Genomic DNA, 55131 nt, shown 5'->3' on the forward strand with positions numbered 1-55131 from the left:
GGGCCTGCCGCTGGGGGTACCTCCCAGCGGTAGCTGGGGGAGGCCTGCAGGCCGCCCCTGTCAAGCGCCGAGGGGACCCACACACCACGGGACGGCCCCACGAAGCGAGCCCACCCCGACACCGGCCGGCACACCACAGTGCCGCCACGTCGGGTAAGGGAGGCTGCAAAGCTACCGGCCGTCACGGCGTGCGGTGAGCTCGCCCTGCACGTACGCGTCGGCCTCTACCGAGTACGGCCCGCCGTGGTCGAAGAGCAGGTCGGTGATCCGCTGCCATTCCGCGACCTCGGCCGCGATGCCTGCGTCCGCATCCGCATCCGCATCCGCATCCGCGTCCGTATCCGCGTCCGTATCCGCATCCACATCCGCATCCGCGTCCACGAGTTCGCCCGCTGCGTGCCTCGCCTCGTCGAGGGCCTCTGCGGCCTGGTGGTGCGTCATGCCGGTGGCCCGGCGACGGACCCGGTCGCGGGCCTCGTGCTCGGCGGGAGTCGGCTCGTGCGGCTCGCCCACCGCTTCAGGGTCCTGAGTCATGGCTGGTGTCCCTTGCCTGAGTGCTTCGTCGTCCGCGCTCGCGTACCCCGTACAGCCGGAAGCATCCACGCCCGGCCTCAACGCGTCCTGCTCTGCCGTAGCCGGCGGCCCGGGCCTAGGCTGGCCCGATGACCGTACTGCACGGCGACGCGCTCGAGCTGCGCCCCGCCACCGCCGAGGACGTGCCCGCCCTGGCCGCCATCCGGGCCACGCCGGAGGTCCGGGCCCGCTGGCGCGGCGGCGCGGACCTGGCCGGCGAGGTCGCCGAGGACCTCGCCGACCCGGACGTCACCTGCCTGACGATCCGCCACCGGGGCACGATCGTCGGCATGATCCAGTGGCACGCCGAGGACGAGCCCGACTACCGGCACGCAGGCATCGACCTCTTCCTGGACCCGGCCGTGCACGGCCGGGGGCTGGGCACGGACGCCGTGCGGACGCTCGCCCGCCACCTCGTCCACGACCACGGATTCCACCGCCTCGTCATCGACCCGGCCGCCGACAACACCCCCGCCATCCGCTGCTACACCAAGGTCGGCTTCCGGCCCGTCGGCATCATGCGCCAGTACGAGCGCGGCGCTGACGGAACCTGGCACGACGGCCTGCTCATGGACCTGCTGGCGGACGAACTGCCGGACTGACCGCGCCGGGAGCAGGAGTGCGGCACGACGGGCCCACCGCCCCAGGACGCTCGTACACGGTGACACTCCGACCGCCGCCCACAGCCGTGTGGCGAACGATGAACTCCTCCTCCAGGAGCCGAAGTTTGACCCGATCCCGACTGTTGCCCGGCACCCGAGCGCCCGCACCCGAACCCGCACCCACGCCCGCACCCGCACCCGAACCCGCACCCACGCCCGCACTGGCACCGGCACGCGCCCCCGCCCCCGCCCCCAACCCGACCCCCACATCATCGGCGACCAGGACCACCCTTCTCTCGCACCGCATCGCCCGGGCGACGTCCCGCGGACCGGCCTCGATCCCGTGGAGCGTGCCGGACTCCACCGGGCCGCGGCCGAGCGCGAGGTCGCGAAGTCCCCGGAAGGCGTCCGGCGTCGTGAGGGCGGTGTCCCGCCGGGCGGCAGGTACGAACAGCACCCCGCCGCCCGCCCCGCGGACGGCAGCCACGCTCGCGGCGGCCGCCCGGACGTCGTCCACCCGCCCCTCGGCACCGCGCAGCCGCAGCTCGACCGGCAGCAGGGCGAGGAACACGAGGACCGTGGCCACGCCGAGGTACGCCCCCGGTCGGACGCGCGACCGCGCGGCGAGCTCCGCGAGCAGCGCGCCGGCCATCAGGGCGGTCCCGAGCCCGGCGTAGAGCACGTACCGGGTGAGGTACAGCGGCTGTACGGCGAACGAGGCGGCGAGCAGCGCGAGTTGCGGCACGGCACCCAGCGGCACCGCCACCGCGGCGAGGCTCGGCCGCCGTCCCGCGGCGCCGCCCGTACCGCCCACGCGGCCCGGACAGGGCCGCCGGGCGCGCGGCAGCACGGCGCAGCCCGCCACCAGGAGCAGCCCGGCGGCGACCCCGGCCAGCGTGAGCCCGTCGACCGGCCGGATCCACGACACCTGGCCCGACTGGCTCCGGCTCGCCCACACCAGCGGCCCGGCACCGAGCACCGCCGCACCCGCGGCGAGCAGCCAGCGCAGCGTCACCGCTCTCGGCGGCCGGACCGTCACGAGCGTGACGGCGTGCGCCAACAGCACCGGCAGGGAGAACCAGTTGAGCAGCGCGCCCGCCAGTACCGCACCGGCGTAGCCGGCCCAGAGGGCGCGGGCACGCGGTCGGTCCAGCCCGGCCACCAACAGCCGGGTGGCAAGCGCGACCGCAGCCGTGACCAGGGCGTACGGCCGTCCCTCCTGCGCGTACTGCTGCATCGGGGGCAGCAGCGCGACGGTGAGCCCGGCGCCCAGGCCCGCCCAGCGGCCGGCCAGACGTGCGCCCAGGTCGGCGGTGAGGGCGGCCGCGACGGTCATGGCCAGGACGGAGGGCAGCCGAAGTGCGGTGAGCGAGTCGCCGGCGACGGCGAACACCCCGTGGACGAGGGCGTAGTAGAGACCGTGGACGAGGTCCACTTCGCCGAGCATGCGGGCGAGTTCGGTGAGGCTGCGGTGGGCGACCTGCCAGGTCGCGGCCTCGTCGCGCCAGAGCGATCCCCGGCGGGTGATCCCCCACAGACCCAGCGCGAGGGCCAGGGCGGCGGGGAGGGCCGCCGTCAGCGAACGGGACGGCGAACGGGACGGCGAGCGGGGCGCCGGAGCGGGTGACGCGTCGGGGGACGGACCGGGTGACGGATCCGGTGACGCGTCCGGCGGCCGATCGGGTACCGGCGCGGGCGGGCGCCCGGGGAGCGGCCCAGGCACCGGCACGGGAGGCCGGCCGGGCGGGCGTACGGGAGGCGGCATCACGGGGGCTTTCACGGGGTCTTCACGGGGGCTTTCACGGGAGCGCCGGTGGCTCGGGGGCGCAAGCGCGGCTCGGGGCGGCGTGGGTCAACGGGTGCCGCCCGGCAGCGGTGCTCGGCTGACCCGTATCTTCGACTGGCCGTGCGGCCGCTCCTCCCAGTCGTCCATGAACCGCGCGTGCAGCCCGTGCGCGCGGGCGAGCGCGAGCAGCGTCTCGGTGCGGTAGTAGAAGTCCTCGCGGAGCACCTGGTGCTCGGCGCCCTCGGTGCGGTCGAAGGTGAAGTCGAAGAACCCGGTGTCGGTCAGTACGCGTCCCACGTGCGCGAGGCACTGGTCGATCACCGGAAGCGGCGAGTGGGAGAAGACGCTGTGGGCGTGGACGACGTCGAAGTGGCCGTCCGGCAGGAAACCGAGCGTGAGGTCGTCCGTGATGGTCAGGTGCGGGAGCTTGCCCTGGAGCCCGCGCTCCGTGAGGGTCCGCTTCGCGGCTATGAGGATGTCCGGCGAGATGTCGATGCCGTAGTAGTTGCCGGCGTCGAGGTGCCCGATGAAGCGCCAGCCGCCGCGCAGGTTGCCGCAGCCGATGTCGAGCATGCGGTGTTCCGGGCGCAGCCCGTGCTCCACGAGGTACTCGTACTGCATCTGCCCGAGGGCCAGCCAGCGGTCATGGGTGCGGCTGCCGACGGCCGCCTCCGGGTTGCGCTTGGTGTCGGAGGCCATGACGGCCCGGTAGTAGGCGACGTGGTCGTCGCCGAACTGGCGGCGCAGCAGCGCGTCGCGGGTGGCGCGGCGCAGGTACGGGGCGACGCGGCCCGGGTTGCGGAGCGCGTAGCCGACCTTGTGGGTAAGGGCGGAGCGGTTGCTGTTCAGCTTCTTCGGGGACCTGGCGTTTTCGGGCATGCCGAAGCGACCTCCTTGCTCGGTGCTGATGAGAAACGTGGGGTGGGAGATGAGGAGACGAGGTGAGGCGGGACGAGGCGGAGCGGCAGGGCCCGGAGGCACCGCGCAGGCGGCCGGGACAGGCGGCGCCTCCCGGGCAGCCGGAACAGGCGACCGGGACAGCCGGCCCCGCCCGGGCACCCGGCATCGGTGACGCCACTCAGGCAGCCGGCACAGCCGGCCCCGCCCGGGCAGCCGGAATCGGCGACGCCACTCAGGCGGCCGGCACGGGCGGCGCCTCCCGGGCGCCGCCCCGGTCACCCCCGCGAACCGCGGCCGGGCGTACGGCGGTCAGACCCGCCGGCGCAGCAGCAGCGTCGTGACGAGCAGCAGGACCGCGGCGAGTCCGCCCAGCAGGGCGGTGTCGGTCCACTGGAAGGTCCAGTAGTCGGAGACGGGGTTGGCTTCGTAGAAGCGGGAGACGTACCCGTGCCGGCTCATGCACCGCTCCAGCTCGGGACTGGAGGGGAAGGGGCAGTTCTCGATGCCCTCCCGCCCGCCGGACGCGTTGATCATGCCGTAGTGCCCGGCCGACCACTTGTCCCCCATGGGCACCTTGGGCACGGACCCGGGGGTGACGTACACGTGCGGTGCCACGAACAGCCGTGTCTTGTGGGCCCACTCCAGGAATCCGACGACCGCCGCGGTGACCAGCAGCGTCAGGGCCATGCCGGACATCACCCGGCGGACCAGCAGGCCGGCGAGGGTGCCGACGGCCAGGCCGAAGAGGGCGGCGGCCACGGTGCGCGGGCCCGACCCGCTCAGCGCCGCGGCCCCGTACCAGAAGATGCCGTAGCTGCGGTCGGCCGCCGGCCTCCACCACCAGGTGAACAGCAGGGCCAGCAGGCCGGAGACGGCCACGGCGCTCGCGGCGGCCAGGGCCAGCCGTGCGGCGAACCACTGGGTTCGGCCGACGCCCTGGGAGAGCACCATGCGGTGCGTGCCCAGTTCCCGGTCCCGGCCGAGCAGCGGTGCGCCCCAGAACATGCCGATCAGGACCGGCAGGGCCATGTTGAACCAGCCGAGCAGCTCAAGCGGTTGGACGTCGAGCTGCAGGGGCATGCCGTCCGGGCCCGTGCAGTACAGGGGGCCGGGGTCGCAGTGGGCGAACAGGCCGCTGTCCAGGTCGGACAGCATGCCCGAGCGGGAGCGCACCGCCGTCGCAGCGGCCGCGGCCAGGACGGCCGCCGCGGTCAGGACCAGTGCGCGCTGCTGGCGCCAGGCCAGCCAGAAGGAGCCTTTCACTCCGCATCCTTGTCGTTCGTGCCGCGCACGCCGTGCGCGTCGTTCTCGTCATGTACGCCGGGCCCACCGGGCCCGCCGACCCCACCAGACCCGCTATCCCCACCGGGCCCGCCGTCCCCACCGCACCCCGGATCGCCGCCCGCACGGAGGTGGCCGAGGAGCACGTCCTCCAGAGTGGGCCGCCGCTCCAGCCAGTCACCGCCCAGCGAACCGTTTCTGCGGATGAGTGCGGTCAGCTGCCGGCCGGTCGTGCGGCTGTGCACGACGGTGTGGTCGGCCAGGTCCGCGACACCGTCGCGGTGTCCGGTGACCAGGGCATGACCCTCGCGCAGGTCGTCGGCGTCGCCGCTGAGCGCGACCCGGCCCTCGCGGAGCAGCACCACCCAGTCGCAGGTCTGCTCCAGCTCGGCCAGCACGTGCGAGGAGAGCACGATGCTCGTGCCGCGCTCGGCGGCCTCGGCCATCAGCGTGGCCATGATCTCCCCGCGGACGAGCGGGTCGAGGTTGGCCAGCGGCTCGTCCAGCAACAGCAGTTCGGGGCGCTTGCCGAGGGCGAGGGCCAGCGCCACCCGGGCCCGCCGACCCGGCGACAGGTCCCCCACCCGGGCGGTCAGGGGGATGTCGCCCTCCCGTACGGTCCGCTCGGCCGCGCCCTGGTCCCACGAGCGGTTGAGCCGGGCGCCCAGGCGCAGGGTGTCCGCCACGGTGAACCGCGGGTAGAGCGGCTGTTCCTGGGTGAGCAGCGCGACCCGGGCGCGCGCCTCGTCGGTGCCCGGTGCCGCGCCCAGTACCCGCACCTCGCCCGCGGCCGGGCTCAGCAGGCCCCCGGCCAGATGGAGCAGGGTGCTCTTGCCCGCGCCGTTGCGGCCGACCAGGGCGGTGATCCGGCCCGGCGGCAGGTCGAGCTCGCAGTCCCGCAGCGCCCAGGCGCCGCGCGCACGGTACCGGTAGCCGAGTCCTGTGGCGCGCAGTGCGGCCGGCCCGGTGGTCCCGGTCATGCGTCCTCCTGTGTGGTGTTCGTGTCGTCCAGGGCAGCGGTGAAGAGGGCGAGGATGTCCGCCCGGTCCAGTCCCGCCGCCCGGGCCCGCGCCATCCACGCGGCGAGCTCCGCACGCAGCGGGGAGTCCGCCTCCGTGCCGGGGCGCGCCAGCGATCGCCTGACGAACGTGCCGAGGCCGCGCCGGGCCTCGACGAGGCCGGCCCGTTCCAGCTCGCGGTACGCCTTGAGCACGGTGTTGGGGTTGATGGCGGTGGCCTCGACGACCTCCTTGGCGGTCGGCAGCCTGTCGCCGACCTGGAGCGTGCCCATGCGCAGGGCCTGCTCGGTCTGGCGCACGATCTGCACGTACGCCGCGACGCCGCTCGACCGGTCGATCTGGTACTCGACCACGTCCACCTTCCATGCTTTCACTAATTGAGTAGTGAAAGCATGGATCCAGGTCCGCCCCGCTGTCAAACGCCCCCGGGGTCGGGGGCCGGGAGGAGGCGCCCCCGCGGCCGGGGGCCGGGAGGAGCCGGCCCCGCGGCCGGGGGCCGGGAGGAGGCGGCCCCATAGACTTGTGGCGTTCCGCACTGACCGAACGAGGCGAGGAGCCGACGGAGTGAAGGCCGACCAGCCCGGAGACGGCGCCGCCGAGCGGCATGAGAGGTGGCTGCAGAGGGGGGTGGCGCTGCGCGCGTTCTTCTACATCTTCGGCACGCACCTGTTCGCCGGCTTCGTGTGGCTGCTCTTCTACGTGGGCGAGCACGCCAAGAAGTGACCTCCGCCCGCGCCTGCGAACCCTCGGGCGCCCGTGGTGGCGCCCGGGCGCCGGCGAACCCGGTGCCCCGCCCTGCCGGCCCCCGACCGCCCGGGGCCGCAGGCTCACGCACGGGCAGGCCGGACGGTCGAATGGACCAAGGTCACGGCATCGGATTGGCCCTACTGGGGAGGCCAGTAGCTGCCTAGGCTCGGCAGCGTGACCAACACCGTTGACTTCTACTTCGACCCGATCTGCCCGTTCGCCTGGATCACCTCGCGCTGGATCCTGGAGGTCGAGCGCCAGCGTGAGCTCGACCTGACCTTCCGCGTCATGAGCCTGTCGGTACTCAACGAGGGCCGCGAGGACCTCCCCGAGCGCTACCAGCGCCTCATGGAGACCGGCTGGGGGCCGGTGCGGGTCTGCATCGCGGCGGCGCAGGAGCACGGTGAGCACGTGCTGCGCGACCTGTACACCGCCCTCGGGACCCGGCTGCACGACGCCGACCGGCCCGCCGACGACGCCGTGATCCGAGAAGCGCTGGCCGAGGCCGGACTGCCGGTGGAGCTCGCCGCGGCGGCGCACCGCACCGACTACGACGAGGCGCTGCGCAAGAGCCACCACCAGGGCATGGACCCGGTCGGCGAGGAGGTCGGCACGCCCACCCTGCACATCGACGGCACGGCGTTCTTCGGCCCCGTGCTCACCGCGATCCCGCGGGGCGAGGACGCACTGCGCGTCTTCGACGGGGTCCGGCTGCTGGCCGGGTACGACCGGTTCTTCGAGCTCAAGCGGACCCGCACCGGGTCGCTGGACTTCTCGTGAGGAGGAACCGCACCGTGCCGAACACCATGAACGCCACGAACACCATGAGCGCCACGAACACCACGAACACCACGAACACCACCGGGCCCACCGCCGCCACCACGGCCCCCGCCACCACCGCTGCCCCCGCCACCGCCGCCCCCACCCCCAGCACGCGGACCTCGGACACCGCCCGGACCGCCGCCACCGCCGCCTTCTTCCGCTCGCTGCACGTCCCGGGCGAACCCCTCGTCCTCCCCAACGCCTGGGACGTCGTCTCCGCCCGTCTGGTGGCCGGGGCCGGCGCCGCCGCCCTGGCCACCACCAGCGCCGGTGTCGCCTGGTCCCTCGGCCACGGCGACGGCGGCCACCTCGCGCGCGACGAGGCGCTGGCCGCACTCGGCCGGATCGCCGAGGCCGTCGACATCCCGGTGACCGCCGACATCGAGACCGGGTACGCCGAGGACCCCGAGGGGGTGGCCGAGACCGTCCGCCGCGTGCTGGCCGTCGGGATCGTCGGCGTGAACCTGGAGGACGGACTGCGCCCCGTGGCGGAGCAGACCGAGCGGCTCGCCGCCGCCCGCGCCGCGGCGGACGCGGCGGGCGTCCCGCTGTACCTCAACGCCCGCATCGACACCCACCGCCTCCTGCCCGCCGGTACGCGCGACCGCTGGCTGCCGGAGACCCTGGAGCGGGCCCACGCGTACGCGGCCGCCGGCGCCGACGGCGTCTTCGTCCTCGGCACGCTCCGCGCCGACGAGGTGCGGGCCCTGACCTCGGCCTCGCCCGTGCCGGTCAACGTGTCCGCCGGGCCCGGCAGCCTACCGGTCGCCGAGCTCGCCGCCGCCGGTGCCGCCAGGATCAGCGCGGGCGCGGCGCTCGCCGAGGCGGCGTACGGACTGGCCGCGCGCGCCGCGCGGGAGCTGCTCACGGAGGGCACCACCACCAGCCTGGAGGGCGGCCTGGACTACCCGACCCTCAACTCCCTCCTGCTCGCGACCACGGAGGGCACCCGCCCGGCTCCCTGACCCGCTCCCGCAAGCTCCCCGACCGGCTCCCCGGCGTGACCTCAGCGGTCCTCCTCTAGAGTTCCCCCTACGGACCTCAGCAGGCCGCAGAACCGACCGCAGAACCGACGGAGGAACCACCGTGACCGACCTGGCGCCCATGACCCTGCAGCAGGAGATCGCCCGGGATCTCCAGGTGCCCGCGACCTTCGACGCCCAGCAGGAGATCGAGCGCCGGGTGGCCTTCCTCGCCGACCGGCTCCTCGAGTCGGGCCTGCGCTCCCTGGTGCTGGGCATCAGCGGCGGCGTGGACTCCACGACCGCGGGCCGGCTGTGCCAGCTCGCGGTCGAGCGGGTCCGCGCCACAGGCCGGGAGGCGACGTTCTTCGCGATGCGCCTGCCGTACGGCACCCAGGCCGACGAGAAGGACGCGCAGCTGGCGCTGGACTTCATCCGGGCCGACCGGGTCCTGACGGTGGACGTGCGGCCGGCCAGCGACGCCGCGCTGGAGGCCGCCCTGGCCGCCGGCACCGCCTTCCGCGACGCGCACCACCAGGACTTCGTCCACGGCAACATCAAGGCCCGCCAGCGCATGGTCGCCCAGTACGCGGTTGCCGGCGCCCACGACGGCCTGGTGGTGGGCACCGACCACGCCGCCGAGGCGATCTCCGGATTCTTCACCAAGTTCGGTGACGGCGCCGCGGACCTGGTACCGCTGACGGGTCTGACCAAGCGCCGGGTACGGGCCGTGTCCGAGGCCCTCGGCGCGCCCGCCGAGCTGGTCTGGAAGACCCCGACCGCCGACCTGGAGACGCTCGACCCGGGCAAGCCGGACGAGGACGCGCTCGGCGTCACGTACGACGACATCGACGACTTCCTGGAGGGCAAGCCGGTCGGCGAGCCCGCCTTCAGGGCCATCGTGGACCGCTACCACCGCACCGAGCACAAGCGGCAGCTGCCGATCGCCCCCTGACGCGAGAACGTGCGGAGCCCGGGCCGGATCCCGCGTCCGCACGGGTTGTTCACTTGTTCACTCCAGGATCACGAAGATCACACCGGTGCGTGGGCGGGTCGTCCCCCGCGCCGGTGAGGGTGCGTGCGCGCTGAAGACATCAGCGTCCCTCCGCCCGAAGGACCCCATGTGAACCGGAACCGCACCATCTCCCGCGGTGTCGCCTCCGCCGTGGCCCTGCTCGCCGTCGCGACCGCGGGCAGCAGCGCCTCGGCACAGGACCTCGACCGGCCCGTGCACGCCGGCCGCCCCCACTTCTACGGGACGAAGACCCCGTACGCGCCCCAGCAGCACCCCGAGGACCTGCCGCCCGCGCCGCGCGGCTACACCCCGGTCTTCGCCGAGGTCGTCGCCCGGCACGGCTCGCGGGCCATGTCCGACGGCGAGGACGCGGAGGCGGTGCTCCGGCCGCTGGAGTCCGCGCACGCCACCGGCGCCCTGACCTACCTCGGCGAGCGGCTGCTCCCCCAGGTGCGCGCGCTCGGCGCCGCGGCGGCGGCACTCGGGTACGGCACCCTGTCCGGCCGCGGCGCGCGCGAGCACCGGGAGATGGCCGAGCGGCTCCACGGGCGGCTGCCGCGGCTGTTCGAGGCGGCCGTCGCCGGCCACGAGCCGATCGAGGTCAGGACCTCGGGCCAGGCCCGGGCCGTGGCCAGCGGCCGCTCGTTCACCGACGGGCTGACGGCGGGCGACCCGGGCCTGGCGGGTCTGGTGCAGGCCCCGGTCACGGACAAGAACCTGCTGTACTTCCACAAGCAGCCGCAGAACGCCGACTACCAGGCGTACGTCGCCGGCGACCCCGACCTGGCCGCGGTGCTGGCCCGCATCGACGCCGACCCGCGGACCGGCCGGACGGCCGCGCACGTCGCCTCCCGGCTGTTCGACGAGGAGTTCGCCGCCGCGCTGCCGGCCGCGGACCGGGTGGCGTTCGCCCGGTCCCTGCACGCGTTGTACAGCTCGGCGCCCGACCTCGCGGACGAGGCGCCGGACGTGGACCTCGACCCGTTCCTGACGCCCCGGGACGCCGAGTGGCTGGCGTACCTCGACGACGCCGAGGAGTTCTACGAGAAGGGGCCCGCCTTCCGCGGCCGGACGATCACCTACGGCATGGCGGGCGTCCTGCTCGACGACCTCTTCGCACAGGTCGAGGCCAAAGCGGCGGGACGCAGCGACAACGCCGCCGCACTGCGCTTCACCCACGCCGAGGAGCTGATCCCGCTGGCCGTGCAGCTCGGCCTGCCGGGCAGCACGCTGCCCGCGGCCGCCGACGAGCCGTACTCCTACGACAACAACGACTGGCGCGGCGAGCGGGTGGCCCCGATGGCGGTGAACGTCCAGTGGGAGCTGTACGCCCGGACCACCCCCGACGCCACCCGGACCGCCCCCGACGCCGCCGGGACCCCCGCCAAGGCCCCGCGGCACCTCGTGCGGATGCTGTACAACGAGCGCGCGACGGCCTTCAAGCCCTCCTGCCGCCCGGTCGCCCCGGGCAGCCGCTTCTACGACCTGGCGGAACTCGAGCGCTGCTTCGGCCGCGCGCAGTGAGGCCGTGAGGACCCCGTGGCCGGCAGCCGTCGGCCACGGGTGGCGTCGGGCAATCCGTTCGACGGGGGAGCGGGGACCGGCCTAGCCTCGGCGGGTGGACCACTCGGAGCTCATCAGGTTGTCGCTGCGCGCGGCGCTGATACCGTGCGCGGCCCTCGCGCTGCTGTGGGCGGCGCGGTGGTGGCGCAACCGGCTCGTCGCCCGGCGCCTGGCGGCCCACGGCGTCGACCCGTACTACGCCCTGCTCCTGACGGACCGGCAGGACGAGGCGGTGGTGGCCGCGGCGGCCGAGCTGCTGGCCGCCGGACTCGTCGAGGTGGACGCCGAGGGCGAGGTGCGGCCCACCGCGGCCGGCCGCGACCCCGGGCGCACGCCCGACCGCCGGGCCCCGGCCCTGCTCCTCGACCTCGTCCGGGGGCGCCACTACCCCGTGCGGCTCGGCCACCTCGTGGCGAACGGCCGACTGCCCGTGCAGTTCCAGGCGTTCGCCCTGGCGTACACCCGGAACCTGCCCCGCTGGGCGCAGGCACGGGAACGCGGCGCCGCCGGCTGTCTCGTGACGGTCCTCTACCTCTACTACGCGGCGGTCCACTACGGGATGCTGCTCGGCCTCCTCACGGACCTCGCACCGTACGGCCCCGACGACCTGCCGGCCGCCGGGACCGCCCTCGGTGCCCTCGCCCTGCTGGCCGTGCTCCCGACGGTGTGGCGGCGGATCCGACCTCGACCGGACCGCGCCGACCGCGTCCGTGCGTTCTGCGCGGACATCGGCGCACCCGTCGCGGAGTCGGTCGGCGCCCGCCGGCGCACGCTGCTCGAACGCAGCCTCGAACCGGCGGACTGCCCCCACTGCGCGGACGCCCCGACCTGGCTGGCGCCGGACCCCTTCCCCGCCGCCGTCTGAGCACGTCCGGACGGCCGCGCCCCGGCGGGGCCCCTGACCCGCTCTCCGGAGCCGGTCCACAGGTAGAACACAAACCCACCCTTCCCCGGATTAATCGTTTGCGGGGCACCGCGGGCACCCGGGACCATGGCCCGTTGTGAGCAATCCCCGCCGCCTGACCGCGCTCCTGCCCGACCTGGCCCCCTGGCGCTCCAGCCGCGATTTCCGCTTGCTGTTCTGGCAGGGCACGGTGACGTTCCTCGGCTCGTTCATGGCCATGATCGCGCTACCGCTGCAGATCAAGGGCCTGACCGGATCGCCGCTCGCGGTCGGCGCGATGGGCGCCGTGGAGCTCGTACCGCTGGTGGTCTGCGGACTGTACGGCGGCGCGCTCGCGGACGCGGTCGACCGGCGGCGGCTGATCCTCCTCACCGAGGCCGCCCTGGGCGTGCTCGCCCTGGTCCTGCTGGTCAACGCCCTGCTGCCGGACCCGCTGCTGTGGCCGCTGTACGTGGTGGCCGCCGGCGTGTCCGGACTGGCGGGCCTGCAACGCCCGGCCCTCGACTCCCTGATGGCCCGGATCGTGCCGCACGACCAGATGACGGCGGCCGCCGCCCTCAACTCGATCCGCTACAACATCGGCGCGATCGCCGGCCCGGCGCTCGCCGGTCTGGTCGTGGCCTACGCGGGCTACGCCGCCGCGTACGCCGTGACGGCGACCGGCTTCGCGGTCTCGGTCCTGCTGTGCTCCCGCCTCTCCCCCGCGCCGCCCGCACACGGGGCCGAACGACCGTCGCTGCGCGGCATCGCCGAGGGCGCGCGCTACGCCTGGAGCCGGCCGGTGCTGCTGGGCACGTACGCAGTGGACCTGGCGGCGATGTTCTTCGCCTTCCCCAACGCGATCTTCCCGTTCCTCGCCGACGAGCTGGACGCCGTGTGGGCGCTGGGCCTCATGTACGGGGCGGGGGCCGTCGGATCGCTGCTCCTCGGCCTCACCAGCGGCTGGACGTCGAAGATCCGCCGGCACGGCCTGCTCGTGCTGTGCGGCGCGGCGCTCTGGGGCCTGGCCGTCGCCGCCGCCGGCTGGTCCGCGAACATCTGGCTGGTACTGCTGTGCCTCGCCGTCGCGGGCGCCGGGGACATGCTGAGCGGACTGGGCCGGGCCACCATCTGGAACCAGACCATCCCGGACGCACTGCGCGGGCGGCTGGCGGGCATAGAGGTGCTGTCGTACAGCGTCGGACCGCAGCTCGGCCAGGTGCGCGCGGGCACGATGGCGGGCTGGACCGGTACGCGGGCCGCCTTCTGGACGGGCGGGGTGGCGTGCGTGGCGTCGGTGGCGGTGCTGGCCGCGCTGCTGCCGAAGCTGTTCACGTACGACGCCCGGACCGACGCCGACGCACTGGCGCGCCGCGCCGCCAAGGCGCCCGCCGACACCGGATCCGCAGGCAGCCCGACCGCGGGGAACACACCCGCCCCCACCGCTCCTGCAGTCACAGGGCCCGAGGGCACGGGCCCCACGGACGCGGGTTCCCCGGACACGCTGGCAGGCGCCCGGCCGTAAGGATCACGCAGAGCGGACACCCGGGCCCCACCTCACTCACCCCACGGGCCGCAATCCCCGGGGCGCGATCCCCGGGCCGCAATCCACATCCCCGGGCCGCAATCCAAGCGACTTCCACCCCCCGGCCGGAGAGAATGCCACCATGAACGATCATGGACTCGACTCCGCCGCGACCCCCGACTTCCGCACCAAACCCACCCTCACCGGCGAAGTCGTCCGGCTCCGACCGGTCACGGCGGAGGACGTCCCCGCGCTGCTGCCGATGTTCCTCGACCCGGAGGCCACCCGCCTGACCGGCAGTCACGGCGACGACGCGGCCGACCCGGAACGGCTGCGCGCCTGGTACGGCTCGCGCGGCGATCAGGACGACCGCCTGGACCTCGCCGTCGTCGACCGGACGTCCGACCGCGTCGTCGGCGAGGCCGTGCTCAACGACTGGGACGCGGACAACGAGAGCTGCGGCTTCCGCATCAGCCTCGTTCCGGCCGCCCTCGGCCGCGGCCTCGGCACGGAGGCGACGCGCCTGATCGTGGGCCACGCCTTCGAACGCCTGGGCCTGCACCGGGTCTCGCTGGAGGTGTACGCCTTCAACCCGCGCGCCCGCCGCGCGTACGAGAAGGTCGGCTTCGTCGCCGAGGGCGTCCTGCGCCACGCACTGCTCTGGGAGGGTGAACGGGTGGACGCCACCGTCATGTCCGTCCTGGCACCCGAATGGGCCCGGCACCGGGGCAGGCCGGCGCAGGCTGCCACCGGAGCCGTCTGAGGCACCCATCGGGCCCCGGAGACGGGCCAGGGAGACGGGCCAGGGAGACAGGCCCGGGAGACGCGCCAGAGGGACGGGCCGGACACGGGCCCGGGGCGGGCGGCACAAGCCGCGGCGCGGGGCGTCAGCGGCCGCGCCCCGGGGCCGAGTCGGCCACGGCGTCCACACAGACCGAGCAGTACGTCTGACCGGCGTCGGGGGCGCCGGCGTCCAGCATGCCACCGCACAGGGCGGCCACGTTCTGGCCCGCCACCACCAGGTGCCAGACCGGCTGGCCGCCCTCGGCCAGGCCCGCGTGTATCTCGTACATGCCCACGCACCTCCCATGTCCGGGGGCCCGCCGCGGGGAGCGGGGGCCGGTCGGACGCGTGTAGGGTCCTCCGCCATGGTGCGGCCCCGCGCACCGGCCCGCATGCCCAGCGGCGCCTCGCGGACCACGCCGAACGCCGGAGGCGGACCCGCGCGGAGAAATCTGTGGTGCTCGGGCCGTGACCTCCCCTGCCGGCCGTCGTTGAACAGGCCGGTCAAGCGAAGTGCAAGAAGTGCAGAGAGAGACCCCGGGATCCGTCGTCGTCTCCCGGGGTCTCGCGCTGCGCCTGCGCACAGTCAGCCCAGCCCCCGACGGTCAGCCCCACCCCAGGTCCGCGACCAGGACGGTCGCGTTGTCCGCATGGCCCGTGCCGAGGCCGACCGCCGCTTCGACCAGCTCGCGGGCCACGCGCCGCACCGGCCCCCGCAGGTACTCTTCCAGACCCCGCCCCGCGTCCTCGAGCGGCTCGTACGCACCGTCGCTGGCCAGCAGCAGCCGGCCGAGCGCGGGCACCCGGACGACGTCGATGAGCGGGTCGGGACGCGGGTCGCCGAGGAACGACGTCACGACGTTGCGGGCGTACGGGCCGGGGTCCATGCCCATCTCCAGCAGGTGACGGCGCATGTTGTGGTCGGTGGTCAGGCGTACGGCGGCCACCGCGTCCGGCTCGAGGAGGTACGCGCGGGAGTCGCCGCACCAGGCCACCTCCAGCTCGCCGCCGGTCTCCGTCGTGGCCACCACGGCGACCGCGCAGGGCGGTTCGGCGCCCTCGACCCGGCGGGCGGGCTCGGCCGCGAGCGCCGCGTGGACCGCGCGCAGCCCCGCCCCGGCGCCCGAGCGGGCTGCCGCGCCGGCCAGCCGGCGGGCGGTGCCGCGCGTCCAGGCCCGGACCTCGTCGTTGCTGCCGATGCCGTCCAGCAGGACGTACGCCCGCCTGCCCTCGTGGGTGAAGGTGGCGGTCGCGTCGCACTGGTGCGAGCGGTCGCCGATCAGCTGGGCGGTGGCGTGGCCGGGCATGCGGTCTCCTGTCGGGGCGGAGTACCGATAGTGGCCCGGCACGGGCGCAGAGGCGACAGGCACGCCCGAAGATCGCCGGAGCGGACCGCGCCCGCCCACCCCGGCGGCGCATTTCCGGAGGCCTTCGGGCACCGCACGACCAGGCCCTGTTCTCGTACAGCTACGGCAAACGGACATGTAGCGCAGGGTGGTGCTCGCGGCTGAGCCGGGCGCGAGGTCCAGTGTCAGTTTCCGGAGTCGGCTCTTCCTGGATGACGGCCCTGGACTCCCGAAGCTGCCACGAAGTGACAAGTAGCTTTCAGCAGTCCATCTGACGTGCTGCTGTCAGGGTCTCAGCGTTCCGCCCTGGGTCGGCCTGCCTCTGCGACAGGGCAATGCGGCGCCGTACGAGATCGACATCCACGATCTTCACGGTGAGAGCGTCGCCGACCTCGATGACGTCCTGCGGCGATTGATCCAGCTCGTCGGTGTGCACGAGCCCCGCAAAGCCGTCCTCTCGGTCTTCGATGCGGACGAAGACACCGAACGGCACGATCTTGGTGACCGGCCCTGTGACCACCTGGCCGATCCTCTGCGCTACCTGCGGCCACGGGTCTTCCTGCACTGCTCGAAGCGACAGCGGCACTCGCTCCCCGACCATATCGACGTCGAGGACCTCGGCCGTGACCTCCTGGCCGACGCTGACGACGTCGGACGGGTGGTTGATCGGACGCCAGGAGAGCTCCGGAATGTTGATCATCGCGGTGAAGCCGCCGATGTCCACGAAGGTGACGCCGAAACTGGCGATGGACGTCACCGTGCCGGTGACGACCTGGCCGCGGCGCAGGGTCTTCAGGAACGCCCAGTCCCGGTCGCTGGGTGTCGGCTCGGTCTGCCAGCGCGCGCGGAGTACCCCGTCGCTGTCGGGCAGCACAGCGGTGAACAGCGGGAGATCTTCACCGGCGTACATGGATACGACGCCGGCCGCACGCGCGCCGGCAAGCCGGGCGGTCACGTCCTCGAACTGGGTCTCGTCCACGACTGTGCTGGTGATGTGCCCGTCCTCCGTCTCCCAGATGATCTCCACCAGCCCTTCGTCGGGCAGGGCGGCCACGGCCGTGTCGACGTCGGTGAGCAGGTCCGGCCAGACGGCCAACTGTGCACGTGGAGCCAGCTGGGAGCGGACGGTCTCGATGTTGTCGCGGCTCAGGCGGTGCCACCGGGAGGCGTTGAGGGCGAAGGTCTCCTCCAGGAACGTGGCGCGGTGGGCGCCGACGGTCCAGCCAAGGCGGGCCCAGAAGTCGGCGTCGGCCGGGCGCTGCACGTAGGCGGGGTCGTCGGGGGCGAAGTCGTACGGCGATGCCTCCAGGCGTTCCGGGAACAGGCCGAGCGCTCGGGTGCGGGTCAGCGCGGCTTCGCAGGGCCGGCTGCTGCCGAGGTAGAGGTACTGGTCCCAGCCGACGTGCACCGTGAACTCTCCCTCGACCTCCAGGCGGCACCAGGCCCCGTTGTCGCGGAGCATCGCTCGGACAAGTTCCAAGCCGACCCCGATCGGCACGAGTGCCCCGTCGTGGAACCCGGCGGGGCCGGCGGGGAAGAGGCCGGCCAGGCCGTAGCCGTCGACCGGTGGCTCCAGGCCGAAGTGGACGAGGCCTCCGAGCTGCGGCTCGCGGATGGCCAGCTGGTCGACGCCGCTGTCCTCGGCGAAGGCGGCGACGGCCTGCAGGTAGGCGGCTTCGACCGGCCCGTGGTCGCAGGTCGTGTCCTCAGGGCCGGCGTAGTGGCCGTGCTGGTCGCGGTCGGCGGGGTCGTACCTGGTGACCTGATAGACGTAGGGCAGCACGTCACTGCCCACCGGGAGTCGACGGCGTGGCTGCGTTCTGGTGGCGTTCAAGGACGCGGTAGACGGTGGCGCGGCTGACGGAGAAGAGCTCGGCGAGGTCTGCGATGGTGTGCTCGCCGGACTGGTGCTGTTGGACCAGGTGCGTCTGCTGGCGGGCGGTGAGCTTGGGCTGCTTCCCCTTGAGCTTGCCCTCGGCCCGCGCCACCGCCATGCCTTCACGGGTGCGCATGCGCAGGAGGCAGAGTTCCGGCGAGCCGTGCTGCCAATCGGGATGCTCCGCCAGCGACAAGCCGTAGGTGAGCGCCGTGAGAAGCCCGTCCGGCAGGTTGTCATAAACGATCTCCGTCACGCCCCGCAGCCCCTGCTTGGTCGACTCGACAGGGAAGAAGCGGGGCTCCCTTCCTCCGGAAAGTCGATCAAGGTGGGCGAGGTACTTCTCAACGCGACTGGCCATGTGTCCAGCCTGCACGATCGTTCAGCGGCGCACGCCACCGGGGCCGTCACCAGTCACGCTCCGCAACAGGTCCACAGAAGTTGTGCCAGAACCCGTTCTAGTGGACACAGCCACCACGACCTCCCACGCCACCGCGAGTGGGTCCTCTTCCAGGAACCGGCCGATGTAGCAGACCGTGCAGATCTGCACGGCGAACCCGAGCCGGGTCGTCCCGGACTTGTTCCGCACCCGCTTCATGTCGTCTTCGAGCAGCATCCAGACCTCGATCAGGTCCTCCGGCTCCCAGTCCTGCCGCACCGCTCCGCCCTTGCCGCGACGTCACTCGTTCAGCTCAACGAGAGGCCCAGCGCGGGGAAACGACCTTCACCAGCGGTCACACAGGGCTGCACGTCCGTTCGCCGTAGCTATACGAGAGCAGGGCCCACCAGGACACCCTGCGGGCATGCGCGAGGGGTGGGCGCTCGCCGACGCCCACCCCTCGCGACCTCGCGACGAAACGCCGCGGATCAGCAGCGCGGGCAGGCGTCGCGGATGACGCGCCAGGTGAAGGTGGTGCTGCCGGGGACGCCGGTGGCGTCGGTGGCGGTAACGGTCACCGTGCGCGTGCCGGAGCCGCGCGCCATGCCGGTGATGAGACCGGTGCTCGCGTTGATAGACGTGCCCAGGGGCAGGTTCGACGCGGACCAGGTGTACGGGTACGTGCCGCCGCCGACCGTCATCTGCAGGTAGACGTCGTCGTACTGGAGGTTCGTCTGCGTACCGGGGTTGCCCACGACGACCACGCCCAGCGGCGCGCGGTGGGCGGTGGGGGCGGTGGCCGGGGTGAGCGTGGCGGCGTTGCCGGTGCCGCCCGTCGCGCCCAGCAGGGCGGCCGTCGCGGACAGGCTGACGAACAGGGCGGCGAACCGCCGGCGGGTGCGCGGGGACGTACTCAAGAGGACCTCCGAGTCGGGCTGGTGCCGGGTGGACGTGCGGTGGTACGTCGGCTTGCGCCCGCAGCATAGGAATCCGGCCAGACCCCTCACCAGAGCGACGGATCCCCGCAGAACTGGGGGGTTGCACGGCCCCGCCGACCGTGCCCGACTCGCCCGACTCCCCCGACTCCCCCGACTCCCCCGACTCCCCCGACGACCGTGCCCAGCGGCGGGGTCAGGCGGCGGCGGCCGTGGCGCGACGAGGGCGGGACACCAGTTCACCGCCGCAGTTGGGGCAGGTGCGGTCCATCGCCTCGGCGCACGAGACGCAGAAGGTGCACTCGTACGAGCAGATGAACGCCGCCGCGTCCGGTGCCAGTTCGGTGGTCGTGCACTTCTCGCACAGGCTGCGCATCTCCAGGGCCATGACTCTCCTTCGGTGGGTCGCCGGTCGGCGGCCGCCCTCGGCGGGCCGGACCGGACGTCGACCCCTCGATTCTCGGTCACTCGATCTTGGAGGAACAGCGCGGGTCCTGCCGGGCTCCCCACCGATCCTGCCACCGGCCCGCGCGGCACGGCTCCTTCCGGCCAATGACTTGACGAGGCCCTGACAATTGCGGAGCCCTGTGGGACCTTCCTTGACGCACCCGGATCCGCGCACGGCTCCGCCCGCCCGACTCGGAGTCCGGGCTCCGCACACCCCCACAAGGACGTGTCCAGAAGGAGCGACATGAGGACGATCTCGAAACTGTCGTGCGTCACCGCCCTGCTCGTCGCCGCCACCGCCGGCGCCGCCACCGCGGCGAGCGCCCTGGGGCCCACGGCCGACCAGCAGGTCGACGGCGTCATCGTGGTGGCGGGCAACACCTGTACGTGGACCAACGCCCGCACCAGCGCCAATCCCCCGAGCGCACTGACGATCGACCGCGCCACCATCAACAAGCCCGGGGGCAACCTCGCGTGCGGCGGCGGCATCACCGCGTCGCTGAACAACAACCCCGCCGTGACGTTCGACGACGCGGCCGGCACGGCCAAGGCCGACGTCATCGACATCACCGGCAAGCAGAGCTTCATCTCCTGCCGCTACCGCGTGACCAACGTCGTCTGGAACCGTGACGGCGCCACCCGCAAGTACGTGAACCAGGCCTTCACCGCGGCGAAGACCTCCGGCAGCTTCCTGTGCCCGGGGTCGGTGACCACGGCGGCCGGGGACGCCTCGCTGCTCTTCCACTGAGCCGCCTCCCGGGGCCGGGGGCCGGCCACCGGAAACGGCCGGGCCCCCGGTCCCCAGGCCACGGTCAGGCCCCGGGGCGCGGTCAGGCCCCCGGGGCGGGGTCATGCCCCGGGCCACGGTTAGGCCCCCCGGCCGCGGTCAGGCCGCCGGGCACGGCCCCCGGCACGCTCCCGCCCCTGGACAAGTGCACCTCGGTGCCCCGCCGGATGGCGAGCTTCCTGGCCGACGGGGCTACGCCGCCGGCCGCACCGCTCGACGCCGGCCCCGCCGGACGGCACGCCGCCCGCGCCGCCGTCGCGGCTCATGTGGCGACCGCCGTCGTGACCACGAGGGGCGGCCAGGCCCGCTCCGCATCCCAGGTGCGGCCGTGCACGAGCGCCGCGTCGGCTACGCCGACCGCCTCGTCCACGGTGGGCCGGCGCTGGACCACCTCCCGGAACCGGGCGCGTTCGAGCAGGCGCGGGAAGACCTCGACCGGCCAGGCGCGGTTGCGCACCTCCTGCCAACTGCCGTCCGTACGCAGCAGGCGCAGGGTCAGCTCCTCGCCGGGCCGGTACGCCCGGCCGGCGTCGCCGATCCGGAGCGATGCGTACGGGCGGCCGGCGCAGGCGGGGTCGGTACTCAGCAGCACGAACAGGCCGCCGGGCCGCAGCAGCCGCCGCACCTCCGCGAACACCCCGAGCACCGCGTCCTCGGAGGGCAGCGAGGCGAGCACGTGGTTGCACATGACCGCGTCGGCGCAGGCGTCCGGGAGCCCGGTGGCCCGTCCGTTCTCCACGAGGTGGTACTCCGCCCCGGGCGTGCCCAGTTCGCGGGCCAGGGCCAGCATCTCGGGACTGGTGTCCACGCCCACCAGCCGGACGCCGAGCCGCGCCGCGGCGCTGCCGGCCACCCGGCCGGGTCCGCACCCGAAGTCGACGAGCACGTCGCCCTCGCGGACGCGACGGGCGAGCGCCTCGAAGACGAACGGGTAGCCGAGCAGCCAGTCCGTGTCGGCCGTCACCGCGGCGAAGGCGCGGGCTCCGGCGGCGCCGGTCCAGTCGGTGCCCCGGTCCGCGTCCGGGCGCCCGGCGTCGGCCGGGTCCTCCCGGGCCTGTTCGTGGGAGACGTCGTCACTGCTCACAGCTCCCCACTATCGGGCCGCCGTGCCGGCCGCGGCCCGCACGACACGGGCCGCGGCGACGTCCTCGGCACCGTGACCACCCCCGCACGGCAGCACTCCCCGCACCACGGCCAGCGGCACACGGCAGCATCCCCAACACCACGCCACCGGCACCGGCACCGGCACCGGCACCGGCACCCGGAGGTGTCGTCGACACCGCCACCACCCTTTCGTGGGACACCGGCGGGGGCTCGGCCCGGGCGCTCCCGCCGCCCGACCGGGGGAGGGACGGGACCACCCTTCCGTGCGGGGCCCGCCCGGAACGGGCCCCGCGCCGCTCCGGTTGCGGCACAGTGGGCGGGTGCCACGTCGTACCGCGGGCCTGATGGCCCTGTTCGTCGCCCTGTTCGTCCTGCCCGGCTGCGTGAGCCTCTCCCCCGCCGCCGGCCCCGGCCCCGCCCCCGCTCCCGCCCCGGCCGGGCAGCGGCCGCTCGCGGGGTACGGGAGCGCCGCGCGACCGGACCGCCCACGGGAGGAGTGGGGACCGGTTCCCGACCGCGCGACGGGGCCGGGGCAGCCGGGAACCGGAACGGGCGCGACCTCGACCTCGACCTCGACCTCGACCTCGACCTCGACCTCAGCCTCGATCTCGACCTCGGGCACCGGCACCCGCACCGGCACCGGCACCGGCACCGGCACCGGCACGGAGGAAGCCGGCGGCACGGCCCCCGGGCGGTCCCGCCCGCAGCACCGCGCACCCGGCCGGCCGGGAGGCGCCACCCGGGTCCGGCCGCGCCACGCGGTCCGCCCGCCCGCCTCCCGCCCCGCGCCGCGGCACCGGAAGCGCAAGCCGCCGGCCGCGCGGACGCCCGCGCCCCGGTCCGTGGACATGCGGGGGCTGTGCCGGGCCGCCGACGGGGTGGCGGACCCGTCCGTCGCGCGCTTGTGCCGTGCGGCGTACGGCCGTTGAGGGCGCCGACGTAGGCTCGGAGCATGTCGAGCGATCACGCGCACGCGGGTGCGTCCCCGGACGAGTACGAGGTGGCCGTCGACCCCGGCGTGCAGGTCCCGGTGCCGCGCGCGGGAGAGGTGTGGGCGGTCGGGGCCGTGATCCTCGATCCGGCGGGCCGGGCCTTCGCACAGCGCCGGGCCCCCGACCGGCGGCTGTTCCCTGACTGCTGGGACATCGTCGGCGGGCACGTCGAGCCGGGCGAAGCCCTGTTGGACGCCCTCGCCCGCGAGATCGGCGAGGAGACCGGGTGGCGGCTGCGCCGGGTACGGCGGCTGCTCGGCGTCTCGACGTGGACCGGGGACGACGGCGCCGGGCTGCGGCACGAGGCCGACTACCTGGTCGAGGTGGCGGGCGACCTCGACCGGCCCGCGCTGGAGTGGGCCAAGCACAGCGGATACGACTGGTTCGGCCCGGCCGAGCTGCCGCGCCTGAAGGAGAACTGCGCCCCGGGCGAGTACTTCATCCACGACCTGGTCGCGGCCACCCTGCGCACCGCGTCCGGTCGGTCCGGCGGTTCCTGACGGCGGGGCGGGGCCCGGCGCGGGTCAGGCCTCCTGGAGCACCGAGAGGACGTTGCCGGCCGGGTCCTTGAACCAGGCGATCGCCGGGCCGCCCTCCTCGCGGACGATGCCGTGGTCGTCCTGGGCGAATCCCTCGTACCGCTCGAAGGTGACCCCCTTCGCACCGAGGTCGGCCACGGCCCGGTCGACGTCGGGGACCGGGAAGTTCAGCACGGTGAACGTCGCGGGCTCGTGGTTGTCCTTCGGGTAGAGGAGCACCCGGTTGCCCCCGGCGAGCTCGAGGAACAGCATCCCGTTCTCCTCGGCCACCCGCAGGCCCAGGGTGTCGCTGTAGAAGCCCTTGACGCTCTCGATGCTGCCGACCGAGTAGCCGCTGAAGGCAGGACTGTCTCCCAGCATGGCCGATCGCCTCCGGTTCCTGGGGTCCGCATTGGTCGCGGCGCGCCCGGTGGTGGTCGTACGCCCCGCGCGCCGCGGGGTCGTACGCTGCCGTGGTCCATCGTGCCGTCGCCGCGCCGGACACGCATGCCCGGCGCGGCGACGGTGTGACGGGACGGCCCGGGGGCCGCGGCAGCCGCACCCCGGGGCGCGGGGGCGGGCCTCAGGGCCGGCGGACGTGGACCTCGGGGAAGGACGTCGAGGGGCGGTCCAGCACCGGCCGGGCGAGCCCCTTCAGGTGGCGGTCGAAGAAGGCGGCCACGTAGGTGCGGGTGAGCCGCTCCGAGCGCTGCGGGTCGATGTCGTCCGGGAACGGGATGCCGGCCAGGTCGGCCAGGAGCGGGCCGTCGGTGAACGTGAGGTGGTTGGCACCGGTCACCGTCAGCCAGCGCTTCCAGCCGTCCAGGCGCGACCAGGCCTGCTTCCATGACGCGTCCTCGGCCGAGTCCGGCTGGCCGAAAAGCAGGAACGGGCGGCCGTCCAGACCGTCCCGCGGGACCGGGACGAAGAAGCCGCCGTCCATGTTCACGCCGGCCCGGATCCGCCGGTCGGTGGCCATGCTCGCGGCGGCCGCGGTCCCGCCGAGGGAGTGGCCCGCCATGCCGATGCGGGTCCGGTCGATCAGGTCGGCACGCTTCCAGTCCGCACGGCGACCCGTCAGTCGGTCGAGGACGAAGCGGACGTCCTTGGCGCGGCTGCGGGCGACGACGTCCGGGGTGCGGCCGGGGCCCTGCTCGCAGATGGCGCAGGGCAGCGTCGTACCGTCGGGGAAGGTGGTGCCGGTGTTCTCGTAGGTGTGGTCGACGAGCGCGACGACGTAGCCGCGGCTGGTCAGGTCCTCGGCGAGGCCGGTCAGGGTGGCCCGGGGCAGGGTGAACCCGGGTGAGAGCACCACCAGCGGGAAGCGTCCGTGCAGGGGGCGGGCCGCGGTGCGCGACCAGGTCCGGATGCCGCTGATCCGGCTGGGCGGGGTGGTCGAGCCGGGCGCCTTGCCCTCGATCATCAACCGGGCCTCGGCCTCGGTCATGTACGCGGCCGGCCTGCCCGTGCCGGGCCGGGCCGGGTAGTACATCGACACCATCAGCCGGCGCGGACCCGCGGCCGGCACCCAGGGGTCGGTCCGGTGCCGGTCGGTCAGTTCGACGACGTCGCGGCCCACGGCGAACGGGCCGGTGGGGCGGGGCAGTCGGGCGGCGGCGGTGCCTGGGGCGCCGTCCGGGACCGCGGTAGGGACGGCGGCACCGGCGAAGGCGGCACCGGTGACCGGGGCCCCGGTGACCGGGGCTCCGGCGACGGGGGCCCCGGCGACCGGGGCGTCGGCGGCGAGGGCCGGGACGGCACCGGCGGCGGGGAGCAGCAGCGCCAGGGCGGTCGTGGTGACGAGGGCGGTACGTCGGATCTTCTGCATGAAGGGGACGCTAGGCGGAGGACGACGGCCGGGGCATCGGCGCCGAGGGGGAGGTCGTCTCGTCCGCTGTGCTGACACCGGATCATCTTCCGGTCTGAGGCCCGGTGTTCACGGCCGCACTACACCGCCCGCCGCGGTCGTCCCACGGCCGGGGCCGCGCCATGCCCCCCGAGATCCGCACCCTTGACCGACTCTGCCGACACCTGATCAGATCGTTTCGCACCGCGAACCTTCGCGACGTGCGAGGAAGACGACACGACGGGGGCTGGGGAGCATGCGGGTCAAGGCGTTCGACCACCTGGTGCTGAACGTGCAGGACGTGGAGAAGTCGCTGGAGTTCTACACCGGGCCGCTCGGCCTGGAGGGGGTCCGGGTCGAGGAGTGGCGCGCGGGGAAGGTGCCGTTCCCGTCGGTGCGGGTCAACGAGGCCACGATCATCGACCTGTTCAGCCGGCCGCGCGGTGAGTCCAACGTGGACCACATCTGCCTCACGGTGGATCCGCTGGACTGGCAGGAGGTCATCGACTCGGGGGCCTTCACCGTGCTGGAGGGCCCGGTGCCGCGCTACGGTGCCCGGGGCAGCGCGCAGTCGATCTACGTGCGGGACCCGGACGGAAACACGGTCGAGCTGCGCTGGTACCCGGAGGACGCGCGGTAGCGGACCGCCCGGTAGCGGACCGCCGGTCAGCGCACCACGAGGTCCGCGTGGCGGCGGGTGGCGGCGATCAGGCGGGCGTTGGCCTCGTCGGAGCGGGAGACCCACGCCGCGGCCTCGTCCGGGCTGCGGCCGTGTCGGACGTGGCGGGCCACCAGTCGCTCGACCCGGACGGAGTCGTCGGGGGCCAGGTACCAGGTCTCGTCGAGCAGGGGGCGGACGTGCCGCCACTCCCCCGCCCCGTACAGCAGGTAGTTCCCCTCGGTGATCACCAGCGGTACGTCCGGGCCGACGGCGATGCTCCCGGCGACGGGCTCCTCCAGCGCACGGTCGAAGGCGGGCGCGTACACCGGTGCCCCGTGGTCCGGCGGGCGCACCGGTGCGTCGGAGTCCTGCGGGTGCACCGGTGCGTCGGAGTCCTGCCGGTACACCGGTGCGGCGGGCTCGCGGAGACGGCGCAGCAGGGCTGCGTACCCGGCGGCGTCGAACGTGTCGGGCGCGCCCTTGCGGTCGGCGCGGCCGAGCCGGACCAGCTCCGCCTGCGCGAGGTGGAAGCCGTCCATGGGCACGACCACGGCCAGCCCGGGTGCCAGTGCCCCGGCGAGGCGGGCGGCCAGCGTGGACTTGCCGGCGCCCGGCGGGCCCGCGATGCCGAGGACGCGCCGGCCACCCGCGGTCGTCAGTGCACGGGCCCTGGCAACCAGGTCTGGGAAGTCCATGCCCCCATCATCGGGTACCGGAGGCGCGCACCGATCAGGTCATCGGGTATCGGCGGCCACGCCGCTCAGGTCATCGGGTACCGGCGGCCCGCGCCGGGTCAGTCGGGGAGGGGGCGGGCCTGGACGCCCGCCGCCGGGCTCTGGTGCCCGCCGGACGCCAGCATGCGCACCTCCGGGCGGTCGCCGATGACCGCGATCTCGGCACGCACGATGCCGGTGGGGTCCTGGTAGACCGGGTGGCCGCCCGGACCCGTGAGCTCGGTCCTGGTGACCACCACGATGTCCTCGCCCGCGTCGTCCCCGTCAGGAAAGATCAGTTCGTACCGCTGCACCGTCATCCGCTGCCTCCCGTCCAGGCGATCGTGCGCCGCCGGTGCCGCGGCCGCCACACGCGGCGGCCCCCCGGTGCCGGGCCGCCCGTCCCGGTGCGGCGGGCCCCGGCCTGGTGACCTGGGCTCCTGGCGGCGGGTGTGCGCGGACGGCACCCGTCCGCCATCCGGGTGAACGCGAGGCCCGGGGCGGGCCCGGCGGGCGGCCCTGGTCCACGGGCGCGGGTGGCCCGGTCGGCCCGTACGGGTGGCACGGTCGACCCGTATGGGCCGCTCGGTCGACCGGTACGGGTGGCATGGTCGACCCGGACCGGCCGCTCGGTCGACCGGTACGCACCGTTCAGTCGACCGGTGCCGGTGGGCGCGGGGCGGGCGGCCGGTGGTGGGGCGGGTAGTCAGGGGTCGCCGGAGCCGTCGGCAGCCGCCAGTTCGCCAGCACCCGCACCACCGTGGCCGGGCTGAATAGGGTCTGCGGCGGGGCGGTCAGCGACAGGACCCCTCTCCGGATAGCGCAGGTCCTCGCTCGTGGCGATCTGCCACGGCACCTCCGCCGTGGCCGCGATCGCACGCTGGATCCGCCCGGCGGCAGCCGGCACGTCCCGTAGGGGCAGCCCGCGCAGGGCGGCGCCGAGGCCCTCGGCGGCGGTGGCGGCCACGGTCATGCCGTGGCCGTAGACGGGGTTGAGGCGGCAGGTGGCGTCGCCGAGGACGACGAAGCCGTCGGGCTGCCGGTCGAGCCGCTCGAAGTGGCGCCACTCGTTGGCGGTGGCGCGGAAGGCGGTGGCCGAGGACAGGGGTTTCGCCTCGCGCAGCGCCTCGTACAGGGCGGCGCTGCGCAGGCTCCGGGCGTAGTCCAGGAACGCGCCGTCGTCCGTCGGCGGGGCGTGCCGGCGGCGCGGCCGTCCGCGGTGGCGAGCAGGCCGGTAGCCTCGGCGCCGGACAGCAGCCGGACCCGGCCGTCCCGCAGGACGGCGCGGCGCACGGTCCAGTCGAGCAGCTCGCGACTACCGCTGAGCACGGTCGCGCCAGGGACCGGTGCGAACCAGTCGGCGGGGCTCAGCCACAGGAAGTCGCGCGGGGTCTGGAGTTCCCGGGCCCCGGCCGCCCTGAGCTCCGTGCGGATGCCGGGCAGCAGCGACTCGAGCAGGTGGATGCCCCGGGACCAGAGGACGTGGCAGTGGCGGGACTGCGGGACGCCGGGGCGGAAGCCGGGCGCGTCGCCGTGTCCCTCGCCGCCGGCCGCCCGTACCACGCGGCCGCCCATCCCCCCGGTCCGTACGACGACACCGCCCGCCCCGGGGTGCGGGGCGGGCGGTGTCGTGGTCGGTCGGGCGGAAGCGCCCGGCGGCCGGGGTCAGGCGGTCTTGGCGGCGCCGGCGGTCTCCGGCTCGTCGGCCGGCTCCGCGTCGGCGGCCGGCTCGGCGGCCACGGTGCCGACGGGGCCCGGCTCGGCGGCCACGGCGCCGGCGGGGGCCGATCCGCTCGTGGCGGCCGGGGCGCCGGTGACGGTCGCGGTGGCCGCGTGGCGGGCGCGCAGGCCCACCCCGCCGATGACGGCGACGAGGCCGAAGGCCACGGCGGCGACGACGAAGGTCAGGGTGAAGCCGGACTCCTGGGGCAGCGGGGGCACGCCCGCGGGCAGGTGCTCGATCGTCTTGGAGGCCAGGATGGTGGTGACCACGGCGCTGCCGATCGCGCTGCCGGTGGAGCGGGAGATGGAGTTGATGCCGTTGGCGATGCCGCTCTGGTGGGGCGGGACGCTCGACATGATCACTGCGGGCATGGCGGCGTATCCGAAGCTCACGGCCGCACCGGTGATCACGCCGGCACCGATCACCGAGAAGGTGTGGCCGTGGTCCAGGGCGAGCCAGGCGAAGCCGGCGGCGCCGAGGGCGGCGGCCAGGCCGAGCGCGGCGCGCGGGCCGCGGTGGCGGACCAGCTGGCCGCCGATGGGCGAGGCGAGCAGCGAGACGATCGCACCGGGGAGCAGGAACTCGACCGAGGCGCGCAGGATCGAGGCGTCGAAGCCGTAGCCGGTGAGGGCCTCGGGCATCTGCACGAGGTAGGAGATGCCGAGGAAGTTCGCGAACATGCCGAAGCCGACGAGGATGCCGGCCAGGTTGGCCATGAGCACCGGGCGGTGGACGAACATGCGCATGTCGACGAGCGGCTCGCGGACCTTGAGCTCGGTGAACACCCACAGGGCGGCCATGACGACGGCGCCGGCGAAGCTGCCGAGGGTGCGGCCGGAGGACCAGCCCCACTCGTGGCCCTGGGAGATGCCGAGCAGGAGCAGCAGCAGGGTGAGGCCGAGGGTCAGGGCGCCGAGGACGTCGGTGCGGCCGCCGGTCTTGGTGCGGGTGGCCGGAACGAGGAACAGCACGGCGAGCAGCGCGAGCACGGCGAAGCCGGTGGCCATCCAGAAGGCGTTGCGGTAGTCGGCGTCGGAGCCGGAGGTGAGCAGGCCGGTGGCGACCAGGGCCAGGCCGCTGCCGAACGCGAGGGTGCCGCTGACCAGCGCCATAGCGCCGGGGAGCTTCTGCGGGCGGACCTCTTCGCGCAGCACCGAGAGGGCGAGCGGGAAGATCGCGGTGGCGGCGCCCTGGAGCACACGGCCCACGAGCAGGAGCGGGAGGGAGTTCGCGACGGCGGCGAGGACCGAGCCGAGGACCATCACGCCGAGGACGCCGACGAGGGTGGGCTTCTTGCCGTGCTGGTCGCCGAAGCGGCCGAGGAGCGGGGTGAACACGGCGGCCGACAGGAGGGTGGCGGTGGTCACCCAGCTGACGTTGGCCGTCGTCGTGTCCAGGTCGGCGCGGATCAGACCGAGGATCGGCACCGGCAGGGTCTGCATCATCGAGACGACCATGGCGGCGAGGCTCAGCGCGAAGACGATGACCGTCTCGTTGCGGCGCCCGGCGGTGCCGGTCTGCGCGGCCGTGGCGCCGCGGTCGGTGGCTGCCGTTGCGGCGGCGGCCGAGGGGGCGGGGTGACTCATGGGAGGCATGACCTTCTCGATTGCGATGCCGGGGCGCGGGGCGGGCCCGCGGTCTTCCGGCTACTTGCTTCACGACGGATATGTTTCATCGCTTTAAGTACTTCACGAAGGTAGGCGAGGTTAGTTCACTTAGTCAAGTAAATGATTCAGCGCTTGAAGGTTCCTTGACCTTCCCTGGGGAGCGACCCCGCGGACCCACCCCGCCCGGGCGGCCCCGGGACCGCCGATGGCGGGAAGCGCGCTGGTACGAAGCGGTTGCTCTGGGCCGTCCAACGGAGTGGCGTCACGCCGGCCGGCCGGCCCGACCGTCCAATGAGCGCCTCATGCCCCGGACGTCCGAGGAGGCTCACCCATGGGGTCGTACGGTCAACCGCAGGTCAGCAGGCGCAGGCTGCTCACCGGTGCGCTGGGGTTCGGGGTGGCGGTCACCGCCGCACCGGCGGCCCTGGCGGCCGCGCCGCCCCGCGACGCGGGCGTACGGAGCGGCGTACGGAAGGCCGGGCGCGCCGCGGCGCCACGGTCGGGCGGACGGGCGCCCGGCGCCCCGCCGGAGATCCACGACTGCGAGGCCTGGGGGGCGCGCGAGTCGGCCGAACCGGTCACGGTCCTGTCCGCTCCCCCGCAGCGGATCGTCGTGCACCACACCTCGACGTCGAACGTGACCGACTACTCCAAGGAGCGCGCGTTCGCCCTCTCGCGGGCGATCCAGAACTACCACATGGACACCCAGGGCTGGATCGACACCGGCCAGCACTTCACCATCAGCCGGGGAGCGTTCGTCACGGAGGGCCGGCACCTCAGCCTGGGCGAGCTGGAGGCCGGGGAGCGGCAGGTACGGGCGGCCCACTGCGTGGGGCAGAACAGCACCGCCATCGGCATCGAGAACGAGGGCACGTACATGACGGTCTCACCCCCGGCCGCGCAGTACCGGACCCTGACCGAGCTGTGCGCCTACATCTGCTCGCAGTACGGCATCGCCCCGTCCGAGATCTACGGCCACCGGGACTTCAACAGCACGGACTGCCCCGGCGACAAGCTGTACGCGATGCTGCCGAAGCTCCGGCAGGACGTCGCCGACGCGCTCGGCCAGCCCCTGGGCGAGCCGCTGGTCCAACTGGCCTGGCCCGAGCTGACCCCCTGGGTCGGGCTGCCCGAGTACCCGCCGACGGAGGCCGTCGAGCGGGAACTGACACGGCAGTTCATCCGGCCGCTGAGCGGCCTGGCACCGCACCCCGTCCCCCAGTAGGGGGCTGTCCCCTCCGGATCCCGCCTGACCCGCGCCGCCCGACACCGGGCCGGCACGGCCGCCAACAGCCGCTGCCGGCGCGGCTGTTGGCACACCGCGCGGACCGCTCGCGTCAACCCCCCGGCCCCCTTGTGACTTGACGCGTACACCCCAACAATGCGCATGACAATCGAAGGATCTTCGGTTGCACCGCCATCAGAGGGGAACCCCCACATGAACAAGCCTCTCGCCAGCGCGCTGCTCTCCCTGCTCCTCGTGGGAGCGGCCGGCGCCCCGGCCCTGGCCTCCGCACCCCGGGACCAGGCCCCGCAGGCCGGGCGGACGGCCACCACCGCCGGCGCCGCCGCGGCCACCGGGGCCGCGACCGTGCGCGCGGTCGACTTCGCGGGCACCGTCTCGCTCAGCAACTGCTCCGGCTCGCTGGTCCGCACCCCGAACTCGCTGGCCTCCGACCCCGCCCTCGTGCTCTCCAACGGCCACTGCCTGGAGACCGGCATGCCCGGGCCCGGACAGGTCGTCATGAACCGCTCGTCCAGCCGCTCGTTCGGCCTGCTCAACTCGGCCGGCACCCGGGTCGCGACGCTGCGCGCCAACAAGATCTCGTACGGCACCATGACCGACACGGACATCTCGATCTACCAGCTGACCAAGACGTACGCCCAGATCCAGAGCCAGTACGGGATCGGCGCCCTCACCCTGAACGACGCGCACCCCGTGCAGGGCACCGCCATCAAGGTGGTCTCGGGCTACTGGAAGCGCATCTACAGCTGCAACGTCGACGGGTTCGTCTACCGCCTGAAGGAGGGCGACTGGACCTGGAAGGACTCGCTGCGCTACACCTCCGCCTGCAACACCATCGGCGGCACATCCGGCTCCCCCGTGATCGACACCGCCACCGGCAAGGTGGTGGCCGTCAACAACACGGGCAACGAGGACGGCCAGCGGTGCACGGTCAACAACCCGTGCGAGGTGGACGCCGACGGCGTGGTGACGGTCCGTCAGGGCATCAACTACGCCCAGCAGACGTACATCATCGTGCCCTGCATCGGCGCCGGCAGCCAGATCGACCTGACCCGGCCGGGCTGCACGCTCCCGCGCCCGTAGTGCCCTGAGTACGTGGCGGCCGGGGACCGCGGGGTCCCCGGCCCCCAGCACTCGGCGCGCGACCCCGGCTCCGGCATGCCTACGCTGGTGGGTGGATTTCTGACCCCTGCGGGAGGAGGACCGCCGTGAGCTGCTGGAACAGGCGATCGCGCCGCACGTTGGCGGCCTTGGCGACAACCGGCCTGCTGATCGCGCCCCTGTCGGCGCAGGCGGCGTACGCGGCGGACACCCCGTCCCCGTCGACATCGGCTTCCCAGAACGCCGACGACACCGGATTCCCCCAGCTCACACCGGAGGTCGCGCGCAAGCTCGACCGGGTCCTGCGCGAGACGATGCGCACGACCAAGGTGCCCGGTGCGATCGTGGGCCTCTGGGCCCCCGGCAAGGGCAGCTACGTCAAGACCTTCGGCTTCTCCAACGTCCCGCCGCCCTCGGGCCGGACACCGGGAGCGGCACCGGCGGCGACCCCCGAGCCGATGTCCACCGACTTCTACTCGCGCATCGGCAGCCTGACGAAGACCTTCACCGTCACCGCGCTGCTGGAGCTGGTCGACCAGGGCAAGATCTCGCTCGACGACCCGATCTCGAAGTACTACACGGACCTGCCGGCCGGCTCCAAGACCACCCTGGCCGACCTGGACAAGATCACGATCCGGGACCTCGCCGGCATGCGCAGCGGTCTCTACAGCTACTCGTTCGACCCGGGCTTCCAGCAGGCCTTCTTCACGGACCCGGACCGCCCGTTCACCCCGCAGGAGCTCCTGGACTACGCCTGGAAGCACCCGGTCATGTCCCCGCCGAACAAGGAGTTCTTCTACAGCAACACCAACCTCATCCTGCTGGGCCTGGTGGTCGAGAAGCTCACCGGCCGGCCGCTGCAGGACGTCATCAAGGACGACGTCACCGACCCGGCCGGCATGAACCGCACCAGCTTCCCGACCGACGCCGCCTTCCCGTCGCCGCACCCGCAGGGCTACACGAACCAGACCCTGAGCGGCCAGGTCGAGGACACGACCGACTGGAACCCCTCCTGGGGCTGGGCGGCCGGCGCGATGATCTCCACCCTCGACGACCTGCACACCTGGGCCAAGGTGATGGCCACGGGCGTCCTGCCCAACGGCAACCGCCTGATCAGCAAGGAGACGCAGAAGCAGCGGCTGACCACCCCGCCCACGACCATCCCCGGCGCGGGCTACGGACTGGGCATCTTCAACGTCCAGGGCTGGATCGGGCACAACGGCTCGCTGCCCGGCTACGAGGCCCTCGCGATGTACCTGCCGGAGGCGGACGCCACGATGGTGGTGCTCCTCAACACCGACATCCTGGTGGACGGCGTCCACGAGCCGAGCACGCTCTTCGGCCAGGCGATCACCCAGGTCGTGACCCCGAACCACGTCTACTTCCTCCCCGCGGGCAACGCCGCCAGCGCCTCGGCCAGCCCGACCACGCCGAAGTCGCCGGGCCCCCGGTAACCCGACCCACCGCCCCCACCGCCCTCGGCTCCCGGCCGGGGGCGGTGGAACGCCCCGCGCCCGGACCGCCGGGAGGGGGACGGGCGGTACGGGCGCGGGGGGGGCGCCGGATGGCGCCGGGGACCGGGGCGGGACGCGCGTGGGGGGTCGCGTCGTCCTCCCCGGGGGTGCGGGTCAGCGGGCGGCGGGGGTCGCGTCGTCCTCCCCGGGGTGCGGGTCAGCGGGCGGCGAAGGCCTTCGTGAAGGCCAGCGGGGCCTGGAGGATCGACGAACAGGTGGGGTCGGCCGCGTTCTTGGCGCCGCCGGGGCACTGCTTGTCGCGGGCACCGGACCACATCGCGAGCCAGCCCAGGCCCTTGGAACGGGCGAACTTCGCCAGCTGGGTGGCGTCCTCGACCGTGAAGACCTCGCTCGCGACGTCGTTCACGCCGATCATCGGGGTCACCGCCACCGTCTTCCACGCCGCCGCGTCCGACAGCCCCAGCACGCCCTTGATCTGGGCCTGGGTGGCGGTGGCGGCCTGGATCGCGTAGCCGCCCATGTCCCCGCTGTACGCCGGGCCGTAGTCCATCGCCATGATGTTGACGGCGTCGATGTCCACGCCGTTGCGCTTGGCGTTCGCCAGCAGGTCGATGCCGGGCTGGGTCAGCCCCTCGGGCATGACCGGCAGGGTGAAGGAGACCTTGAGGCCGGGGTGCTTGCGCTGGAGCTGGGCGATGGCCTGGGCGCGCCGGGTGTTGGCCGCGGTGTCCGGCAGCGCGGCGCCCTCGATGTCGAAGTCGGCCTTGGTGAGCCGATAGGTGTCGATGACCTTGCCGTACGCGGCCGCGACGTCCGAGGCGGAGGAGCAGGCCAGGGCGAGTTCGGAGCCGGCCGCGCCGCCGAACGAGACGCGCACGTCGCCGCCCTTGGCGCGCAGGGCCGGTATCTGGGAGGCCACGCGGTCGTCGCCGAGCGCGCTGACGCCGCCCCACAGCGGGTTGCAGCCGCCGCCGGAAGTGACGAAGGCGAGGTTGAACTCCTTGACGCCGGTCGCCGCCGCGGTGCCGACCAGGTCGAAGGCCGGGTAGAGGGAGGTGTCCACGTACGGCGCGAAGGCCGCGCTCGTGCCGCCGCCGGGCGGCACGGTCGGGGTGGAGGTGGGCCGGGGGGTGGCGGTGGGCTTGGCGGTGGCCGTCGGCCTGCCGGTGGGGCGCGTGGTCGCCGTCGGGGTGGGCTGGGCGGTGGGCCGGGTGGTCGGGCGGCCGGTGGGCTGCGGGGTGGTGCCCGAATCGGCCGAGCAGCGCTCCTTGTTGATGAGGCAGCCCGTGGGGTTGCCGGGGCCGCTCGTGGCCGAGGTGACGAATCCGACCGTGGCGGTGGCGCCGGGGGCCAGGCCCGCCGTGTCCCAGCGGGGCGGCCGGACGGTGACGTGGCGGCCGCTGACGGTCTGCTCCCCGTTCCACAGGGAGGCCAGGGAGGTGCCGGCGGGCAGATCGAACTCCAGGGTCCAGTCCTTCAGCGGTTCGGTGCCGTTGTTGGTGACGGCGTACTGGCCGGTGTAGCCGGTGGTCCAGCTGCTGGACCGGGTGAAGGTCGCGCCGACCGAGGCGGCGTTCGCGGTGCCCGTGAGGACGATCGCGGTACCGCCGACGGCGGCCACGACCGCGAGGGCGCCGGCCGCCTTGGCCTTGCCGCTCGCCGTGCGGCGGTGTGAGTTCGGAGCCATGAGTGCCTGCCTCTGCTGCGGTGCGGTGGTGGGGACAGGAGCAGCACGCTAGCGGCGGGAAATCCGGCAAAGCGGTCGTAGGGGCGCACCGGCCAGGATCTTGAGGCTGGCTTAAGGCGGGCATCGGAGGTGATTAACCGCCCGTCGCACGGGGTGCGTTGACGGTCGCACGGCGTGCGTGTCCCGTCGTACGGGGTGCGTTCGCCGCGCGGGGCGGCGCCCGCCCGGTCCCTCGCCCGCCCCGGAAAACGCCAGTCCCGCCTCCGAACGGCTCGTGGCCGCAGGGGCGGGACGGGTTGGCACGTGGTGGGGTGCCCGGGGCGGCCCCGGGTTCGGGGCCCGCGCGCGAGCGGCGCCGGGGAATCAGCCGCGGGCGGCCCGGTCGCCACGGCGCCTGCGCCAGGCGGCGCCCGCGGCGGCACCGATCAGGGCGGCCACGACCACCCCCGCGGTGGTCCACCAGGCGGCGCCCCGGCCGGAGTCGGGCTCGGTGTCGGCGTCCGAGCCGGTACCGGTCCGCGAGGTGCGGGCCGCGGTGGCGGGCACCTGCGGTGTGGACGCGGCGGGTGAGGCCGCGGGTCCCGTCGCGGGCGGCACGCCCGGGCCGCCGGCGGCGCCGGTCGACGTACCCGCGGAAGCCCCTGCGGAAGCGGCAGCGGTCGGGCCCGCGGAAGGGCGCGCCGCCGCGGTCGTGTCGACGACCGGGACGTCCACCCGGCCGGCCGCGCGGCCGAGGGCCGGGAACCCCGCCTCGACCGTGACCTGCCACGTGCCGGGCGGCAGCGTCTCGGCGGTGGTCCAGCCGGCGGGCGTGCCCGGGTCGCGGACCAGCTTCCAGGGGCCGGCGGTGCGCGAGCCGTCGGGGCTGGTGGCGAACACGGTGGCGGCCACCTCCTCGTCGAGGGCGTCGCCGTCGTTCTCCCACGTGACGGTGGTGGTCACGTGGCCCTGGCGCTGGCCGGTGAGCGTGATCTTCAGGGTGTCGCCGTGGGCGTGCGCGGGACCGGCCCCCAGGATCAGGGCGAGGAACAGTGCCACGACCACGGTCAGGGACGGTCCGGGCGTCGGGAGGACGCTCCCGCCGCGGACGGGGCCGGGGCCCGCGGTGGCGGCGGACGGGGCAGAAACGGTTCTTCGTATGCGCATGGGTGTCGCTGTCCTCTCCGGGATGGAACTCCGGGGTGGCCGGACCGCGGGCCCGGCCCGAGGGGCCGGGGCGCGCGGCCCGGGGGCGAATGAGGGGTTGCGCGATGGGCGGCCGCCCCCCGACGGCCGCCCACCGCCGCTCCGGCCGGATCGCGGCGGATCCGGCCGGAGGGGTGGGGAGGCGGTGCCTGCGGTCAGGCGGCCTTGCGGAGGGTCCAGGCCTGGGCCGGGCGGCCGTCGACGGGCTGGAGGTCGAGCAGCCAGGCGCCGTAGTACGGGCGGCCGCTCACCGACAGGGCGTACGCACCGCTGCGGTCGGCCACCGTGACGGTGCCGTTGGCGGCGCGCACCCGCCACTGCTGGGAGGCGTCCGAGCCGCAGGTGCGCTGCGCGACCCACATGCCGCGGGAGGGCGCGCCGCCGGGCTGGAGGCACTTGCCGGAGGCGGCGGAGCGGATCCGGACGAGGCCGTTGCCAACGTTGTCGAAGGACCACTGCTGCTGCGCGTACCCGGTGCTCTGCGCGCCCACCAGCACGGTTCCGTCGGCGGTGCGGCCGCCCCAGACCTCGGCCGCGAGGCCGGTGCTGCCGTTGCCCAGCAGGTAGCGGGCACCGGGGTGGGTGGTGGTGTTGTCGCCGGCGCCGGAGGTGCGGAACGAGGCGGCGCGGCCGGGTCCGCTGTCGCGGCCCGCGGAGTCGCGGACGGAGACGGCGACCTTGTACGTCGTACCGGGGCGCAGGTTGTAGATGCGCACGGCGGTCGACTGGGTCCACGTCAGGTGGCGGCCGTCCAGCAGCACCTGGTACCAGGCGGCGCCGGAGACGGCGGGCCAGCTGGCCACCGCCGAGTCGGCGGTGATCTGGCCGACGGTCGCGTCGGGGCCGGTGCCGGGGCGGGGGGTCGGGGTGGGGGTCGGGTGCGGATCGGGGTCCGTACCGTCGCCGCCCTTGCCCTTCATCAGGAACTGGTTGTCCGCGACGTTCCAGTGGGTCGAGAGGTAGCTGCCCGACCGCGGGCTGGTGTTGAAGTAGTCGTCGTGGTTGCAGTCGAGGATGTTCTCGCTGGCCGGGTTGGTGCAGATGTTGCGCATCTGCGGGTAGTACGGGGTGTCCGAGTAGCACATGACGTCGTTCTCGTCCGTGCAGTGGGCGCCCCGGCTGGTGTTGGGCGCGCTGTTGTTGACCGCGCCCAGGTTGTGGCCGAGCTCGTGGGCGGCGGTGTGGCCGCCCCAGCAGCCGGTGTCGCTGCGGCCGTAGGAGGGGCCGAAGTTGCTCAGGTTGTTCTGGCCGGGCCGCTCGTCACCGTTGAAGGTGCCGATGCCGCAGTAGACCTGGGCGTCCGCGAAGATCATGTACTTGCGGTCGCGGCGGTTCAGGCCCTTGCCTGCCAGCGCGTTGTTGGTGGCGCTGAACTCGCTGAGCGCGGAGTCCGGGAGCTCGATGTCGAGCACCGTCGGGGTGCAGTCCGAGGCCGTGACGTAGCGGATGTGCCGGACGCCGCCGGTCTCCTTGGCGCTGTTGCTGTAGATGAGGTCCGCGTCGACGGCCCACTTGCGGAACGAGGCCACGTAGCTGGCGTAGCGGTCGTTGCCGGGACCGTGGACGTAGACGACCTGGACGCGGTTGCCGCTGCTGCCGTCGCCGTCGCACTGGACGGTCTGGCCGGCGGGGCCGGCCGCGGCCGTGCCGCCACTGGCGGCGGTGCCGCCGTAGCCGCCCGCACCGCCGTAGCCGCCGGCGCCCTTGGGCGGGCGCGGCGCGTCCGCGGGGGCCTTCACTGCCGCCTTGGCGTCGGCGGCGGGCGCGTCCTGAGAGCGGCCGCCCGCCGGTGCGGCGGAGGAGGGACCCGCGGCCGGGTCGGACGCCGTCGCACGGGACTTGATGACCGGCGGGGTGTCCTTCTTGATGTCGACGCCCTTGGGCGGCGCGTCCGGGCCGTGGGTGCACAGGCCGCCGCGGGTGCGGTACACGCCCACGCAGCGGTCGCCCTTGGGCGCGGTGGCCAATCCCTCGTAGACCATGCCACGGGCCTTCTGGTCCGCCGGTACGGCGAGCAGCGGCGCGGGCTCCTTGTCGCGCGCCGGCGCGGACGCCGGGGTGAGCGCCCCGGGGACGGCCGCGGGGCCCCCCTCGGCGATCGGCGTGGCCTGCGCCCCCTCGAGGCCACCGGTGTAAAGGAAGCCCGCGGCGATCGCGGCCGCGAGGGCCGTACCGGCTCCGGCGAATATGAGCCGGGGCTTCCTGTGTCGATTCTGACGTTGTTTCAGCTGCCGATGTCTGGACATCTGCACCTCAATCCTGGGTCAGGAGACTGGGTTCGCAGAAGGCTGCCAGACGTTGACGGTGGCGAATTCGGACAAACGGGAGCCGGCCCGGAGAATCCAACCTGTTACCAAGTGGTTCAATTTGATGAACAGTCAATTCTCTTAAAAACAAGGCGAGTTACGCGCGTCAACCAGGTGTGGTCCACACCAATTTAAGGATGTCGTTACCTGATCGAGATACTACGGAAGCGTAGGAAATACCCTGCTGACGGAAATTCAGTAAAGTATTCATCTTTGTGATCACCTCGCGAATTCCCGTCGTCACGAGTGGTGATGGCGCGGCCCCACCCGTGTCCGCACAATGGAGGTCCACGGGTACGGAAGGGAGTCATCGGGTGGCAGCGAGGGAACCGGCGGTGCGGATCGAGCGCGACGGACCGGTGTTCACGGTGGTCCTCGACCGCCCCGAGGTGCGCAACGCCGTCGACGGCCCGACGGCCGCCCAACTGGCCGACGCGTTCCGCGCGTTCGAGGCCGACGACGAGGCCGCGGTGGCCGTCCTGTGGGGCGCGGGCGGCACCTTCTGCGCCGGCGCGGACCTCAAGGCCGTGGGCTCCGAGCGCGGCAACCGGGTGGCCCCCGACGGCGACGGGCCCATGGGACCGACCCGGATGCGGGTGGGCAAGCCCGTCATCGCCGCGGTGGCCGGGCACGCGGTCGCCGGCGGCCTGGAGCTGGCCCTGTGGTGCGACCTCCGCGTGGTCGAGGAGGACGCGGTCTTCGGGGTGTTCTGCCGGCGGTGGGGCGTACCGCTGGTCGACGGCGGGACCGTGCGGCTGCCGCGGCTGATCGGCGAGAGCCGGGCCATGGACCTGATCCTCACCGGGCGCCCCGTACCGGCGGCCGAGGCGTACGCGATCGGTCTCGCCAACCGGCTCGTACCGCCGGGCGGGTCGCGCCGGGCGGCGGAGCGGCTGGCGCACGAGATCGCCGGCTTCCCGCAGCTGTGCCTGCGCCACGACCGGCTCTCGGTACGGGACCAGCACGGGCTGCCCGAGGCCGAGGCGCTGGCGGGCGAGTACCGGCACGGCCTGGTCCCGCTGACGGCCGGTGAGACCAGCAGCGGGGCCGCCCGGTTCGCGGCCGGGGCCGGCCGGCACGGCTCGTTCACCGAGTAGGGGGGCGTATCCGGCCCTTATCCCCGATGGACCACAATTGCGGGATGAGCGTTCACCACCCCCACGCGGAACCCGTCCCGACGCCCGGCCCGGCGGCCGCCCCGCCCGAGCCGACGCCGCTGTTCGCCTGGGCCGCCACCGGGGACGGGCCCGATCCGCTGCCGGTGGTGCACTTCACCACCGACGACCAGGAGGTGGCGCTCACGCCCGAGGGGCTGGCCCTGTGGCCGTACCACGAGGCGATCCGCGAGGGCGGCTGGCACCACTTCGCCGACTTCGACGCCTGGGCGGTACCGGCCGAGACGTGGGGTGCGGCGTACCGCCTGGAGGACGACATGTTCGTGGCCGGCGGCCCCGGGGCGTGTGCGACGTGGTACCAGGGCTCGCTGCGGCCGGACGAGGCGTGGGTGGCCGCCGCCCGGGCCGCGCAGAGCGTCGTGCTGCTGACGGCGCCGATCCAGCACCCGTCGATGTACGGGTACGCGGTCGAGGCCGGCGTGGCCTACGCGCTGCTGGTCCCGCTGATGGTGGTCTGAGCCCCCGCGGCGGCGGGGCCCCACCAGCCGGCGGGGCCCCGGCGGGCCGTCCCTCGCGGAGGGGGTGGCCTACGCCCAGCCGAAGCGGCGGTCGACCTCGCGGGCGAACTCCTCGAAGGTGAGGACCTCGTCCCCGTCCTTGTCGGCCGCGTCGAACAGGGCCGAGGAGGCGTCCGCGTCACCCAGCCCCCAGAACGGCAGGTCCCCGCTGGCGGCCAGGGTCGGCCCCTTGTCGCGCAGCGCGGAGATCACCTCCAGACGGGTGAGGACCCCGTCGTGGTTGAGGTCGAGCGCTTCGAACAGCTTGCGAGCCTTCTGGCTCATGGGATGGTCCCTTCCCGAGCAGCGTCCAGGGGGCCGCCGTGGCCCGGGACCCAGCTTATGAGGGGCCTCCGGGCCCCCCGCAGCGGGGTCGTCAGGGGCAGACCAGGCAGAACTCGTTTCCTTCCGGGTCCCGCAGCGTCCGGTACGCGCCCTGGTCGTCGGAGGTCAGCGGTCCGGCCGCGGTGGCCCCCAGCTCCAGGGCCCGCGCCACGCCGGCCGGTACGTCCGCGACCGCGACGTCGAGGTGCAGCCGGTTCTTGCCCGCCCGGGGCTCCGGTACCGGCTGGAAGGCCAGCCGCGGGAACCCGGGAGCGTCCACGTGCGACCAGCCCCGGGCCCGGTCGTGCGGCTCGCCGCCGAGGAGCGCGGACCAGAAGCGGGACAGGGCGCGGGGATCGGCGGAGTCGATCACGATCTGGGAGAGGCGCACGGGAGCAGAGCGTAGCCGCCGCACCCAAGGGGCCGCCGCCCGGGGCTCCTTGGCCGGCAGCGGGCGGCATGGCCGGGACGAGTACAGGTCACCGTCCGGGCTCCCGACGGGTCCCTGCCGTCCTGTGCTCGTGCACCTGGGGATGAGCCGACCGGCCGTCCCGGCCGCGCCGGCCGGGTCCCGTTCCCAGATCGGGACGGCACAGGTCTGGCCAAGGACCTCCCGCGTGAGCGAGGATCACCGCCGCTCACGCAACCGCCCCCACCCTGGAGGATGTATGGCCCGCCGCACCACCACCCGCGGCCTGCTCGCCGCGGCCACCGCCGGCGTCGCACTGCTCGTACCGGCCGGAACCGTCGTCGCCGCGCCCGCCCCGGCCGGCGCCGCGCTGCCGCAGGCCAGGATCTTCATGGTCAACCCGGTCCAGTCGACCGGGGACGAGAACCTCGCCGACGGCCGCGACTCGGCCACGGCCGTTCCGGAGTCGGCGTACGCCCTGGCCTCGCTGCGCAACCTCGACGCCAGCGGCCGGCTGTCCGGCCGGTGGGCTTCCGTCCGCTCGGAGACCGGCGCCCCCGCCGCGGTCTCGGCGGCCGCCTCGTACAACCGCCACGACGACCAGTTCGAGCAGGTCATGGCCTACTTCTGGGTCAACGAGGCACAGGAGTACCTGCAGGGACTGGGCTTCGGCAGCGAGCTTCCCGGGGCCAACGACCGCCAGCAGCCGGTGCGCATCAACCAGTGGGGTGCGGACAACTCCTTCTTCACGGACAAGAAGGACGAGATCCGCTTCGGCAAGGGCGGCGTGGACGACGCCGAGGACGCCGAGGTGATCGTGCACGAGTACGGCCACGCCGTGCACGAGGCCCAGGTGCCCGGCTTCGGCTCCTCCGCGGAGGCGGGGGCGATCGGCGAGGCCTTCGGCGACTACCTGGCCGTCGCGGTGGGCGAGCACGCCGTGCAGGCGTACGGCTGGCAGCGCCGTGCGGACCTGGCGTGCGTGGCGGACTGGGACTCGGTCCCGTACTCCGCTGCGCCGCACTGCCTGCGCCGGGTGGACGGGAACAAGACGTACGCGGACCTGGAGGGCGAGGTGCACGCGGACGGGGAGATCTGGTCGCGGGCGCTGTTCGACATCCGCAAGGCGCTGGGTGCGCGGACCGCCGACCGGATCATCGTCAACGCGCAGTTCGGCTTCGCGCCCGACACGAGCTTCCGGGACGCTGCCCTGAAGACGATCGCGACCGCCCGCTCCATGTACGGCGCCGCCGCGGCCGACGCGGTGCGCGCCGCCTTCGCCGCCCGGCAGATCCCCGGCGTCGCGTAACCCCCCTGTCGCTCCCTCCGCAGCTCCTCCCCCTGCGGAGGGAGCGTTCTCCCCCGTCGCCGGCCGGGCCGCGCGGCGGGGGAGCCGCGTACGGCGGGAGCCGCGTACGGCGGGAGCCACCTACGCCCGGAGCCACGTACCCCCGAGCCGCGTCTCCTAGGACCTGGAGGCGTCGCCCTGACGCGGTGGCAGGGTCTCCCCCGCGTGCCGCTCCAGCGGGGTGACGGCCGCCGAGTTGGTGACGCTGAAGGTGACGCTGCCGGCCCGGTAGCGGTCGTCGGTCCACTCGATGGGGCGGCCGGTCCGGGTGCTGGAGATGTGCCGCTGGCGCAGCAGCGGGCCACCGCGCCGGATCTGCAGCAGCCGGGCGTCCTCGGCACCGGCCGCGAGGGCGTCGATCAGGTGCTCCCCGTAGTGCGCGACGACGCCCGCCTGCTCGGCGAGGCTGTCCATGACCGAGACGCAGTCGTCCGGCAGGGCCTCGACGGCGGCCGCGACCCAGTCGGCGTACGCGGTGCGCTCGACCATGGCCGGTTCTCCGTCGAGGTGGCGCAGCCGCACCACGTAGAGGACCTCGGTGCCCGGGTCCAGGGCGAGCCGGGCCGCCTCGTCGGCCGTCGCCGGGCGCCGCGTGCGGCTCACGAACGTGCTCGTCACCCGGTGTCCGACGCCCTGCGCCCACTGGGCGAAGCTGTTGAGCTCGGCGAAGCTGTGGCGGCGCTCCTGGCGGAGCACGATGCGGCGCGCCCCCTGCCGGGATCCGACGAGGCCTTCCGAGGCGAGCAGGGCCACGGCCTGCCGGACGGTGCCGCGCGAGGCGGACCACCGGGACGCCAGGTCGCTCTCGGACGGCAACTGGGCACCGACCGGGTACGCGCCGGACAGGATGGCCCGGCGCAGGGCCTCCGCTATCTCCTCGTACCGGCTCACCGTTTCTCCTGTGCCTCGGGCGGGTGCTCCTGACGGACCTCGCAAATGATCAACATCCGGGTTCACCTTACGCGCCCCGGACCCGCCGGCGCAGCGGCACTCCACACCCAACCACCGCCTGTCACGGCCCCTTTCGGCCATCCCTGCCTCTTCTTCGAGCCGTGCTCCACATGACATGCGCCGTTCACCATCCGGTCAGCGAGCCCGGGCGAACTGGGGTCGACTTGTTCAGACAAGTTCGCGAGTACGTGCCAGGAGGGCCACGCACGCCCCCCCACCGCACGGCCGCGCACCCTCATCCCGGGCAGCCCGAGAACGCTGCCCTCGTCTCCGGGAGAGACCGTGTTCCGTCCCACCGCCCGCCGCGTCGCGGCCGCCGGCCTGCTCGGCGCCGCCGTCCTGACCTCCCTCACCGCCTGCGGTGCCGCCCCCGACGACGCCGCCGGCAAGAACGGCAAGGTCCAGGCGGGCTCCGCCACCTCCGCCGCGGACTTCGGCGGCCTGGACGCCCTGGCCAAGGCCGCGCAGGCGGAGGGCGAGCTCAACGTCATCGCCCTCCCCGCCGACTGGGCGAACTACGGCGAGCTCATCAAGGCCTTCGAGGCCACGTACAAGGTCAAGGTCAAGAGCGAGAACCCGGACGCCTCCAGCGCCGACGAGATCGCGGCCGTCAAGTCCCGCAAGGGCCAGGAGCGCGCCCCCGACGTCCTCGACCTGGGCATCGCCTTCGCCCGCAGCGGCGCGACGGAGAACCTCTTCGCCCCGTACAAGGTCGCCGCGTGGGACAAGATCCCGGCCGCCCAGAAGGACGCCCAGGCGCGCTGGTACAACGACTACGGCGGCTACGTCTCCATCGGCTGCGACGCCAAGCGCATCAAGACCTGCCCCGCCACCTTCGCCGACCTGCTCAAGCCGGAGTACAAGGGCAAGGTCGCCCTCAACGGCAACCCGACCAAGTCCGGCTCCGCCTTCGGCGGCGTGTACGCGGCCGCCCTCGCCAACAAGGGCTCCTTCGCCGACATCCAGCCCGGCATCGACTACTTCGCCCAGCTGAAGAAGTCCGGCAACTTCATCCCGGTCGAGTCCACCCCGGCCACGGTCGAGAAGGGCGAGACGCCCATCAGCATCGACTGGGACTACCTGAACGCCGGCTACGCCGACCAGTTCAGGTCCAAGGGCGTCGACTGGAAGGTCTCGGTCCCGACCGACGGCGTGTACGCCCAGTTCTACTCGCAGGCCGTCAACAAGGAGGCCCCGCACCCCGCGGCAGCCCGCCTGTGGATGGAGTTCCTCTACAGCGCCGAGGGCCAGAACCTGTGGCTCAAGGGCTACGCCCGCCCGGTCCTGCTCCCGGTCATGACCGCGGACAAGACCGCCGACCAGGGCTTCGTCGCCAAGCTCCCGGCCGTCCAGGGCAGCCCGTCCTTCCCGGCCTCCGAGGAGCTCGACAAGGCCAAGGCCACGCTCGCCGAGAAGTGGGACAAGGCCGTCTCCTGATGACCACCGCTCCCACCCCTCACCCGGGGCCCGCCGGCGGCGTCCGCCGCCGGCGGCGCGGCGGCCGCACCTGGCCTGCCGTCCTCCCCCTGCTCGTCTTCACCGCGGTCTGCTTCGGCGTCCCGCTCGGCGCGATCGCGTACGGCGCCTTCACCGGCACCGACCCCGCGACCGGCGCCACCCACGCCACCACCGAGCACCTGCGCCGCTCGCTCCAGGGCCCCTACCTCGACTCCCTGGTCGGCAGCGTCAAGCTGTCGGCGCTGACCGCCCTCGTCGCCGCGGTCCTCGGGGTCCTGATCGCCCAGGCCGTGGTCACCTCGCGCTCGCGCACGCTGCGCGAGGCGACCCTCACCGCCTCCGGTGTGCTGGCCAACTTCGGCGGCGTACCGCTGGCCTTCGCGTTCATCGCGACCGCCGGCATCTCCGGCGTGGTCACGCAGCTCGCCGACCTCGAGTCGCTGGGCTGGAGCCTGTACTCCTTCACCGGCCTGACCGTGGTCTACCTGTACTTCCTGGTCCCGCTGATGGTGCTGGTCACCGTCCCCGCACTGGACGGGCTGCGCCCGCAGTGGCGGGAGGCCGCGAGCAACAACGGCGCCAGCGCCCCGCAGTTCTGGTGGCACGTCGGCCTGCCGGTGCTCACGCCGTCCCTGCTCGGCGGGTTCGTGCTGCTCTTCGGCACCGCCTTCGCCGCGCACGCCACCGCCGCGGCCCTGGTCGGCGGCTCGGTCCCGCTGGTCACGCTCAAGATCGCGGACGCGCTCTCCGGCAACGTGCTCACGGGCCAGGAGAACGTCGCCCTCGCGCTCGGCCTCGACATGATCCTGATCGCCGGCCTGGTCATGGCGGTCTACCTGCCCCTTCAGCGACGGAGCGCCCGATGGCTGCGATAGTGACCACCGCCGAGCGTCCCGGCGCGCGCACCCGAGTCCGGGCGGCCCGGCGACGGCCCCGCGTGTGGCGCGGACTCGTCCTGGCCCTCGCGGGCGCGTACTTCCTGCTGCCGCTCGTCGCCTCCTTCGTCTTCACCGTCCACGTGCCCGGGCAGGGCGTGTCCTTCGAGGCGTACACCGAGCTGCTCTCCGCCGACGGCTTCGCCCGGAGCCTGCTGCTCTCGCTGGGCCTGGCGGCCGCCACCATCGCGCTCTCGCTGCTGCTGACCGCGCCCGCGCTCATCGCCGTACGGATCGGGGCGCCCCGGCTGCGCCCGGTGGTCGAGGCGGTCTGCCTGCTGCCCCTGGTGGTGCCGCCGATCGCACTGGTCACCGGTATCACCACGGTGCTGCGCTGGGGCCCCGAGCAGCTGTCGCGGACCCCGCTCTACCAGACGTTCATCGCGATCCAGAACGAGGACTTCCCCGTCGTCCTGGTCCTCGCCTACACCGTCCTCGCGCTGCCGTTCGTGCACCGCTCGCTGGACGCCGGGCTGCGCGCCGTCGACGTGCCGACCCTGGTCGAGGCGGCCCGCGGCTGCGGGGCGAGCTGGCCGTACGTCGTACGGCGCGTGCTGCTGCCCAACCTGCGCACCTCGCTCACCGGGGCGGCCTTCCTCACCCTCGCGCTGGTCCTCGGCGAGTTCACCATCGCCTCGCTGCTCGGCTTCCGGCCGTTCGCCGTGTGGATCGTGTCCGTCTCGGGCGCCCAGGCCCGGATGTCGGTGGCCGTGTCGATCCTCAGCCTCCTGATCACGTGGGCGCTGCTGCTCCTGCTCTCGCGGGCCGGATCGGCCCCGCGCACCACCGCAGCCGGCTCCTCCCCCGCCTCCCCCAAGGAGACCCAGTCCTGATGTCCAGCACCCTTTCCGCGGACCGTACGCAGGCCCGCGAGCCGGAGGCCCGGGCCGCGGAGACCCCCGGTGCCCGCGTCGAGTTCCGCGGCCTGCGCCGGTCCTTCGGCGCCACCACCGCCCTCGACGGCCTCGACCTGACCGTGGAGCCCGGCGAGCTGATCGCCCTGCTGGGGCCCTCGGGCTGCGGCAAGACCACCGCGCTGCGCGTGCTGGCGGGCTTCGAGCACCCCGACTCGGGCGAGGTACTGGTCGACGGCGAGGACATCACGGGCGTACCGGCCAACCGCCGCGACGCGGGCATGGTGTTCCAGTCGTACAGCCTCTTCCCGCACCTCAACGCCCGCGAGAACGTGGCCTTCGGGCTGCGCGTGCGCAAGGTGCCGGCCGCCCGGCGGCGCGAGCGCGCCCAGGAGCTGCTGGAGCTCGTGGGCCTGCCCACCCACGGGGACCGCTACCCGCACCAGATGTCGGGCGGCCAGCAGCAGCGGGTGGCGCTGGCCCGCGCGCTGGCGCTGCGGCCGCGGGTGCTGCTGCTGGACGAGCCGCTGTCCGCGCTGGACGCCAAGGTCCGCGCGAACCTGCGCGAGGAGATCCGCCGCCTGCAGCTGTCCCTGGGCATCACGACCATCTTCGTGACCCACGACCAGGAGGAGGCCCTGTCCATGGCGGACCGGGTGGCCGTCCTCAACGCCGGCCGGCTGGAGCAGTGCGCGGCGCCCGCCGAACTGTACGAGCGGCCCGCGACGCCCTTCGTGGCCGAGTTCATCGGCGCCATGAACGGGCTGCCGGGGCGGCTGGCCGGGGACGGCGGGGCGCTGGTGGACGTGGCGGGCTCGCGCCTGCCGGTGGACGGCGAGGTGCCCGCCGTCCGGGACGTGGAGGTCCTGGTCCGGCCGGAGAACGTCACCGCGACCGCCGACCCGGAGGGTACGGCCACGGTCGTCTCCACCTCGTTCTTCGGCCCGGTCACCCGTGTGCACCTGGAACTCCCCGGCGTGGCCGCGCCGGTGAAGGCCGACCTGCCCTCGCGCGAGGCCGGCGGACTCACGCCGGGGACGCGGGCGCGGGTGACGCTCGCGGACCGGCCGGTGCTCGTGGTCGCGGCCACTGCCTCGGCCACGACCGCGGCCGCGGCCGCCTCGGCCTCGACCACCGCCTCGACGTCGACCACTGCCTCGGCCACCGCCTCGGCCACCGCCTCGGCCACCGCCTCGGCCTCGACCGCCCGGACGGGGGCGGCCCGGGTGTCCGACGCCCAGGAGGAAGCGGAGGACGGCGCGTGAGCGAGCTGGCCGCCGTCCTGTTCGACATGGACGGCACCCTGGTCGACACCGAGGTCCTGTGGTGGCAGACCACCGAGGAGGTCGCCGCCGGACTCGGCCACCGGCTCACCCGGGCCGACGCGGGCGAGGTGGTGGGCCGGGCCGTCGAGGACACCGCCGCCCACCTCGTCCGGGTCGCCGGGCGCGGGGACGTGGACGGGGTCGGGGCCGACCTGACCGCCGGGTTCTTCGCCCGTGTGGAGGCAGGGGCACCGATGCGCCCCGGCGCCCAGCGGCTGCTGTCGGCGCTGGAGCGGGACGGGCTCCCGTTCGCGCTGGTGAGCGCCTCGCCGCGGGTGGTGGTCGACAGCGTCGTGGGGGGCACGCTGGCGCACGTGCCCTTCGCCTTCACGCTGGCGGCCGAGGACACGCCGCGTACGAAGCCGCATCCCGACCCGTACCGGGCGGCGGCCGGACGGCTGGGCGTGCCGGTGGCGGCGTGCGTGGCCGTGGAGGACTCCCCCGACGGGGCGGCCTCGGCGGAGGCGGCCGGCTGCGGAGTGCTGGTCGTACCCTCGCTGCTGGAGGTGCCGGACGGCCCGGCCCGTACCTTCCGGTCGAGTCTGACGGACGTCGACGTGGCGTCGCTGCGGGCCTGCCTGCCGGCCCCCCGCACCGGTCCGGACGCCCGGGGGGACGACGGCTCCGCCCGGCGCCCGCACCACCCCTGACACCCGGGGGCCTCGACCACGGCCCCGCCGACGCCGCCGTCGTCCGGTGGTGGCGGCCGTTCGTCCCCCCGTACGAGGGCCGTCCCCGCACCCGTCGGCGGTGACGGCCCCGGCGGTCGTCCCGGCTACGCCCCTCTCAGAGCCGGACCGGGCCGCCCGTACGGTCCGGGGGGCGCTCCTCACCGCCGTCCCGCCGCGGGTGGAATTCGGCGATGATCTCGCAGCCGAGCGCGTACGCCGGCACGCCCGCGGTGATGAGCGCGGTCTCGGCGACGCCGACGAGGTCGGCGATTCCGGCGCCGGCGTGGAGTGCTCCCTGGGCGTGGATCCGCGCCGGGTGTTCCCTGCCGAGGGCCAACAACTGTCCGAAGTGGACGAGTTGCTGCACGCGCGCGCCCAGCGGGTTGTCGGTGAGCACGATGTGGCGCAGCGCCGCGATCGCCTCCTCGGTCGGCAGTCGGCCGAACTCCTGGGCCAGGCGCAGCCGTTCCTGCACCCCGCCGGGAACGGCGCCGAGCGTGGCGCGGTAGCGGTCGCGCACGGCCTCGGCACGGGAGGAAGGGGTGCCGTCCGTCATGACGCGACCCGCGCGATCGCCGCGCGGACGGCCTCCTGGGCGCCCGGCGGGAAGTCCACGGCCCCGCCGATCGCCGCGGCGGCGATCTCGGCCTCGGCGCTCTCCTCGATCGCCACCACGAGGTGGGCGGTGGCCGCCGCGTCCGGGCCGAACACCAGGAGGCCGTGGTTGGCCAGCAGGACCGCGGCCGTCGTGGGACGCCGTTCCAGCACGTCGGCGATGCCCCGCACCGACACGTCCGATCCGCGGGGGCCCCAGGGGACCACGGGGACGTCCTCGGCCTGTCCGAAGCGCAGCATCGGCTCGGTCCGGCAGGGCAGCGGCCGGTGGGCCACGGCGAAGGCGGTCGCGGCGGGCGAGTGGGTGTGGATGATCGCGCCCACGTGCGGGCGGGCCGCGTACACCGCGCTGTGCATGGCGATGATCTCGGCGCTGACGGACTGCAGCTCGCCTTCGAGGACCTGCCCGTCGAACCCGACGGTCGCCAGCTGTTCGGGCCGCAGGCCGCGGACGAACCCCGGCGTCAGCAGAAGGCGCTCGCCGTCGAGCCTGGCGCTCAGGTTGGCGTGCCCGGAGTGCGACATCACGCCGGCCGCGAAGAGCCCCTCCGCGGCCGCCACCAACTGCTCGGCCCGCTCTTTCCGTACGTACGCATCGTTCATGGCGGTCCCTCCAAGTGTGCTGTCAGCGACCGCTCGTCGGCCGCTGACCACGTGCCGCCCACTCTTCAACTTGAACTAAGGTTCAAGTCAAATGCCATGACCCACGAGGAGCAGGAGGAGCTGACCGTGCGCATGACGATCGGCCGACTCGCCGACATCACGGGCGTGCCCGCTTCGGCCATCCGGTACTGGGAACGCCACCGTCTGCTGCCCACCCCCGCCCGCGAGAGCGGGCAGCGGCGCTATCCGCCGGAGGCGGCCGAACGGATCACGGTGCTCCGCACGTGCCAGCAGGCCGGGCTGACCCTGGCCGAGATCGGGGAGTTCCAGCGGGAGCAGCCGCACCGGGAGGCGATGATCCGCGCCAAGCTGGCCGAGATCGAGCAGCGCAGGGTCGACCTCGACCACGCGCACGAGCTCCTGACCCACGCCTTGAAGTGCAGCGAGGAAGACATCGTCAGGTGCCCGAAGTTCCGGGAGCAGATGGCGGCGTGGCAGGCGCCGGACACGACGCCGCGACCCGGATGAGCGGCCGCGCGGGGCGCGTCCCGCGCACCCGCCCCGCCGTCCGCGCCACGCCCCTCCAGCGGTCGGACGCCCCCGCGACCGGGATCCTCCCGCCGAAAGTCCTCCAACTTTCTGAAAGTTGCTGCAAGAAATTGCAGACGTCGATAGGCTGCCGCCGTCTCCCGTCCACCCGTGAAAGGACCCCACCCCCATGCAGGGACGCAACGGCAGGCGCGTCGGGGCCGCCCTGGCGACGCTGGCGGCCACCCTCCTCCCGTGGGCCCCGCCGGCCTCCGCGACGGAAGCGCCGACGGGTTCACCGGTCCGGTTCCGTGTCACGGCCACCACCGACTGGGGCGACCAGGTCCTCGCGGTGGGCAACGTCCCGGCCCTGGGTTCCTGGGACCCCGCCCACGGGACGCCCCTCGACGCGCAGGGCTACCCCACCTGGTCCGGCGAGACCGTCGTCGGCTCCGGCTCCGGCTCCGGCTCCGGCTCCGGCTCCGGCTCCGACGTCGAATACAAGTACGTGGTGAGGAAGTCCGACGGCACGATCACCTGGGAGGCCGGACCGAACCGCCTCATGCGCCCCCGGAGCGGTTCGCCCGTCACCACACAGGACACCTTCCGGGTCACCCCGCGCACACCCGCCTCCGGCATCGCGCCGACGTGCGTCGGCTGGTCCAGCACGTGGCGCTACACCTCCGTCTTCGACGGCTGCGGCGACACGTACGGCCTCCAGGTCCTCTACCAGGACGGCAGCAGGTCGAGCTGCCGGGAGCTCACGGCCGGGGCGACCGCGACCTTCCCGGGCTACGGGCCGTACGAGAACCACCCCGTGGCCGTCAACCACTGCTGACGGGCCCTCGGCTCCGCGCCGGAGCCGGTCGGCCGCTTTCGGCCGGACCGCTCACGACCCTGACGCGTTCCGGGTGCCCAGGGGCGTTCCCGGCGGTCCGGAGGGCAGACTGGTGGGGCCGACGGGGACCGGGTGGACAGGAGTGCGGCCATGGCTGTGCCGATCATCATCGACTGCGATCCGGGGCACGACGACGCCCTGGCCATCATGCTGGGGGCCGGGGACCCGGCGGTGGACCTGCTGGCCGTCACCACGGTGGCGGGCAACCAGACGCTCGAGAAGACCACCCTGAACGCCCGCCGGGTCTGCACCTTCGCCGGGATCCGGAACGTTCCGATCGCGGCGGGCTGCGACCGACCGCTGGTCGAGCCGCTGCGGGTGGCCGGCGACGTGCACGGCGAGTCCGGGCTGGACGGACCGGACTTCGGCACGCCGGAGGTGGACGTCGTCCCCGAGCACGCCGTCGAGCTCATGTACCGGATCCTGACGGAGCACCCGGAGCCGGTGACGCTCGTGCCGACGGCCCCGCTCACCAACATCGCCCTGCTGCTCACCCGCTACCCCGACGTCGTCCCGCGGATCCGGGAGATCGTGCTCATGGGCGGCTCGACGGAGCGCGGGAACACCACGCCGGCCGCCGAGTTCAACGTGTGCGTGGACCCGGAGGCCGCCGACATCGTGTTCCGCAGCGGGGTGCCGCTGACCATGTGCGGGCTGAACGTCACCCACCAGGCGCTGGCCACGCCCGACGTGGTGGCCCGCTTCACCGGCCTCGGCACCCCGCTCGGCCGGACCTGCGCCGAGCTGATGACCTTCTTCGGGGGCACCTACCGGCGGCTGTTCGGGTTCCACGCCCCGCCGCTGCACGATCCGGTGGCGGTGGCCCGGGTCATCGACCCGCGGATCGTGCACTGCACCGAGGCCCACGTGGCCGTCGAGCTCCACGGCCGCCACACCCGGGGCGCGACGGTGGTGGACCTGCACGGCACCCTCGGCCGGCCCGCCAACGCGCGCGTTGCCCTCACCCTGGACCAGGACCTGTTCTGGGACCGGCTGGTCGCGGCCGTCGAGAGGCTGGGCCGCGACCGGTCCTAGGTTCCGTCCCCCTACGGAGGGGCGCCGGGGCCCCGGCCGGGCGCGACACACGCCGCCCCGACCGTCAGGCCCCACACTCTAACGCCGCACAACTCCACAGGGCCGAGTCCCCGGCCGTCACCACGGATCCGGCGGCGGTCGGGGCCGGTTCAGGGCCGGCGCCCCCGGTGACCAGCAGCGCGAGGAGCACGGTGGCCGCCTCGCTCTGGAGGGTGCGGGCGGCCTGCTGGAGCCGCCGCGGGTCCGTGCCGGGCAGCGACAGGGCGAGGCACTCGGCGTCCGGACCGGTGGTGATCGGCACCGCCGCGCACACCGTGCCCAGTGCGTACTCCTGGAGGTCCAGCAGTGCCTCGCCGGGGCCGCGGGCGTCGAGCTGGTGGAAGAGCACCTGCTCGCTGGTGATGGTGTGGGCCGTGAGCCGGGCGATCTTGTGCCGGGCCAGGTGGTCCATGCGGCTGTCGTAGTCCAGCTGCGTCAGCAGGGCCTTCCCGACGGCCGAGGCGTGCGCGGCCGCGCGGAAGTCCACCCACTCCTCCACCACGGGGGCCGCGGGCCCGTCGGCGTACTGCGTGATGGCGATCTCCCCGTCGGTGTAGCGGCTGACGTACACCGCGGCACCGACCGCGTCCCTGACCCAGGCGAGGGTCTCCTGGAGCCGGCCGACCCCGTTCTCGCCGGCGGCGCCGGCCAGCCGCAGCGCGGTGCCGGCGACGTACGCGTCGGGGCCGATGGGCGTGGCCAGGTTGGTCCGGACGAGCCGGCGCAGCACCTGGGCGAGCATGAGCGGCGGGAGCTGGGTCTGCCGGGCGATCTGGACCAGGCTGACGCCGCCGGAGTACCGGTTGATCACCTCGAGGACGCGCAGCGCGCGGTGCACGGTGGTGAGGGCGGTCGGCGCGCACCTGTGCTCGGCCGTCCGCTCGGCGCCCTGGGTGAGCCGGGGGGCCCGCAGCGGCGCCGCCGACCAGGCGCTGGCGTCCCGGGTGAGCCGCCGCGGGTCGAGCCGGGCGCAGCGGGCCAGGGCGACGGCCAACTGCGGGCCGGGCAGCACGATCTCGCCCAGATCCGGGTCCTCCTCGGCGGCCAGGGCGGCCACGGCGCGGTACAGCGGGCCGGGCAGCCGGTGCCGGTCGCGGATCTGCTGGGAGGGGGCCGGGGCGGGCTGCCGGGGCAGGAAGGTGAGGTCCTGGGTGGTGATGGGGGGCGAGCTCCAGATGACCGAGGCGCCCAGTGCCTCCTCCAGGCGGTCCGGGACGGCGGGCGGGTCGGGCAGGCCGGGGTCCGCCTCCAGGGTCGCGGCCTGGTCGCGCCAGTGCCGGGCGGTGCTGACCTCGGCCCGCGAGAGGTGCAGCAGGTACAGGCACCGGGCGGCGGTGCGGGAGCCCGCCCCGGCGGCGTACTGGAACCAGAACTGCGCGCCCTCGAGCTTCCCCGAGAGGTGCAGCAGGCTGCCGAAGAGGAGGGCGGACGCCTGGCTGTGCGGCCAGGCGTCGGCGTCGAGGGCGACTTCGGTGAACTCCTCGCTGTCGACGACGTGCCAGGTCAGGGCGTCGAGGGCGCGGGCGGCCCGGACGTGGCAGGCGGCGTCGAGCACCAGGGCGTCGGCGACGGCGGGACAGGGCTCGGCCGTGCGCCGGCGGCCCCGACCGGACCGCTTGGCGGCGGCTCGGGCGCGGGCCGCGGCGGCGCGGTTGCGGTCGGCGACGACACGGCGGGCGATCCGGCGCCGGGCGGCGTCCTCGTCGTACCCCGCGTACTCCTCGGCGAGGACCTCGGCGTCGCGCAGGGCGACGGTCACTTCCCACAGCACGGTCGTCAGGTCCAGGTCCCGGGTCGTGTCGCTCACTGGTCCTTCTCCTCTCCGGCGGCCCAGTCGAGCCCGAATTTCCTGGACAGGGCACGGCGAGCGCCACGGATCTTGGAGCGGACCGCGGCGGTGCTGATGCCCATCATCTGCGCGACCCTGTCCTCGCTGTACCCGCCGAGGAAGGCGAGGAGGGCGATGTCGTAGTCGCGCTCCGGGAGTTCGGCGATGGCCGCGTAGAGGGCGAGTCTCGCTCCGTGGCGCTCGAAGGGTTGTTTGCCGGAACGCCTGAGGGCCGCGTACCAGGCGGTCTCCACCATGGCCGGGGATCTGCGCAGCAGGACCAGTCTGCGTTCCACGTGCTCGCGGAGCACCGACCAGGCGAAGCCGTGCAGACTCGACTCCCGCAGGGCCTGGGGCCAGACCTTGAGGAGGAAGGTGAAGACGTCGTCCACCACGTCGTCGGCGTCCTCGCGGTTGCCGAGCTGGAGGTGGGCGTAGCACAGGTAGGCGCGGTGGTGCTGGGAGTGGAACGCCGTGTACTCCACAGGCAGGACTCCCACCAGTTCGTTGGAGACCGTCTGGTCCCCGGAAGGGTCGAACTCACCTTCGCTCATGCGTTCCCCCACGGCTGACCGCTGGCGCCGCCGGCCGACGCGACGACTTCCTGACTAACGAACGACTGGCGCGGGGTTACGGCTATGGGCACGAAGGCGTACTCGACAAGATCCACGATGACGCGAATCCTTCCCGTGGCACATGGTGCGATGGCCGGGCCTGCCTGCCCCCAGGTACGGCAGCCGGAGAGTGGAACTGCTCTCACGCACTAGCCAACAGGAAACCGGCCTCTTGGTGAGGGCCGTCCTTCACAATTCTTCGGAAGCTGGCGCACCGGCGCGCGTACGCGCCCCCTTCCGCCCGCGCGCGCTCCTCCCCCGGTGTCGTCAGAGGTCGCGGTCGCCGGGGGCGACCAGGCCGGTCTCGTACGCGAGTACGACGGCCTGGGCGCGGTCGCGCAGGGACAGCTTCGCGAAGATCCGGGCGACGTGGGTCTTCACGGTGGCCTCGCTGAGCGTCAGGTAGGCGGCCAGTTCGGTGTTGGACAGCCCCCGGCCGAGGAGGGCGAGGACCTCCCGCTCGCGGGGGGTGAGGCGGGCGAGGTCGCGGTGGTCGGCCGGGGCCGGGACGGGGGCGCCGGCGGCGAAGCGCTCCACCAGGCGCCGGGTGATGGAGGGCGCGAGCAGGGCGTCGCCGGTGCCGACCAGGCGGACCGCGGCGGCGAGGTGGTCCGAGGTCACGTCCTTGA

Annotated in this window: 57 protein-coding genes and 1 pseudogene (1 of these 58 only partly in view); 27 read left to right on the forward strand and 31 right to left on the reverse strand. The window is 74.0% G+C overall.

Going from position 1 to position 55131, the window contains the following annotated elements; genetic code table 11:
• Positions 1-171 precede the first annotated feature (171 nt).
• Positions 172-534 carry a hypothetical protein gene (locus IF43_RS41560; RefSeq protein WP_037887934.1) on the reverse strand — a complete coding sequence of 121 codons (363 nt, stop codon included), beginning with the start codon at positions 532-534 and terminating at the stop codon, positions 172-174.
• 128 nt (positions 535-662) lie between these two features.
• Between IF43_RS41560 and IF43_RS0109765 the strand changes: the two genes are divergently transcribed.
• Entirely contained in the window at positions 663-1175 is a 513-nt protein-coding gene (locus IF43_RS0109765) for a GNAT family N-acetyltransferase (protein WP_030196882.1), read from the forward strand.
• Here the strand turns inward: IF43_RS0109765 and IF43_RS36295 are convergent.
• The 5 genes from IF43_RS36295 to IF43_RS0109790 all read right to left on the reverse strand — a co-directional run bounded on the left by IF43_RS36295 (position 1141) and on the right by IF43_RS0109790 (position 6535).
• On the reverse strand, positions 1141-2622 hold the full coding sequence (locus tag IF43_RS36295; protein ID WP_063753297.1) for a glycosyltransferase family 39 protein: 1482 nt from the start codon (positions 2620-2622) through the stop codon (positions 1141-1143). The two genes, IF43_RS0109765 and IF43_RS36295, sit on opposite strands and share 35 nt — an antisense overlap.
• A 405-nt stretch (positions 2623-3027) precedes the next feature.
• On the reverse strand, positions 3028-3840 hold the full coding sequence (locus tag IF43_RS0109775) for a class I SAM-dependent methyltransferase (protein WP_030196887.1): 813 nt from the start codon (positions 3838-3840) through the stop codon (positions 3028-3030).
• A gap of 330 nt (positions 3841-4170) precedes the next feature.
• Complete coding sequence (locus tag IF43_RS0109780; RefSeq protein WP_030196890.1) at positions 4171-5124, reverse strand: transporter; 954 nt, start codon at positions 5122-5124, stop codon at positions 4171-4173.
• Complete coding sequence (locus tag IF43_RS0109785) at positions 5121-6122, reverse strand: ATP-binding cassette domain-containing protein (protein ID WP_078910030.1); 1002 nt, start codon at positions 6120-6122, stop codon at positions 5121-5123. Before IF43_RS0109785 ends, IF43_RS0109780 begins: the two co-directional genes overlap by 4 nt.
• Positions 6119-6535, reverse strand: coding sequence for a GntR family transcriptional regulator (locus tag IF43_RS0109790; RefSeq protein WP_037887936.1), 417 nt, complete (start codon positions 6533-6535; stop codon positions 6119-6121). The genes IF43_RS0109785 and IF43_RS0109790 overlap by 4 nt, the downstream gene beginning before the upstream one ends.
• Positions 6536-6725: 190 nt before the next feature.
• On the opposite strand from IF43_RS0109790, the gene IF43_RS42070 reads away from it, so the two are divergent.
• The 8 genes from IF43_RS42070 (at position 6726) to IF43_RS0109830 (ending at position 14441) form a co-directional block, all read left to right on the forward strand.
• On the forward strand, positions 6726-6884 hold the full coding sequence (locus tag IF43_RS42070) for a DUF6126 family protein (protein WP_199922705.1): 159 nt from the start codon (positions 6726-6728) through the stop codon (positions 6882-6884).
• A gap of 198 nt (positions 6885-7082) precedes the next feature.
• Positions 7083-7688: a DsbA family protein gene (locus IF43_RS0109800; protein WP_234332056.1), complete on the forward strand. Its 606-nt coding sequence runs from the start codon at positions 7083-7085 to the stop codon at positions 7686-7688.
• Positions 7689-7702: 14 nt separating this feature from the next.
• Positions 7703-8695: an isocitrate lyase/phosphoenolpyruvate mutase family protein gene (locus tag IF43_RS0109805; protein WP_234332058.1), complete on the forward strand. Its 993-nt coding sequence runs from the start codon at positions 7703-7705 to the stop codon at positions 8693-8695.
• A gap of 121 nt (positions 8696-8816) precedes the next feature.
• Entirely contained in the window at positions 8817-9647 is an 831-nt protein-coding gene (gene nadE, locus IF43_RS0109810) for an ammonia-dependent NAD(+) synthetase (protein WP_030196905.1), read from the forward strand.
• Between the two features lie 168 nt (positions 9648-9815).
• Entirely contained in the window at positions 9816-11231 is a 1416-nt protein-coding gene (locus IF43_RS0109815; RefSeq protein WP_030196908.1) for a histidine-type phosphatase, read from the forward strand.
• A 94-nt stretch (positions 11232-11325) separates the two neighbouring features.
• Entirely contained in the window at positions 11326-12135 is an 810-nt protein-coding gene (locus tag IF43_RS0109820; RefSeq protein ID WP_030196912.1) for a hypothetical protein, read from the forward strand.
• 136 nt (positions 12136-12271) lie between these two features.
• Positions 12272-13678 (forward strand): MFS transporter, encoded by a 1407-nt coding sequence (locus tag IF43_RS0109825; protein WP_078910031.1) that lies wholly within the window; start codon positions 12272-12274, stop codon positions 13676-13678.
• Positions 13679-13820: 142 nt separating this feature from the next.
• Positions 13821-14441: a GNAT family N-acetyltransferase gene (locus IF43_RS0109830; RefSeq protein WP_030196923.1), complete on the forward strand. Its 621-nt coding sequence runs from the start codon at positions 13821-13823 to the stop codon at positions 14439-14441.
• 124 nt (positions 14442-14565) lie between these two features.
• On the opposite strand, the gene IF43_RS0109835 is transcribed toward IF43_RS0109830, so the two are convergent.
• From IF43_RS0109835 to IF43_RS0109865, 7 genes are all read right to left on the reverse strand, one after another.
• Positions 14566-14751: a hypothetical protein gene (locus IF43_RS0109835; RefSeq protein ID WP_030196924.1), complete on the reverse strand. Its 186-nt coding sequence runs from the start codon at positions 14749-14751 to the stop codon at positions 14566-14568.
• 315 nt (positions 14752-15066) lie between these two features.
• A complete protein-coding gene (locus IF43_RS0109840; RefSeq protein ID WP_030196925.1) occupies positions 15067-15768 on the reverse strand; it encodes a PP2C family serine/threonine-protein phosphatase in 702 nt (233 codons plus the stop codon).
• Between the two features lie 298 nt (positions 15769-16066).
• Positions 16067-17602 carry a S1 RNA-binding domain-containing protein gene (locus tag IF43_RS0109845; RefSeq protein ID WP_324605098.1) on the reverse strand — a complete coding sequence of 512 codons (1536 nt, stop codon included), beginning with the start codon at positions 17600-17602 and terminating at the stop codon, positions 16067-16069.
• A complete protein-coding gene (locus tag IF43_RS42075; RefSeq protein ID WP_199922706.1) occupies positions 17592-18044 on the reverse strand; it encodes a helix-turn-helix domain-containing protein in 453 nt (150 codons plus the stop codon). The genes IF43_RS0109845 and IF43_RS42075 overlap by 11 nt, the downstream gene beginning before the upstream one ends.
• A 21-nt stretch (positions 18045-18065) precedes the next feature.
• Positions 18066-18341, reverse strand: coding sequence for a DUF4158 domain-containing protein (locus IF43_RS0109855; protein ID WP_051795015.1), 276 nt, complete (start codon positions 18339-18341; stop codon positions 18066-18068).
• Between the two features lie 209 nt (positions 18342-18550).
• The gene (locus tag IF43_RS42565) at positions 18551-18979 is read right to left on the reverse strand and encodes a putative Ig domain-containing protein (RefSeq protein ID WP_030196939.1); all 429 of its coding nucleotides are present in this window, start codon (positions 18977-18979) and stop codon (positions 18551-18553) included.
• A 214-nt stretch (positions 18980-19193) separates the two neighbouring features.
• A complete protein-coding gene (locus IF43_RS0109865; protein WP_030196943.1) occupies positions 19194-19385 on the reverse strand; it encodes a DUF1272 domain-containing protein in 192 nt (63 codons plus the stop codon).
• A gap of 303 nt (positions 19386-19688) precedes the next feature.
• On the opposite strand from IF43_RS0109865, the gene IF43_RS0109870 reads away from it, so the two are divergent.
• Complete coding sequence (locus IF43_RS0109870; RefSeq protein ID WP_030196947.1) at positions 19689-20192, forward strand: hypothetical protein; 504 nt, start codon at positions 19689-19691, stop codon at positions 20190-20192.
• A gap of 301 nt (positions 20193-20493) precedes the next feature.
• Here the strand turns inward: IF43_RS0109870 and IF43_RS42570 are convergent, their stop codons facing one another.
• Positions 20494-21315, reverse strand: coding sequence for a class I SAM-dependent methyltransferase (locus IF43_RS42570; protein WP_030196951.1), 822 nt, complete (start codon positions 21313-21315; stop codon positions 20494-20496).
• A 340-nt stretch (positions 21316-21655) separates the two neighbouring features.
• Between IF43_RS42570 and IF43_RS37920 the strand changes: the two genes are divergently transcribed.
• Together IF43_RS37920 and IF43_RS0109885 are read left to right on the forward strand one after the other, a co-directional pair.
• Positions 21656-22264, forward strand: coding sequence for a hypothetical protein (locus IF43_RS37920; protein ID WP_158939260.1), 609 nt, complete (start codon positions 21656-21658; stop codon positions 22262-22264).
• Between the two features lie 23 nt (positions 22265-22287).
• Positions 22288-22827: an NUDIX hydrolase gene (locus IF43_RS0109885; protein ID WP_078910032.1), complete on the forward strand. Its 540-nt coding sequence runs from the start codon at positions 22288-22290 to the stop codon at positions 22825-22827.
• A 24-nt stretch (positions 22828-22851) separates the two neighbouring features.
• Here IF43_RS0109885 and IF43_RS0109890 read toward each other — a convergent pair whose 3' ends face one another.
• Together IF43_RS0109890 and IF43_RS0109895 are read right to left on the reverse strand one after the other, a co-directional pair.
• The gene (locus IF43_RS0109890) at positions 22852-23226 is read right to left on the reverse strand and encodes a VOC family protein (protein ID WP_030196955.1); all 375 of its coding nucleotides are present in this window, start codon (positions 23224-23226) and stop codon (positions 22852-22854) included.
• 202 nt (positions 23227-23428) lie between these two features.
• On the reverse strand, positions 23429-24673 hold the full coding sequence (locus IF43_RS0109895) for an acetylhydrolase (protein WP_051795018.1): 1245 nt from the start codon (positions 24671-24673) through the stop codon (positions 23429-23431).
• Between the two features lie 274 nt (positions 24674-24947).
• Here IF43_RS0109895 and IF43_RS0109900 point away from each other — a divergent pair, with 274 nt between their 5' ends.
• A complete protein-coding gene (locus tag IF43_RS0109900) occupies positions 24948-25331 on the forward strand; it encodes a VOC family protein (protein WP_030196960.1) in 384 nt (127 codons plus the stop codon).
• A gap of 26 nt (positions 25332-25357) precedes the next feature.
• On the opposite strand, the gene IF43_RS0109905 is transcribed toward IF43_RS0109900, so the two are convergent.
• From IF43_RS0109905 to IF43_RS0109925, 4 genes are all read right to left on the reverse strand, one after another.
• Positions 25358-26047 carry a nucleoside triphosphate hydrolase gene (locus tag IF43_RS0109905; RefSeq protein ID WP_030196963.1) on the reverse strand — a complete coding sequence of 230 codons (690 nt, stop codon included), beginning with the start codon at positions 26045-26047 and terminating at the stop codon, positions 25358-25360.
• Between the two features lie 98 nt (positions 26048-26145).
• The gene (locus IF43_RS0109910) at positions 26146-26385 is read right to left on the reverse strand and encodes a DUF6296 family protein (protein WP_030196965.1); all 240 of its coding nucleotides are present in this window, start codon (positions 26383-26385) and stop codon (positions 26146-26148) included.
• A 386-nt stretch (positions 26386-26771) separates the two neighbouring features.
• The gene (locus tag IF43_RS0109915) at positions 26772-27038 is read right to left on the reverse strand and encodes a hypothetical protein (protein WP_158939262.1); all 267 of its coding nucleotides are present in this window, start codon (positions 27036-27038) and stop codon (positions 26772-26774) included.
• Positions 27039-27730: 692 nt separating this feature from the next.
• Positions 27731-29374 (reverse strand): MFS transporter, encoded by a 1644-nt coding sequence (locus tag IF43_RS0109925; protein WP_078910033.1) that lies wholly within the window; start codon positions 29372-29374, stop codon positions 27731-27733.
• Positions 29375-29726: 352 nt separating this feature from the next.
• Between IF43_RS0109925 and IF43_RS0109930 the strand changes: the two genes are divergently transcribed.
• The 3 genes from IF43_RS0109930 to IF43_RS0109940 all read left to right on the forward strand — a co-directional run bounded on the left by IF43_RS0109930 (position 29727) and on the right by IF43_RS0109940 (position 33196).
• Positions 29727-30620: a peptidoglycan recognition family protein gene (locus tag IF43_RS0109930; protein ID WP_063753298.1), complete on the forward strand. Its 894-nt coding sequence runs from the start codon at positions 29727-29729 to the stop codon at positions 30618-30620.
• 213 nt (positions 30621-30833) lie between these two features.
• Complete coding sequence (locus tag IF43_RS0109935; protein ID WP_030196975.1) at positions 30834-31724, forward strand: serine protease; 891 nt, start codon at positions 30834-30836, stop codon at positions 31722-31724.
• 167 nt (positions 31725-31891) lie between these two features.
• Positions 31892-33196 carry a serine hydrolase gene (locus IF43_RS0109940; protein ID WP_234332059.1) on the forward strand — a complete coding sequence of 435 codons (1305 nt, stop codon included), beginning with the start codon at positions 31892-31894 and terminating at the stop codon, positions 33194-33196.
• Between the two features lie 217 nt (positions 33197-33413).
• Here the strand turns inward: IF43_RS0109940 and IF43_RS0109945 are convergent, their stop codons facing one another.
• From IF43_RS0109945 to IF43_RS0109955, 3 genes are all read right to left on the reverse strand, one after another.
• Entirely contained in the window at positions 33414-34904 is a 1491-nt protein-coding gene (locus tag IF43_RS0109945) for a cellulose binding domain-containing protein (RefSeq protein ID WP_030196984.1), read from the reverse strand.
• Between the two features lie 363 nt (positions 34905-35267).
• Complete coding sequence (locus IF43_RS0109950) at positions 35268-36050, reverse strand: hypothetical protein (protein ID WP_158939264.1); 783 nt, start codon at positions 36048-36050, stop codon at positions 35268-35270.
• 194 nt (positions 36051-36244) lie between these two features.
• Positions 36245-38335, reverse strand: coding sequence for an RICIN domain-containing protein (locus tag IF43_RS0109955; RefSeq protein ID WP_234332060.1), 2091 nt, complete (start codon positions 38333-38335; stop codon positions 36245-36247).
• Positions 38336-38709: 374 nt separating this feature from the next.
• On the opposite strand from IF43_RS0109955, the gene IF43_RS0109960 reads away from it, so the two are divergent.
• The gene (locus tag IF43_RS0109960; RefSeq protein WP_030196990.1) at positions 38710-39492 is read left to right on the forward strand and encodes a crotonase/enoyl-CoA hydratase family protein; all 783 of its coding nucleotides are present in this window, start codon (positions 38710-38712) and stop codon (positions 39490-39492) included.
• 44 nt (positions 39493-39536) lie between these two features.
• Positions 39537-40028, forward strand: a complete 492-nt coding sequence (locus tag IF43_RS0109965; protein WP_030196991.1) for a hypothetical protein — start codon at positions 39537-39539, stop codon at positions 40026-40028.
• Between the two features lie 69 nt (positions 40029-40097).
• Here the strand turns inward: IF43_RS0109965 and IF43_RS0109970 are convergent, their stop codons facing one another.
• Both IF43_RS0109970 and IF43_RS0109975 read right to left on the reverse strand, forming a co-directional pair.
• The gene (locus IF43_RS0109970) at positions 40098-40352 is read right to left on the reverse strand and encodes an EF-hand domain-containing protein (RefSeq protein ID WP_030196992.1); all 255 of its coding nucleotides are present in this window, start codon (positions 40350-40352) and stop codon (positions 40098-40100) included.
• 91 nt (positions 40353-40443) lie between these two features.
• Positions 40444-40782, reverse strand: coding sequence for a VOC family protein (locus tag IF43_RS0109975; RefSeq protein WP_030196994.1), 339 nt, complete (start codon positions 40780-40782; stop codon positions 40444-40446).
• 277 nt (positions 40783-41059) lie between these two features.
• Between IF43_RS0109975 and IF43_RS0109980 the strand changes: the two genes are divergently transcribed.
• Entirely contained in the window at positions 41060-42109 is a 1050-nt protein-coding gene (locus IF43_RS0109980) for a M4 family metallopeptidase (protein WP_030196996.1), read from the forward strand.
• Positions 42110-42265: 156 nt separating this feature from the next.
• Here the strand turns inward: IF43_RS0109980 and IF43_RS0109985 are convergent, their stop codons facing one another.
• Positions 42266-43039 carry a GntR family transcriptional regulator gene (locus IF43_RS0109985; protein WP_030196999.1) on the reverse strand — a complete coding sequence of 258 codons (774 nt, stop codon included), beginning with the start codon at positions 43037-43039 and terminating at the stop codon, positions 42266-42268.
• A 381-nt stretch (positions 43040-43420) separates the two neighbouring features.
• Here IF43_RS0109985 and IF43_RS0109990 point away from each other — a divergent pair, with 381 nt between their 5' ends.
• Genes IF43_RS0109990 through IF43_RS0110010 form a run of 5 tightly spaced genes read left to right on the forward strand, consistent with a single transcriptional unit; the run spans position 43421 to position 48321 of the window.
• Positions 43421-44536, forward strand: a complete 1116-nt coding sequence (locus IF43_RS0109990) for an ABC transporter substrate-binding protein (protein WP_199922709.1) — start codon at positions 43421-43423, stop codon at positions 44534-44536.
• Positions 44536-45432 carry an ABC transporter permease subunit gene (locus tag IF43_RS0109995; protein WP_030197004.1) on the forward strand — a complete coding sequence of 299 codons (897 nt, stop codon included), beginning with the start codon at positions 44536-44538 and terminating at the stop codon, positions 45430-45432. Before IF43_RS0109990 ends, IF43_RS0109995 begins: the two co-directional genes overlap by 1 nt.
• The gene (locus tag IF43_RS0110000; protein WP_030197006.1) at positions 45420-46325 is read left to right on the forward strand and encodes an ABC transporter permease; all 906 of its coding nucleotides are present in this window, start codon (positions 45420-45422) and stop codon (positions 46323-46325) included. The genes IF43_RS0109995 and IF43_RS0110000 overlap by 13 nt, the downstream gene beginning before the upstream one ends.
• Positions 46325-47611 carry an ABC transporter ATP-binding protein gene (locus IF43_RS0110005; RefSeq protein ID WP_078910035.1) on the forward strand — a complete coding sequence of 429 codons (1287 nt, stop codon included), beginning with the start codon at positions 46325-46327 and terminating at the stop codon, positions 47609-47611. Before IF43_RS0110000 ends, IF43_RS0110005 begins: the two co-directional genes overlap by 1 nt.
• Positions 47608-48321, forward strand: a complete 714-nt coding sequence (locus IF43_RS0110010; RefSeq protein ID WP_267884746.1) for an HAD family phosphatase — start codon at positions 47608-47610, stop codon at positions 48319-48321. The genes IF43_RS0110005 and IF43_RS0110010 overlap by 4 nt, the downstream gene beginning before the upstream one ends.
• Before the next feature lie 136 nt (positions 48322-48457).
• Here IF43_RS0110010 and IF43_RS0110015 read toward each other — a convergent pair whose 3' ends face one another.
• Both IF43_RS0110015 and IF43_RS0110020 read right to left on the reverse strand, forming a co-directional pair.
• Positions 48458-48898 (reverse strand): carboxymuconolactone decarboxylase family protein, encoded by a 441-nt coding sequence (locus IF43_RS0110015; protein ID WP_078910036.1) that lies wholly within the window; start codon positions 48896-48898, stop codon positions 48458-48460.
• Positions 48895-49560, reverse strand: coding sequence for a class II aldolase/adducin family protein (locus IF43_RS0110020; protein WP_030197014.1), 666 nt, complete (start codon positions 49558-49560; stop codon positions 48895-48897). The genes IF43_RS0110015 and IF43_RS0110020 overlap by 4 nt, the downstream gene beginning before the upstream one ends.
• A gap of 96 nt (positions 49561-49656) precedes the next feature.
• Between IF43_RS0110020 and IF43_RS0110025 the strand changes: the two genes are divergently transcribed.
• From IF43_RS0110025 to IF43_RS0110035, 3 genes are all read left to right on the forward strand, one after another.
• A complete protein-coding gene (locus IF43_RS0110025; RefSeq protein WP_051795022.1) occupies positions 49657-50088 on the forward strand; it encodes a MerR family transcriptional regulator in 432 nt (143 codons plus the stop codon).
• A gap of 190 nt (positions 50089-50278) precedes the next feature.
• On the forward strand, positions 50279-50926 hold the full coding sequence (locus IF43_RS0110030; RefSeq protein ID WP_030197019.1) for a carbohydrate-binding module family 20 domain-containing protein: 648 nt from the start codon (positions 50279-50281) through the stop codon (positions 50924-50926).
• 150 nt (positions 50927-51076) lie between these two features.
• Complete coding sequence (locus IF43_RS0110035; protein ID WP_030197021.1) at positions 51077-52021, forward strand: nucleoside hydrolase; 945 nt, start codon at positions 51077-51079, stop codon at positions 52019-52021.
• Positions 52022-52190: 169 nt separating this feature from the next.
• Here IF43_RS0110035 and IF43_RS36310 read toward each other — a convergent pair.
• The 3 genes and pseudogenes from IF43_RS36310 to IF43_RS0110050 form a co-directional block, all read right to left on the reverse strand.
• A pseudogene (locus tag IF43_RS36310) lies at positions 52191-52973 on the reverse strand (IclR family transcriptional regulator C-terminal domain-containing protein); the annotation flags it as partial.
• A gap of 890 nt (positions 52974-53863) precedes the next feature.
• Positions 53864-54442 carry an RNA polymerase sigma factor gene (locus IF43_RS0110045; protein ID WP_234332061.1) on the reverse strand — a complete coding sequence of 193 codons (579 nt, stop codon included), beginning with the start codon at positions 54440-54442 and terminating at the stop codon, positions 53864-53866.
• 327 nt (positions 54443-54769) lie between these two features.
• Positions 54770-55131 carry the 3' portion of a response regulator transcription factor gene (locus IF43_RS0110050; RefSeq protein WP_051795023.1) on the reverse strand. Its footprint extends 355 nt past the window's final position, so the window shows 362 of its 717 coding nt (coding positions 356-717); its start codon lies beyond the right edge, outside the window; the stop codon is at positions 54770-54772.

Source organism: Streptomyces sp. NRRL S-87 (assembly GCF_000719335.1).
Lineage (GTDB): Bacteria > Actinomycetota > Actinomycetes > Streptomycetales > Streptomycetaceae > Streptomyces.

Excerpts from the sequence above, each read along its gene's own strand:
- IF43_RS41560 (WP_037887934.1), bottom strand. The coding sequence starts at position 534 with ATGACTCAGGACCCTGAAGCGGTGGGCGAGCCGCACGAGCCGACTCCC.
- IF43_RS0109765 (WP_030196882.1), top strand. The coding sequence starts at position 663 with ATGACCGTACTGCACGGCGACGCGCTCGAGCTGCGCCCCGCCACCGCC.
- IF43_RS36295 (WP_063753297.1), bottom strand. The coding sequence starts at position 2,622 with ATGCTCGGCGAAGTGGACCTCGTCCACGGTCTCTACTACGCCCTCGTC.
- IF43_RS0109775 (WP_030196887.1), bottom strand. The coding sequence starts at position 3,840 with ATGCCCGAAAACGCCAGGTCCCCGAAGAAGCTGAACAGCAACCGCTCC.
- IF43_RS0109785 (WP_078910030.1), bottom strand. The coding sequence starts at position 6,122 with ATGACCGGGACCACCGGGCCGGCCGCACTGCGCGCCACAGGACTCGGC.
- IF43_RS0109830 (WP_030196923.1), top strand. The coding sequence starts at position 13,821 with ATGAACGATCATGGACTCGACTCCGCCGCGACCCCCGACTTCCGCACC.
- IF43_RS0109835 (WP_030196924.1), bottom strand. The coding sequence starts at position 14,751 with ATGTACGAGATACACGCGGGCCTGGCCGAGGGCGGCCAGCCGGTCTGG.
- IF43_RS0109840 (WP_030196925.1), bottom strand. The coding sequence starts at position 15,768 with ATGCCCGGCCACGCCACCGCCCAGCTGATCGGCGACCGCTCGCACCAG.
- IF43_RS42075 (WP_199922706.1), bottom strand. The coding sequence starts at position 18,044 with ATGGCCAGTCGCGTTGAGAAGTACCTCGCCCACCTTGATCGACTTTCC.
- IF43_RS0109865 (WP_030196943.1), bottom strand. The coding sequence starts at position 19,385 with ATGGCCCTGGAGATGCGCAGCCTGTGCGAGAAGTGCACGACCACCGAA.
- IF43_RS0109870 (WP_030196947.1), top strand. The coding sequence starts at position 19,689 with ATGAGGACGATCTCGAAACTGTCGTGCGTCACCGCCCTGCTCGTCGCC.
- IF43_RS0109885 (WP_078910032.1), top strand. The coding sequence starts at position 22,288 with ATGTCGAGCGATCACGCGCACGCGGGTGCGTCCCCGGACGAGTACGAG.
- IF43_RS0109890 (WP_030196955.1), bottom strand. The coding sequence starts at position 23,226 with ATGCTGGGAGACAGTCCTGCCTTCAGCGGCTACTCGGTCGGCAGCATC.
- IF43_RS0109895 (WP_051795018.1), bottom strand. The coding sequence starts at position 24,673 with ATGCAGAAGATCCGACGTACCGCCCTCGTCACCACGACCGCCCTGGCG.
- IF43_RS0109900 (WP_030196960.1), top strand. The coding sequence starts at position 24,948 with ATGCGGGTCAAGGCGTTCGACCACCTGGTGCTGAACGTGCAGGACGTG.
- IF43_RS0109905 (WP_030196963.1), bottom strand. The coding sequence starts at position 26,047 with ATGGACTTCCCAGACCTGGTTGCCAGGGCCCGTGCACTGACGACCGCG.
- IF43_RS0109910 (WP_030196965.1), bottom strand. The coding sequence starts at position 26,385 with ATGACGGTGCAGCGGTACGAACTGATCTTTCCTGACGGGGACGACGCG.
- IF43_RS0109915 (WP_158939262.1), bottom strand. The coding sequence starts at position 27,038 with ATGACCGTGGCCGCCACCGCCGCCGAGGGCCTCGGCGCCGCCCTGCGC.
- IF43_RS0109925 (WP_078910033.1), bottom strand. The coding sequence starts at position 29,374 with ATGAGTCACCCCGCCCCCTCGGCCGCCGCCGCAACGGCAGCCACCGAC.
- IF43_RS0109930 (WP_063753298.1), top strand. The coding sequence starts at position 29,727 with ATGGGGTCGTACGGTCAACCGCAGGTCAGCAGGCGCAGGCTGCTCACC.
- IF43_RS0109935 (WP_030196975.1), top strand. The coding sequence starts at position 30,834 with ATGAACAAGCCTCTCGCCAGCGCGCTGCTCTCCCTGCTCCTCGTGGGA.
- IF43_RS0109945 (WP_030196984.1), bottom strand. The coding sequence starts at position 34,904 with ATGGCTCCGAACTCACACCGCCGCACGGCGAGCGGCAAGGCCAAGGCG.
- IF43_RS0109950 (WP_158939264.1), bottom strand. The coding sequence starts at position 36,050 with ATGCGCATACGAAGAACCGTTTCTGCCCCGTCCGCCGCCACCGCGGGC.
- IF43_RS0109955 (WP_234332060.1), bottom strand. The coding sequence starts at position 38,335 with ATGTCCAGACATCGGCAGCTGAAACAACGTCAGAATCGACACAGGAAG.
- IF43_RS0109965 (WP_030196991.1), top strand. The coding sequence starts at position 39,537 with ATGAGCGTTCACCACCCCCACGCGGAACCCGTCCCGACGCCCGGCCCG.
- IF43_RS0109970 (WP_030196992.1), bottom strand. The coding sequence starts at position 40,352 with ATGAGCCAGAAGGCTCGCAAGCTGTTCGAAGCGCTCGACCTCAACCAC.
- IF43_RS0109980 (WP_030196996.1), top strand. The coding sequence starts at position 41,060 with ATGGCCCGCCGCACCACCACCCGCGGCCTGCTCGCCGCGGCCACCGCC.
- IF43_RS0109995 (WP_030197004.1), top strand. The coding sequence starts at position 44,536 with ATGACCACCGCTCCCACCCCTCACCCGGGGCCCGCCGGCGGCGTCCGC.
- IF43_RS0110000 (WP_030197006.1), top strand. The coding sequence starts at position 45,420 with ATGGCTGCGATAGTGACCACCGCCGAGCGTCCCGGCGCGCGCACCCGA.
- IF43_RS0110005 (WP_078910035.1), top strand. The coding sequence starts at position 46,325 with ATGTCCAGCACCCTTTCCGCGGACCGTACGCAGGCCCGCGAGCCGGAG.
- IF43_RS0110015 (WP_078910036.1), bottom strand. The coding sequence starts at position 48,898 with ATGACGGACGGCACCCCTTCCTCCCGTGCCGAGGCCGTGCGCGACCGC.
- IF43_RS0110020 (WP_030197014.1), bottom strand. The coding sequence starts at position 49,560 with ATGAACGATGCGTACGTACGGAAAGAGCGGGCCGAGCAGTTGGTGGCG.
- IF43_RS0110025 (WP_051795022.1), top strand. The coding sequence starts at position 49,657 with ATGACCCACGAGGAGCAGGAGGAGCTGACCGTGCGCATGACGATCGGC.
- IF43_RS0110030 (WP_030197019.1), top strand. The coding sequence starts at position 50,279 with ATGCAGGGACGCAACGGCAGGCGCGTCGGGGCCGCCCTGGCGACGCTG.
- IF43_RS0110035 (WP_030197021.1), top strand. The coding sequence starts at position 51,077 with ATGGCTGTGCCGATCATCATCGACTGCGATCCGGGGCACGACGACGCC.
- IF43_RS0110045 (WP_234332061.1), bottom strand. The coding sequence starts at position 54,442 with ATGAGCGAAGGTGAGTTCGACCCTTCCGGGGACCAGACGGTCTCCAAC.